Origin of the sequence: Parvimonas parva, assembly GCF_016552165.1 — a bacterium.
In the GTDB taxonomy this organism is placed as follows: domain Bacteria; phylum Bacillota; class Clostridia; order Tissierellales; family Peptoniphilaceae; genus Parvimonas; species Parvimonas parva.
Genome location: NZ_JACVDA010000009.1, coordinates 1 through 57,671 on the forward strand (window position 1 = coordinate 1; position 57,671 = coordinate 57,671).

General features: G+C 28.0%; 58 protein-coding genes (1 of these 58 running past the window's edge). 57 read left to right on the forward strand and 1 reads right to left on the reverse strand.

From position 1 onward, the window contains the following. Nucleotides 1-115: 115 nt before the first annotated feature. The gene (locus IBJ83_RS03885; RefSeq protein ID WP_201275382.1) at nucleotides 116-682 is read right to left on the reverse strand and encodes an ECF transporter S component; all 567 of its coding nucleotides are present in this window, start codon (nucleotides 680-682) and stop codon (nucleotides 116-118) included. 278 nt (nucleotides 683-960) lie between these two features. On the opposite strand from IBJ83_RS03885, the gene IBJ83_RS03890 reads away from it, so the two are divergent. From IBJ83_RS03890 to IBJ83_RS04165, 57 genes are all read left to right on the forward strand, one after another. Next, a complete protein-coding gene (locus IBJ83_RS03890; RefSeq protein WP_201275481.1) occupies nucleotides 961-2,103 on the forward strand; it encodes a THUMP domain-containing class I SAM-dependent RNA methyltransferase in 1,143 nt (380 codons plus the stop codon). A 4-nt stretch (nucleotides 2,104-2,107) separates the two neighbouring features. Then, nucleotides 2,108-3,223, forward strand: coding sequence for a SpoIIE family protein phosphatase (locus tag IBJ83_RS03895; RefSeq protein ID WP_201275383.1), 1,116 nt, complete (start codon nucleotides 2,108-2,110; stop codon nucleotides 3,221-3,223). After that, entirely contained in the window at nucleotides 3,224-4,516 is a 1,293-nt protein-coding gene (locus IBJ83_RS03900) for a glucose-6-phosphate isomerase (protein ID WP_201275384.1), read from the forward strand. 13 nt (nucleotides 4,517-4,529) lie between these two features. Continuing rightward, nucleotides 4,530-5,102 carry an AI-2E family transporter gene (locus tag IBJ83_RS03905; protein ID WP_201275385.1) on the forward strand — a complete coding sequence of 191 codons (573 nt, stop codon included), beginning with the start codon at nucleotides 4,530-4,532 and terminating at the stop codon, nucleotides 5,100-5,102. Continuing rightward, nucleotides 5,092-6,321 carry a molybdopterin molybdotransferase MoeA gene (locus IBJ83_RS03910; protein WP_201275386.1) on the forward strand — a complete coding sequence of 410 codons (1,230 nt, stop codon included), beginning with the start codon at nucleotides 5,092-5,094 and terminating at the stop codon, nucleotides 6,319-6,321. Before IBJ83_RS03905 ends, IBJ83_RS03910 begins: the two co-directional genes overlap by 11 nt. Next, nucleotides 6,311-6,802 (forward strand): molybdopterin-guanine dinucleotide biosynthesis protein B, encoded by a 492-nt coding sequence (gene mobB, locus IBJ83_RS03915; protein WP_201275387.1) that lies wholly within the window; start codon nucleotides 6,311-6,313, stop codon nucleotides 6,800-6,802. Before IBJ83_RS03910 ends, mobB begins: the two co-directional genes overlap by 11 nt. A 177-nt stretch (nucleotides 6,803-6,979) precedes the next feature. Beyond that, nucleotides 6,980-8,494, forward strand: coding sequence for a D-alanine--poly(phosphoribitol) ligase subunit DltA (dltA, locus tag IBJ83_RS03920; RefSeq protein WP_201275388.1), 1,515 nt, complete (start codon nucleotides 6,980-6,982; stop codon nucleotides 8,492-8,494). Between the two features lie 11 nt (nucleotides 8,495-8,505). Further along, the gene (gene dltC / locus IBJ83_RS03925; protein ID WP_068472899.1) at nucleotides 8,506-8,733 is read left to right on the forward strand and encodes a D-alanine--poly(phosphoribitol) ligase subunit DltC; all 228 of its coding nucleotides are present in this window, start codon (nucleotides 8,506-8,508) and stop codon (nucleotides 8,731-8,733) included. 2 nt (nucleotides 8,734-8,735) lie between these two features. Next, nucleotides 8,736-9,908 carry a D-alanyl-lipoteichoic acid biosynthesis protein DltB gene (gene dltB, locus IBJ83_RS03930; protein WP_201275389.1) on the forward strand — a complete coding sequence of 391 codons (1,173 nt, stop codon included), beginning with the start codon at nucleotides 8,736-8,738 and terminating at the stop codon, nucleotides 9,906-9,908. After that, complete coding sequence (locus IBJ83_RS08485; RefSeq protein ID WP_255353727.1) at nucleotides 9,902-10,033, forward strand: hypothetical protein; 132 nt, start codon at nucleotides 9,902-9,904, stop codon at nucleotides 10,031-10,033. Before dltB ends, IBJ83_RS08485 begins: the two co-directional genes overlap by 7 nt. Before the next feature lie 8 nt (nucleotides 10,034-10,041). Beyond that, nucleotides 10,042-11,184, forward strand: coding sequence for a D-alanyl-lipoteichoic acid biosynthesis protein DltD (gene dltD, locus IBJ83_RS03935; protein ID WP_201275390.1), 1,143 nt, complete (start codon nucleotides 10,042-10,044; stop codon nucleotides 11,182-11,184). Nucleotides 11,185-11,344: 160 nt separating this feature from the next. Continuing rightward, nucleotides 11,345-11,866, forward strand: a complete 522-nt coding sequence (locus IBJ83_RS03940; protein WP_201275391.1) for a hypothetical protein — start codon at nucleotides 11,345-11,347, stop codon at nucleotides 11,864-11,866. Nucleotides 11,867-12,142: 276 nt separating this feature from the next. Beyond that, a complete protein-coding gene (gene gcvH, locus IBJ83_RS03945) occupies nucleotides 12,143-12,514 on the forward strand; it encodes a glycine cleavage system protein GcvH (RefSeq protein WP_068472897.1) in 372 nt (123 codons plus the stop codon). A gap of 70 nt (nucleotides 12,515-12,584) precedes the next feature. Next, nucleotides 12,585-13,478, forward strand: coding sequence for a DMT family transporter (locus IBJ83_RS03950; protein ID WP_201275392.1), 894 nt, complete (start codon nucleotides 12,585-12,587; stop codon nucleotides 13,476-13,478). Between the two features lie 275 nt (nucleotides 13,479-13,753). Further along, the gene (locus IBJ83_RS03955) at nucleotides 13,754-15,232 is read left to right on the forward strand and encodes a 3D domain-containing protein (protein ID WP_068472893.1); all 1,479 of its coding nucleotides are present in this window, start codon (nucleotides 13,754-13,756) and stop codon (nucleotides 15,230-15,232) included. 379 nt (nucleotides 15,233-15,611) lie between these two features. Then, nucleotides 15,612-16,832 carry an MFS transporter gene (locus IBJ83_RS03960; protein ID WP_201275393.1) on the forward strand — a complete coding sequence of 407 codons (1,221 nt, stop codon included), beginning with the start codon at nucleotides 15,612-15,614 and terminating at the stop codon, nucleotides 16,830-16,832. Further along, nucleotides 16,832-17,722, forward strand: a complete 891-nt coding sequence (locus tag IBJ83_RS03965) for a LicD family protein (RefSeq protein WP_068472889.1) — start codon at nucleotides 16,832-16,834, stop codon at nucleotides 17,720-17,722. Before IBJ83_RS03960 ends, IBJ83_RS03965 begins: the two co-directional genes overlap by 1 nt. Before the next feature lie 117 nt (nucleotides 17,723-17,839). Beyond that, nucleotides 17,840-18,547: an NAD(+) synthase gene (nadE, locus tag IBJ83_RS03970; RefSeq protein ID WP_068472887.1), complete on the forward strand. Its 708-nt coding sequence runs from the start codon at nucleotides 17,840-17,842 to the stop codon at nucleotides 18,545-18,547. Between the two features lie 2 nt (nucleotides 18,548-18,549). Next, the gene (locus tag IBJ83_RS03975) at nucleotides 18,550-19,293 is read left to right on the forward strand and encodes a YebC/PmpR family DNA-binding transcriptional regulator (protein WP_201275394.1); all 744 of its coding nucleotides are present in this window, start codon (nucleotides 18,550-18,552) and stop codon (nucleotides 19,291-19,293) included. 1 nt (nucleotide 19,294) lies between these two features. Then, complete coding sequence (locus IBJ83_RS03980) at nucleotides 19,295-19,930, forward strand: TIGR01906 family membrane protein (RefSeq protein ID WP_201275395.1); 636 nt, start codon at nucleotides 19,295-19,297, stop codon at nucleotides 19,928-19,930. A gap of 8 nt (nucleotides 19,931-19,938) precedes the next feature. Beyond that, nucleotides 19,939-20,688 (forward strand): prolipoprotein diacylglyceryl transferase, encoded by a 750-nt coding sequence (gene lgt, locus IBJ83_RS03985; protein WP_082713886.1) that lies wholly within the window; start codon nucleotides 19,939-19,941, stop codon nucleotides 20,686-20,688. A 297-nt stretch (nucleotides 20,689-20,985) separates the two neighbouring features. Beyond that, nucleotides 20,986-21,423, forward strand: coding sequence for a division/cell wall cluster transcriptional repressor MraZ (gene mraZ, locus IBJ83_RS03990; RefSeq protein ID WP_082713885.1), 438 nt, complete (start codon nucleotides 20,986-20,988; stop codon nucleotides 21,421-21,423). Nucleotides 21,424-21,434: 11 nt separating this feature from the next. Beyond that, entirely contained in the window at nucleotides 21,435-22,367 is a 933-nt protein-coding gene (rsmH, locus tag IBJ83_RS03995) for a 16S rRNA (cytosine(1402)-N(4))-methyltransferase RsmH (protein WP_201275396.1), read from the forward strand. A gap of 13 nt (nucleotides 22,368-22,380) precedes the next feature. Then, nucleotides 22,381-22,746 carry a septum formation initiator family protein gene (locus IBJ83_RS04000; RefSeq protein WP_201275397.1) on the forward strand — a complete coding sequence of 122 codons (366 nt, stop codon included), beginning with the start codon at nucleotides 22,381-22,383 and terminating at the stop codon, nucleotides 22,744-22,746. Nucleotides 22,747-22,771: 25 nt separating this feature from the next. Then, complete coding sequence (locus IBJ83_RS04005; RefSeq protein WP_201275398.1) at nucleotides 22,772-25,189, forward strand: penicillin-binding transpeptidase domain-containing protein; 2,418 nt, start codon at nucleotides 22,772-22,774, stop codon at nucleotides 25,187-25,189. A gap of 17 nt (nucleotides 25,190-25,206) precedes the next feature. Then, nucleotides 25,207-26,178, forward strand: a complete 972-nt coding sequence (gene mraY / locus IBJ83_RS04010; RefSeq protein ID WP_201275399.1) for a phospho-N-acetylmuramoyl-pentapeptide-transferase — start codon at nucleotides 25,207-25,209, stop codon at nucleotides 26,176-26,178. Between the two features lie 13 nt (nucleotides 26,179-26,191). Then, nucleotides 26,192-27,517, forward strand: coding sequence for a UDP-N-acetylmuramoyl-L-alanine--D-glutamate ligase (murD, locus tag IBJ83_RS04015; RefSeq protein WP_201275401.1), 1,326 nt, complete (start codon nucleotides 26,192-26,194; stop codon nucleotides 27,515-27,517). Nucleotides 27,518-27,588: 71 nt separating this feature from the next. Beyond that, nucleotides 27,589-28,620, forward strand: a complete 1,032-nt coding sequence (locus IBJ83_RS04020; RefSeq protein ID WP_231698859.1) for an FtsW/RodA/SpoVE family cell cycle protein — start codon at nucleotides 27,589-27,591, stop codon at nucleotides 28,618-28,620. Between the two features lies 1 nt (nucleotide 28,621). Beyond that, nucleotides 28,622-29,731, forward strand: a complete 1,110-nt coding sequence (murG, locus tag IBJ83_RS04025) for an undecaprenyldiphospho-muramoylpentapeptide beta-N-acetylglucosaminyltransferase (RefSeq protein WP_201275403.1) — start codon at nucleotides 28,622-28,624, stop codon at nucleotides 29,729-29,731. A 2-nt stretch (nucleotides 29,732-29,733) separates the two neighbouring features. Continuing rightward, nucleotides 29,734-31,353, forward strand: coding sequence for a cell division protein FtsQ/DivIB (locus IBJ83_RS04030; RefSeq protein ID WP_201275405.1), 1,620 nt, complete (start codon nucleotides 29,734-29,736; stop codon nucleotides 31,351-31,353). A 91-nt stretch (nucleotides 31,354-31,444) separates the two neighbouring features. Next, nucleotides 31,445-32,500, forward strand: a complete 1,056-nt coding sequence (ftsZ, locus tag IBJ83_RS04035; RefSeq protein ID WP_201275407.1) for a cell division protein FtsZ — start codon at nucleotides 31,445-31,447, stop codon at nucleotides 32,498-32,500. Then, complete coding sequence (gene nrdR, locus IBJ83_RS04040; protein WP_201275409.1) at nucleotides 32,500-32,946, forward strand: transcriptional regulator NrdR; 447 nt, start codon at nucleotides 32,500-32,502, stop codon at nucleotides 32,944-32,946. The genes ftsZ and nrdR overlap by 1 nt, the downstream gene beginning before the upstream one ends. 215 nt (nucleotides 32,947-33,161) lie before the next feature. Continuing rightward, the gene (locus IBJ83_RS04045; RefSeq protein WP_201275411.1) at nucleotides 33,162-33,653 is read left to right on the forward strand and encodes a hypothetical protein; all 492 of its coding nucleotides are present in this window, start codon (nucleotides 33,162-33,164) and stop codon (nucleotides 33,651-33,653) included. Nucleotides 33,654-33,667: 14 nt separating this feature from the next. Next, complete coding sequence (gene prmC, locus IBJ83_RS04050) at nucleotides 33,668-34,468, forward strand: peptide chain release factor N(5)-glutamine methyltransferase (RefSeq protein WP_201275418.1); 801 nt, start codon at nucleotides 33,668-33,670, stop codon at nucleotides 34,466-34,468. Between the two features lies 1 nt (nucleotide 34,469). Beyond that, a complete protein-coding gene (locus IBJ83_RS04055; RefSeq protein ID WP_201275420.1) occupies nucleotides 34,470-34,991 on the forward strand; it encodes a chromate transporter in 522 nt (173 codons plus the stop codon). A gap of 9 nt (nucleotides 34,992-35,000) precedes the next feature. Then, on the forward strand, nucleotides 35,001-35,537 hold the full coding sequence (locus IBJ83_RS04060) for a chromate transporter (protein ID WP_068475189.1): 537 nt from the start codon (nucleotides 35,001-35,003) through the stop codon (nucleotides 35,535-35,537). 39 nt (nucleotides 35,538-35,576) lie between these two features. Then, a complete protein-coding gene (gene lepB / locus IBJ83_RS04065) occupies nucleotides 35,577-36,152 on the forward strand; it encodes a signal peptidase I (protein WP_068475191.1) in 576 nt (191 codons plus the stop codon). 3 nt (nucleotides 36,153-36,155) lie between these two features. Then, nucleotides 36,156-37,964: a translation elongation factor 4 gene (lepA, locus tag IBJ83_RS04070; protein WP_068475195.1), complete on the forward strand. Its 1,809-nt coding sequence runs from the start codon at nucleotides 36,156-36,158 to the stop codon at nucleotides 37,962-37,964. 59 nt (nucleotides 37,965-38,023) lie between these two features. Beyond that, nucleotides 38,024-39,148, forward strand: coding sequence for a radical SAM family heme chaperone HemW (hemW, locus tag IBJ83_RS04075; protein ID WP_201275421.1), 1,125 nt, complete (start codon nucleotides 38,024-38,026; stop codon nucleotides 39,146-39,148). Between the two features lie 8 nt (nucleotides 39,149-39,156). Then, nucleotides 39,157-39,801, forward strand: a complete 645-nt coding sequence (locus tag IBJ83_RS04080; RefSeq protein WP_201275422.1) for an HAD family hydrolase — start codon at nucleotides 39,157-39,159, stop codon at nucleotides 39,799-39,801. 113 nt (nucleotides 39,802-39,914) lie between these two features. Further along, nucleotides 39,915-41,051 carry a cysteine desulfurase family protein gene (locus tag IBJ83_RS04085; RefSeq protein ID WP_201275424.1) on the forward strand — a complete coding sequence of 379 codons (1,137 nt, stop codon included), beginning with the start codon at nucleotides 39,915-39,917 and terminating at the stop codon, nucleotides 41,049-41,051. Between the two features lie 9 nt (nucleotides 41,052-41,060). Then, entirely contained in the window at nucleotides 41,061-42,263 is a 1,203-nt protein-coding gene (locus IBJ83_RS04090) for an AI-2E family transporter (RefSeq protein ID WP_201275427.1), read from the forward strand. 9 nt (nucleotides 42,264-42,272) lie between these two features. Further along, nucleotides 42,273-44,879: an alanine--tRNA ligase gene (gene alaS / locus IBJ83_RS04095; RefSeq protein ID WP_201275429.1), complete on the forward strand. Its 2,607-nt coding sequence runs from the start codon at nucleotides 42,273-42,275 to the stop codon at nucleotides 44,877-44,879. An 18-nt stretch (nucleotides 44,880-44,897) separates the two neighbouring features. Continuing rightward, complete coding sequence (locus IBJ83_RS04100) at nucleotides 44,898-45,149, forward strand: IreB family regulatory phosphoprotein (protein WP_068475212.1); 252 nt, start codon at nucleotides 44,898-44,900, stop codon at nucleotides 45,147-45,149. 52 nt (nucleotides 45,150-45,201) lie between these two features. Further along, nucleotides 45,202-45,627 carry a Holliday junction resolvase RuvX gene (ruvX, locus tag IBJ83_RS04105; RefSeq protein ID WP_068475216.1) on the forward strand — a complete coding sequence of 142 codons (426 nt, stop codon included), beginning with the start codon at nucleotides 45,202-45,204 and terminating at the stop codon, nucleotides 45,625-45,627. 10 nt (nucleotides 45,628-45,637) lie between these two features. Beyond that, nucleotides 45,638-45,883, forward strand: coding sequence for a DUF1292 domain-containing protein (locus IBJ83_RS04110; RefSeq protein WP_068475219.1), 246 nt, complete (start codon nucleotides 45,638-45,640; stop codon nucleotides 45,881-45,883). Nucleotides 45,884-45,897: 14 nt separating this feature from the next. Next, complete coding sequence (locus tag IBJ83_RS04115) at nucleotides 45,898-46,341, forward strand: Fur family transcriptional regulator (RefSeq protein ID WP_068475222.1); 444 nt, start codon at nucleotides 45,898-45,900, stop codon at nucleotides 46,339-46,341. Nucleotides 46,342-46,353: 12 nt separating this feature from the next. Continuing rightward, nucleotides 46,354-48,024, forward strand: a complete 1,671-nt coding sequence (locus tag IBJ83_RS04120) for a ribonuclease J (RefSeq protein WP_082713940.1) — start codon at nucleotides 46,354-46,356, stop codon at nucleotides 48,022-48,024. Between the two features lie 8 nt (nucleotides 48,025-48,032). Further along, nucleotides 48,033-48,356, forward strand: a complete 324-nt coding sequence (locus IBJ83_RS04125; RefSeq protein WP_201275431.1) for a YlbF family regulator — start codon at nucleotides 48,033-48,035, stop codon at nucleotides 48,354-48,356. Then, complete coding sequence (locus tag IBJ83_RS04130; protein WP_201275432.1) at nucleotides 48,356-48,994, forward strand: O-methyltransferase; 639 nt, start codon at nucleotides 48,356-48,358, stop codon at nucleotides 48,992-48,994. The genes IBJ83_RS04125 and IBJ83_RS04130 overlap by 1 nt, the downstream gene beginning before the upstream one ends. Nucleotides 48,995-49,058: 64 nt before the next feature. Further along, nucleotides 49,059-50,288, forward strand: coding sequence for a peptidase U32 family protein (locus IBJ83_RS04135; RefSeq protein ID WP_068475233.1), 1,230 nt, complete (start codon nucleotides 49,059-49,061; stop codon nucleotides 50,286-50,288). A 15-nt stretch (nucleotides 50,289-50,303) separates the two neighbouring features. Next, nucleotides 50,304-50,840 carry a GNAT family N-acetyltransferase gene (locus IBJ83_RS04140; RefSeq protein ID WP_201275435.1) on the forward strand — a complete coding sequence of 179 codons (537 nt, stop codon included), beginning with the start codon at nucleotides 50,304-50,306 and terminating at the stop codon, nucleotides 50,838-50,840. 163 nt (nucleotides 50,841-51,003) lie between these two features. Beyond that, complete coding sequence (gene rpsO / locus IBJ83_RS04145; protein ID WP_068475239.1) at nucleotides 51,004-51,270, forward strand: 30S ribosomal protein S15; 267 nt, start codon at nucleotides 51,004-51,006, stop codon at nucleotides 51,268-51,270. A 55-nt stretch (nucleotides 51,271-51,325) separates the two neighbouring features. Beyond that, complete coding sequence (locus tag IBJ83_RS04150; protein WP_201275436.1) at nucleotides 51,326-53,434, forward strand: polyribonucleotide nucleotidyltransferase; 2,109 nt, start codon at nucleotides 51,326-51,328, stop codon at nucleotides 53,432-53,434. Nucleotides 53,435-53,503: 69 nt separating this feature from the next. Further along, nucleotides 53,504-54,493 carry a tryptophan--tRNA ligase gene (trpS, locus tag IBJ83_RS04155; RefSeq protein WP_068475245.1) on the forward strand — a complete coding sequence of 330 codons (990 nt, stop codon included), beginning with the start codon at nucleotides 53,504-53,506 and terminating at the stop codon, nucleotides 54,491-54,493. A 205-nt stretch (nucleotides 54,494-54,698) separates the two neighbouring features. Beyond that, nucleotides 54,699-56,672, forward strand: coding sequence for a transketolase (gene tkt / locus IBJ83_RS04160; protein ID WP_201275483.1), 1,974 nt, complete (start codon nucleotides 54,699-54,701; stop codon nucleotides 56,670-56,672). 379 nt (nucleotides 56,673-57,051) lie between these two features. Further along, nucleotides 57,052-57,671, forward strand: partial view of a hypothetical protein gene (locus IBJ83_RS04165; protein ID WP_201275438.1) — the 5' portion only. 1,024 nt of this gene lie beyond the right edge of the window; only the first 620 of its 1,644 coding nucleotides appear in the window; it begins with the start codon at nucleotides 57,052-57,054; its stop codon lies beyond the right edge, outside the window.

Below are 57,671 nucleotides of genomic sequence, written 5' to 3' on the forward strand. Positions count from 1 at the left end.
GGATTGAGTTCAAGTATATCAATGGTATTAGTTGGAATGGCAGGATTGGTTATTTCATCAAAGAAAAGAAATAAATAACGAAAAAGACAGAAATTTTTAAAATTTCTGTCTTTTTTTAAATTGTTTTTAGAATTTTTTGTAAACTTTTGTAAATCATTGGTACTAATATTGAACAAACAATTATTTCTGGAATACCATTAGATATTGCGATTGTGAATAAAAATTTTGCCGGATTAATTTTTAGAACTTCATAAAGTTGACTTGAGCAGAATATGTATGCCATTGATAATACACCGAATGTATTTATCATTGTTCCGATCATACTTGCGATTATCACATTAAATACATTTTTTATATATTTTTTTACAAAGTTAAATGTGTAATATGTTCCAAGTCCTATTAATGCTCTTGGTAATACTGAAACAAATGGATTTACAAACATGAAGGACAATGGGCTTATGCCTGATAAATGTTGAAAAAATGAAAATAATCCAAAAATTAATCCTACAAAGAAAGATACGGTTGGTTTTTCAACTAATGCGATTAAGACTATTGGAATGTGTACGGTTGTTATTCTAACAGGTCCTAATGGTATAAATCCGATAGGTGAAAGTGATAAAATAATTACAAGTGCACTTAATATTCCAATTTTTGTTATAGTTTTTGTTGAAATGTTTTTCATAAATCCTCCTTTATTTTTTATGTAAAATTTATTGAAATAAAAATTTTAATTATTTCAACACGAGTCTAATTATACCAAATTTTTCGTTTTATAGCAAAAGTTCAAAAAATTTTTCAATATTTTTTTGTTTTTTTTATGTAAATTTGATATAATTATATTTAATGATAAAATAGTTTTTATTGTTAAACAAGAAGGTTCTTATGGATACAAATAATTCTAATTATTGTGAAAATATGGGGGTCTTGAGGGAATTAAATTTTTATATAAATGGAGAAATGATGAAAAAAGTTACTTTGATTGCAACTTGTGCTTTTGGACTAGAGGCGATTGTTAAAAGAGAGATAATAAAATTAGGTTTTGATGATATAAATGTTTCTGACGGTAAGGTTGAATTTTTGGCGAATGTTAATGATATAGCAAAGGTTAATCTTTGGGTTAGATGTGCAGAGAGAATTTTGCTTAAATTAGATGAATTTAAAGTTTTAAGTTTTGAAGATTTATATCAAGGAATAAAAAAGATAAAGTGGGAAGACTTGATTTCTGTAAATGATAAATTTCCCGTTAATGCAAATAGTGTTAAGTCTAAACTTTTCAGTTTATCAGATATTCAAAAAATTACAAAGAGGGCTATAGTTGATAGGCTAAAAGATATTTATAATGTTGAATGGTTTGATGAGAGTTCAGATGCTTTGTATTATATAGAAGTTTCTATTTTAAAGGATATTGCGACAGTTACTGTTGATACTTCCGGAGAGGCTTTGCATAAGAGGGGATATAGAAAAAGAGCAGGAGATGCTCCTCTAAAGGAAACTTTGGCAAGTGCTATGATTAGTTTATCTTTTTGGGAGCCAAGCAGAGTATTTTATGACCCATTTTGTGGAAGTGGAACGCTTTGTATTGAGGCATATATGATTGGAAGAAATATTGCTCCCGGAATTATGAGAAATTTTGCTTTTGAAAATTGGAATTTACTTGATAAAGATGCTTTAAAAAATGAAAAAAATAGAGCGAGAGCTTTAATAGATTATGATACAGATTTAAAGATTTTAGGATCAGATATAGATAAGCGTTCAATTTTAAGAGCTAGGGATAATGCAGATATTTTAGGTGTCGAAGATGAAATTTCTTTTTTCATAAAAGATATGAGAGATGTTGATTTATATAATGAGTATGGAGTTGTAGTAACTAATCCACCTTATGGTGAACGTATGGGGGATATTAAAGAAGTAGAAAGACTTTATAGAGATTTTGGTGCAAAATTTAAAGAGTTAGATACTTGGAGTGTGTATTTAATAACAAGTATGGAAAGTTTTGAAAGATTGTATGGAAAAAAAGCTGATAGAAAGAGAAAGCTTTTTAACGGAAGAATAAAGGTTGACTTTTATCAATTTTATGGTCCAAAACCGAATAGTGGGAGATAGCAGTATGTATATGGACGAATTTACACATTGGAATTTTGAGTTGGTAGATTTTATGGAGGACTTGGTTAGAGTTTTCGATAAAACGGGACTAATAGTATATACTAATTCAAGTATGAAAAAATTTTTGAAAGATGAAGAAGGAAAGTTTTGTTTGTTCTCTGATGAAAATGTAGATAAAAAAGATAGAGTTTTTTCTTCGTTAAAATGTGTTGCACCTATTGGACATAAAGAAGATGTTACAACTGAGTTATTATCAGTTGGAGGGAGAGATTTTTTTGTAAAGAGTAGTCCTATTTTTGACTCTAATAAGGAATATTGGGGTTGTATTGAGGTTTTTAGAGATATTACAGAGGCAAATAAATTACAAAAGGATTTGATAAAACACCAAAAAATGATAAAGAATGATATGCTAACTGCATCAGATATTCAAAAAGGTCTTTTATCTAAATTAAATCATGTAGATGGATTGGATTTAGAATATAAATACATATCATCTGACCAGTTATCAGGAGATTTTTTTGATGTTATAGAATTACCGAATGATAAAGTTTGTGTTTATATTGCAGATGTTATGGGACATGGTATTTCAGCAAGTATGATAACAATGTTTATAAAATTTTCAGTTAGAATGTTGGTTTATGGAAGAAAAATTGAGCATCCTAGAGAAATACTTATGGCTTTATCAAAGGAATTTTCAAAGTTGAATTTAGAAATGTATTTTACAATATTTTTAGGAATTTATAATAAAAATACTTGTGAGTTTGAATATTCAAATGCCGGACATAATTCTATTCCTATTTTATTTAATAAAAATAAAAATTTACGTTTAGAGTTGAGTGGATTACCTATTTCTTGGTTATTCCAAGATAGTGGATATTCTGTTGGTAAGGCTAAGCTTTGTCATGGTGATTGTCTTTTGTTTTACACAGACGGCTTGACTGAAACAAAAAATGAAAATAGAGAAGAATATGGAGAAGAAAGATTTTTTAATGCAGTAGATAAATATAAAAATTCTCTTTTAGGTAGGGAGCTTTTAGATAAATTAGTTGAAGATGTTTCTGAATTTAGATACGGAGTTCAAGAAGATGATATTGCATTATTAAGTATGAGGATTTTGTAGATGGAATATAATAATTTTGAAATTGACTTTTTTGAAAAACAAAATGATGAATATTCATATTCATTAAATTTTGAAAAATATAGAGAAAAAGGCTTTAAAGCTCTTGATTTCATTTTGAATAAAAATGGATTGGGAAATAAATTTTTAGGTTGGATTACTCATCCTGAAGTTTATGATAGAGAAGAATATAGTAGAATGAAAAATTTATCTGAAAAGGTAAAAAAAGCAGAGGTTTTAGTTGTAGTTGGAGTTGGAGGAAGCTTTCTCGGCTCTAAAGCGGTTATCAAGGCATTAAAACCATATTTTAAGCAAAATGGTCTGGATATTGTATTTGCCGGAAATAATTTAAGTGGTGATTATTTAAGTGAATTGGTTGATTATATTAAAGATAAAGATTTTTATATAAATGTAATTTCAAAATCTGGAAGTACTTTTGAAACAGCTATTGCTTTTAGAGTTTTAAAAGAGCTTTGTGAAGAAAAATATGGAAAAGAATCTGTAAATAGAATTATAGTTACAACAGATTCAAAAAAAGGAATATTAAAAGAAATGAGTGAAAAGGTTGGCTATGAAACTTTTTGTGTTCCTGATGATATTGGAGGAAGATTTTCAGTTTTAACTGCCGTTGGACTATTTCCAATTATGTGTGCCGAAATTGATACCGATGCTATTTTACTCGGAGCTAACGACGGACTGGAAGAATATACGAAAAAAAGTTTAAATAATGTTGCTTTAAAATATGCAATTATTAGAAATGTAATGTTTGAAGATGAGAAAAAAGAAATAGAATATTTGGTAGCTCACGAATTTAAACTTTCTTATTTTCAAGAATGGTGGAAACAATTATTTGCAGAAAGCGAAGGTAAAAATGGTAAAGGACTTTATGTTGAAAGCGCTATTTTTACAAGAGATTTGCATTCTTTTGGTCAAATGATTCAAGATGGAAATAAGATAACTTTTGAAACTATAATTGAAGTTGAAAATTTAAAAAATGATATTATAATTCCTTTTGTTGAAGATGATTTTGATAAATTGAATTACTTATCAAAAAAATCTTTAAATGATATAAATAAAGTTGCTGTAACAGCAACTAGAAAGGCTCATACAGACGGGAAAGTTCCTACTGTAAAGATAAAAATTCCAAGATTGGACGCATATAATATTGGTAAATTAATTTACTTTTTTGAAATGTCTTGTGCTATTTCAGCCTATATGTTAGGGGTTAATCCTTTTGACCAACCTGGAGTTGATAATTATAAAAAAAATATGTATCAATTATTAGAAAAAATGTAGAGGAGGAAGAAAAATGTATCTAAACTATATAAATGCTCTTTTGAAAAAAGGAAAGAAAACTTTTAAAGATTATTTACAAGTTCAAGGCATATTAGTATTGTTAGCGTTGATTACTTCATTGGTAGCCGTTTATCTTATGAATTATTCAGGTATATTTAAAGCAGGGCTTATTATGGGTGTTTTGGAAATTGTTCCTATTATAGGAAACGGACTTTATCTTTGCTATCAAATTGTAGTTAATTTGATAAAAGGAGAGGCTGTTATTGCATCAAATTTGGCTGTATTGTATCTTACAATATTGAGTGTTAGATTAGTTTTAGAACCAATTTTATTAGGTAGAAAAGTTAATTTTAGAATTGCAATTATAATAGTTTTAGGAATTATCTTTAGAATTGTTGGCGGAAATAAAGGATTATCTATAATAGCCGTAATTATATTTATTTTAAATACTCTAATAAATATTAATGAAATTTATTCTTTTGAACAAAAAAGAAAAATGAGAGAAAGAAAAGAAAAAAGACTTAGACAAAGAGAAATGAGAAAGAAATATGATTATGAAAATGTAGGAGGGGAATATGATAATTAATAATTTTTTACCTATTGAATTAAAAGATGCTAGAAAAATTGTTGATGAAGTAGATATTGAAGAAAGATTTGAAAAAATATATTTTAATGATGCATTAAAAAGGGTTTTAGCAGAAGATATAGTATCACAAGTTAATATACCAAGTTTTGACAAATCACCTTTGGACGGCTATGCTTTTAGAAAAGAAGATGTTGAAAAAGCAACAAAAGAAAGCCCGATAGTTCTTGAAGTTATTGATGTAATAATGGCTGGGGAGGTTTCTGAAAAATCAGTATTTGAAGGACAGGCAGTTAGGATAATGACGGGAGCAAAAGTTCCAAATGGTGCTAATTGTATTGTTAGGTATGAAGATACAGAATTTTCTGAAAAAGAAGTTAAAATTTTTTCTCCGATAGGTAAAAATGTAAATATAGTTAAATTAGGAGAAGATGTAAAAAAAGGCGATATAATTATAAAAAAAGGAACAGTTATAACTCCTGCTGAAATTGGAGTTTTAGCAAGTCTTGGAATTCCTTTTGTTAAAGTTTTTAAATCTCCTGTGGTTAGTGTATTTGCAACAGGTAGTGAATTGCTTGATGTTACAGACGAAATGGAAGATGGAAAGATAAGAAATAGTAATAGCTATACCATTGAACAACTTGGAAAAATGTATAATGCTGATGTTATTCAATACGGAAAAGTTGAGGACGACTTGGATACCTTGGTTGATATGTATGAAAAAGCTATAAGAAATAGTGATATAGTTATTTCTACCGGAGGAATTTCTGTTGGAGATAGTGATTTTGTTTTGACTGCACTTGATAAAATAGGTGTTGAAACTATTTTTACAAGAGTTTCTGCAAAACCGGGTGGACATGTTTTCTTTGGTAAGTATAAAAATAAATTTATTTTTGCACTATCAGGGAATCCCGCTGCATCTTTTATGAATTTTTATCTCTATGTTAGACCGATAATTTTAAAAATGCAAAATAAAAATGTAGATATGCTTAAAGTTAAAAGTGAATTGATTAACGGGTTCGAAAAGAAAGCTAAAGTAGATAGAATATTAAGAGCAAATACATTTTATAAAGATGGAAAATACTTTACAGAGCTTGAAGAAAGACAAGAATCAGGAGTATTATCCACAATGGTAGGTAAAAATTCCATAGTAATTGTTCCAAAGGAAACTAAAATTTCTAAAGGAGAAATTGTTGAAGTGGAGTTTTTATATGAAAACTAAAGCAATATCTATTGTCGGAGAATGTTCCAATGTAGGTAAGACAACTTTAATAAAAAATTTGCTTGAAATTTTTTCAAAAGAAGGTTTAAAAGTAGGAGTTATAAAGCATCATCATAAAGAGTTCGACTTTGATAGAGAAGGAAAGGACAGTTATATTTTTTCAAAAAGTGGTGCAAGTTGTGTTAAGATGATAAGCCCCAATAGAGTTATAACGGTTGAAAATTTAAATTATGAAAAATCGCTAAATGATGTTTTAGAAACAATGACTGAGTATGATTTTATTTTAGTTGAAGGATATAAATGGGAAAAACTAGATAGAATTGAAATTTATAGAAGTGGATATTCAACAAAGATAATTTCTGAAAAAGAAAAATTAATAGCAATAGTTTCAGATATTGAGCATAATTTGGATATTAAACAATTTAAGCCTGATGAATATGAAAAAATTGCAAAAATAATAAAAGAATATTTTAAAATTTAAATGAGGTGCCATAGCATCTCATTTTTTTAAAAATTATTTTTTAAATTTTGTTTTTTATATGATTGTTTTAGTTTTATTTAAAGTTTATATTGTAAAATGTAATAAAAAGAAAATTATATGTATTGAAAAAATATTAGGTATATGTTATACTTTAACAGTTAATGAGGAGGTGATTTTGTGAGATATTTGGAAGTTTTTAATAGTTATAAAAATTCAAATAGGATTGCTTATATATGTAATGAAAAATCCATTTCGTATAGTGAGCTTATGCTATATTCAGATAGACTTGCAAAATATATTTTAGAAAATTTTGAAAATGGAAATAAAGATGCTATTCCTGTATATGGACATAAAGATTTTTTAATGTTAGTTAGCTTTTTGGCTTGTACAAAGTCGGGCCACCCTTATTGCCCTATGGATATTTCTTTTACTAAAAATAGAGTAGAAGATGTTTTAAGTGTTACAGAATCAAAATTTTCAATTTTTACTGAAGATTTAGTTGTCGATGAAAAATACAATTTATTAAATAGAAAAAACATTCTTGATATTATCCACGATGAAAAATATGATGATATTTCTACTGACGGATTATATGAAATTAGTGGAGATGATATTGTCTATATAATTTTTACATCCGGAAGTACAGGAAAACCTAAAGGAGTGCAAATAACTTACGATAATTTAAACAATTATATTAATTGGATACATAATGTTGTAGGCAATGAGAAAAATAAAGTTTATTTGAATCAGGCTCCTTTTTCTTTTGACTTATCCGTAATGGATTTGTATTTGTCTTTATATTCAGAATCTACATTATTTGCTATAACTAAGGAAGATCAACAAGATTTTTCTAAACTTTATGCAAATTTAGAAAAGTCCAATATTACAAATTGGGTTTCTACGCCATCATTTGCTGATATGTGTTTGTCTTTAAAGGAGTTTAATTCTGAAAATATTAAAAATTTAAAGTATTTCTTATTCTGTGGAGAGGTTTTGACAAAGAAAACTGCTCAAAGGTTAAGGGAGAGATTTCCGAATGCAAAAGTTATAAATACTTATGGTCCAACTGAATCAACAGTTTGTATTACGGATATTTTAGTTACAGATGATGTACTAGAAAAGTTCGATATTATTCCACTTGGAGATACAAAAAATGGAACTAGAATTGAAATTAGAGAAAATGATAGAGTTTTAAATGACGGAGAGGTTGGAGAAATTGTAATAATCGGCGATACTGTAAGTAGTGGTTATTATAAAAATCCTACTCAAACTGAAAAGGCGTTTTTTGTTTCTGATGATGGACAAAGAGGATATAGAACCGGTGATTTAGGATATTTTAAAGATGGAAATTTATTTTTCTCAAATAGAAAAGATTTTCAAGTTAAATTAAATGGATATAGAATAGAACTTGGAGATATTGAGAGTAATCTTTTGAATGTTGAAGGGGTAATCTCTTGTTGTGCATTGCCAAATTACGATTTGGACAATAAAGTTAAGAGTATCACTGCTGTTATGGTTTGTAATGATGTTACAGATGAGAAAGCATATACGAAGTTTTTAAAGGAAGAGTTACAAAAATATGTTCCAAGTTATATGGTACCTAAAAAATTTAAATTTTTAGAAAAATTACCAATGAATAACAATGGAAAGATAGATAGAAAAGAATTAAAGAAAATTTTAGAAAGTAAGTAGAGAGGATTGTTATGGAAGAAAAAGTTTTTGAAATTTTAGAGGACATTTGTGAAGAAGATTTAAGAGAAACACCTGATATGAATATATTTGAAGAGGGTCTTATGGACTCACTTGGACTTGTTAGATTCATAGTTGAGGTTGAAGAAAACTTAGGAATTACTTTAGGAATAATGGAGTTGGATAAGGAAGTGGTTAATACTCCAAATAAAATTATCGAATTTTTAAAGAGTAGGAATTAAATATGGAGTTTTTTAGTGGTTTAAATTTTTGGCTAATACTTATTTTAATGATTGTACCGGCTGTAATTTTTGGCATTAAAGAAAAGAAAAACAAATATTATATTTTAGCTGTATCACTTATTTTTTGCTTTTTAGTTTATTCAAAAAGTAAAACTTCACTATTTTCGCTTATTTTGTTTATAATATATGAATTTTCACTTATAAAAATATATTTAAAGTTGAAAAGTGAAAATAAATTTGATAAGGTATCCATTTTTATAATTTTAAGTTTGATGCCACTTGTTTTAGCTCGTGTATTACCTTTTACAAAAATTCATTATAAATTAGGATTTTTAGGAATATCATATATCACTTTTAAAGTAATGCAAATGCTTATAGAAATAAAAGACGGCTTAATCAAAGAAGTAAAATTTGTAGATTATTTACTATTTATGATATTTTTTCCAACACTTGCCTCAGGACCGATAGATAGAAGTAGAAGATTTTTAAAAGATTTTGAAACTAAATTTACTAAAGATGAGTATTTGGATAATTTAGGAAAGGGAATAGAATATATTTTACAAGGCTTGGTGTATAAATTAATTTTATCTCAGGTTATTTTTGATAAAATGGAAATTGTTGCTAATAAAAGTTACACAATTCCAAACCTATTGATATATATGTACCTATATGGTTTCTATCTGTTTTTCGACTTTGCAGGTTACAGTTTAATGGCTGTGGGTGTTAGTAAAATATTTGGAATAGAAACACCTATGAACTTTAATAAACCATTTTTAGCAAAGGATATGAAAGACTTTTGGAATAGATGGCATATCAGTTTATCACATTGGTTTAGAGATTTTATTTTCAGTAGATTAGTTTTTAAAATGTTTAAAAATAAAACCTTTAAAAGGCAATTAACGACAGCAATGGTTGCATATATAGTTAATATGACTGTTATGGGTATTTGGCATGGACTTAATTTAAGCTATCTTTTGTATGGCTTATACCATGGTATGATTCTTGCAATTACAGAGTATTTTCAAAAGACTAAGTTTTATAAATCAAATAAAAACAAAAAATGGTTTGAATATTCATCAATTTTTGTTACATTTAATTTAGTTATGTTCGGATTTTTCATATTTTCTGAAAAATTTGTCCATATTTTACGAGCTTTAGGAGGTAGATTATGGTAAAAAAAGAAACTAAAGAATTTTGGCTTAGAGTTGTTTTTTATACTATAATGATGACAAGCCTTATAATTTTTTGCGCTTTGTATGATTTTAATGTCGTAAAAGAATTTATATATAGTAATTTTTAGGAGTTGTTATGAAAAGATTAAAAGCTTTATGTTTGTCGGTTGTGTTATCTTCGATTATTTCTTATTCATTTTTAAGTTTTTACACAAAAGGAAGTGCAGATTTAACTGTTAAAAACAATTCGATAAGATATAATGTATCATATGAAAAATATAATTCTCATGATGTTTTAGTAAATAATATAAATAAAAATACAATACTACTTCTTGGTTCATCTGAACTTACAGTAGGAAATGATTTTGAAGAGCATCCTAGACAATTTTTAGATTTTTCAGATAAAAATATTATGCAGATAGGTGGAGGATACTATCAAAGCTTGATGCATTCTATTATTTTGGGTTCTATAGGTAATGAGGTTCCAAATAAAACTGTTAATTTCATTTTGTCTATGCAATGGTTTGATAAAGAAGGGGCTAATCCTAATGCTTTTCAGCCTAGATTTTCTCTAGATCATTTGAATAATCTTTATAGAAATGAAAAATTATCTAAAGAAACAAAAGAAAAAATCTATAATAGAATACTAGAACTTTCTTCTAATAACGAAATAACTAAAACAACTATTTCTAGAATGAAGAGAGATAATTATTTTGATAAAATTTTGAATAAATTGTATTATAGAAAATATAAATTTATTTGTAATAATAATTTTTTAAAAGAATATAAGAGAGATAATAGTGTAAATAATAAAAAATTTTCAAAAGATATTGATTGGGAAAATTTAAAAAATAAGGCTATAGAAAGAGGAAAATTAGAAACTACAAATAATAAATATTTTTTAGAAAATAAATATTTTAATCATTTTATAAAGAATAAGTTTAAGAAACTAAAATCATCAGATAAAAATATAACTTTTGGAGAAAGTCCAGAGTATAAAGATTTACAATTGTTTTTGGATGTTGCAAAAGAATTGGGCTTTAAAGTTAATCTTTTTTTAGTTCCACTTCAAGGATATTGGGCAGATTATACCGAAGTTCCTAAATCTGAAATTGAAAAATATTATGTAAAAATTAGAAAAATAGCAAAAGACAACAATGTTAATTTAATAGATTATAGTGAATATTCATACACTCCATATTTCTTTAAAGATATAACTCATTTGGGAAGACTTGGACTTTTAAAGTTACAAGAAGATTTATTAAAATATAATGATTAAAAAGGGTTATTGTAAAATTAAATATAATTTTACAATAACTTTTTTAATTTCAATTTAATTTTTAAATATTTTTTAATAATTTTTATTAATTTTATGTTATAATATATTTAGATAAAGTAAAATTTAATAAAATTAATCTGAATTTAGAGGAGTTGGTATTATGACTAAGAAAAAACTTATTTATTCGATTTCTACAATTGTAGTTGTTTTGTTTTTGTTTCTTGAATATACTTTATCAAAAAATTATTCTAATTTTGGAAAAAATATTTATGAAACAAAAGAATTGGCTTATGAAAATTTTAATAATGAACATAAAACCTTTGGATATATAGATACTCATAAATTTAATTATAAAAATGACGATTTTTATTTAGTTTTTTATGGTGGAAAAGAGGGGCTAGCAGTTAAAGCTTTAAAAACTACAAAGAAAAGCGAAAAATTTTTGTGGATAAAAAAAGATGGCTATGTAATTGAATCGAGTGCCGGTTTTATATTTGGAGAAAAAAACAATTCTGTTCGAGCTTGGGGCTTTGATTTTGGAAAAAAATTTTGGATTTCAATAGGAAATCCTAATGATAGATTGGAACCAAGCGTTAAATTTAAAAATTATAATACTATAGAAAAAGGAAATAAAAATTTAAATGGTATAGAAGTTAAATTTGAGGTATTTGAAATAAAATAATTAAATTTTATGTTAAAAATTCATACTATTTTTTTCTTTGTGATATTTTATTTAAAGCGAAATATAATGAAAAAATCTTTTTTAAATGTAAATACTTAAAAAAATAGTTTTTTTTGAATAAATTTGAAAAAAATATAAAAAAAAGTAATAAAAGGTATTGAAATTTTTTCAAAACTACACTATAATTTAAGTATACTATAATATTGTAATGAATATCCAAAATATTAGTACATACTTGGGTAGAGTTATAGTAAAAATTTTAGGAGGTATATTAGAATGAGAGTAGAAAAAGGATTACTTTATACTAAAGATCATGATTGGGTAAAAGTTGAAGGAAACATCGCAACAGTTGGTTTAGCTGACTATGCACAAGACCACTTAGGAGACATCGTTTATGTTGAACTTCCAGAAGTTGATGATGAAGTTGAAGCTGGTGATTCTTTAGCATCAGTTGAATCTGTAAAAGCTGCAAGTGATATCAACGCTCCTGTTTCAGGAAAAATTATTGAAGTTAACGAAGTATTAGATGACGAACCAGGCGAAATCAATAAAGATTGTTATGCTGCTTGGGTTTGCAAAATTGAAATGTCTAATCCAGCTGAATTAGAAGAATTAACTAATGACGCTGATTATGAAGCATCATTATAATAATTTCTTAAAATTATTTATTTAATAAATGCCACCTAAGGTGGCATTTATTTTTTTAAAAGGAGGGTTTATGACAGACAATTCTAGAAGTACAAATTTAAAATTAGGTATTATTTTTATGATTATTTCTACACTTGGTTTTAGTTTTATGCAAATTTTTGTAAAGCTGACATCAGGAAAGTTTACACTTATGCAACAAGTTTTTATGAGAAATTTTGTTATGTTGATTATTTGTACTGTTTATATTTTAATAAAAGGGAGTAGTTTTTTTGGAAATAAAAGAAATAGAAAACTACTTTGTATGAGGTCTGCTTTTGGATATGCAGGAACTATTTTTAATTTTTATGCTATAAATAATATGGTAGTTGCAGATGCAGGGATATTACAAAGGACAAGCCCTATTTTTGTGGTTTTAATCGCTTGTTTTATATTTAAGGAAAAATTTACTTTGGAAAGATTTTTGACTTTAACTTTTTCATTTATAGGTGCTATCTTTGTTGTAAGACCACAATTTGATTCAAGATTATTTCCATCTATAGTTGCTATGACTTCTGCACTTAGCGCATCTATTGCATATATGTGTGTTTCAAGAATCGGAAAAACTGAAAGAACTGAAACTATAATTTTTATATTTTCATTATTTTCAACTGTTTGTAGTTTTCCTTTTATATTTAAAGATTTTGTAATGCCGGATTTGAAAATTTTTATTTATTTGATTTTAATAGGAGTTGCATCATCAGTTGGTCAATTTGGATTAACAATCAGCTATCAATATGCAAATGCCTCTGATGTTAGTATCTTTAATTATTTAGGAATAGTTTTTGTTGTTATTTTGGGTAAATTAATACTAAATGAATCAGTTAGTATCTATAGTTTAATAGGAATTATACTTATTTTTTCTATGTCATTGATGTCATATCTTTCAAATACAAGGGAAAATAATGAAAAAAAATCATTAAAATAGTAAATATTACAATTTTTTAATATTTTTGAGTTTTTCTTTTGAAAAATGCTCTAATTTTTGTAATCATTCTGTAACCTTTGGAAAATGGGGAACAAAAAAACAAAAAAAGTTACAAAAATGTTAAAATTACTTATTTTTGGCTAAAAAGATTGTTAAATTGTATGATTTTTTGTAAAAAACTTTTGAAAAAGTTACAATTTGTTGACGATTTTAGATAAAATCATTATAATTCTATTATCAGGTTATAGCTGATTAATTAAATAAGGAGTGATTATTTGAAAAGAGCAATATTTAGAAGTGTTTTAGCATGTTTGTGTGTTTATGCTACATTTTCTGGATTTTCATCTAAGTCATTTGCGAATGAAAAGGTTAGAGGTTTTGTAATTTCATCAGAATCTGAATCTAAAACCATTGAAAAAGTGAATAACAGAATTTTGGATAGTGCTAATGGTAGTTCTTCTAAAATATCTTATGTAGTTAATATAGATGATAAAATTAGCTTCAGTTTGGCAGGTTTGCTTTCATTGGATAAGAACGGAGTTGTTATTCCTGTAAAGGGTGGCAATATTGATGAAAACTCAAAAAGTATTTTGAAAAATAGTGAGCAAGTGTATGTTGTTGGAGATAGCAGTTCAATTTCAGATGATGTTTTAAACAATTTAGAGATTAAATTCCAAAGAATTGGTTCTACTAATTCTGAAGATACTAATGCTTATGTAAATAAGTTTTTAGGAAATAGAGATCTTTTAGTTGTTGATGTTAAGGAAAGTTCCGATGTTTTAGGAGCAATTCATTATGCACATATCTATAATATGAATTTGTATCTTTTTGATTCAACAAAGAATATTAATGAAAAATTACTTTCAGAAAATGAAAATAGTATATATTTCTTTGACGGAGTAAATTCTGTTAAAGATGATGTAAAAGCTAAAATTTACGATTTATCTAAAAAAGATAAAAAAGAAATAAAGAGTTATTCTTTAGATGGAAAAGACTTATTAAAGATATTTAAAGATAAGTACTCATCAAAATTAAATGAAAATGTAGTTTTATCAGAGAGAGGTAACTTGACAGATATGTTAAGTTCATATATCTTAGCTGATAAGAGTGGTTATGGCTATTTAATTATTGATTCAAATTCTATGAATTTAGAAATTGAAAAAATGCTTGCAAAATCTAACGTTAAAAGTTTGAGCTTTGTTTCAACTGATGAGTTAGGTAAATATGTATCTTTTAGAGCGATATTATCTTCATTGAATAATGAAGAAGTTACGGGCTTTGAAGTTGAAAAATCTAAGAATGAAATTATTTTATCAGATTTAAGTTCTGATAAAAAGGGTGGAAATTCAGTTTCAGAAGAGGTTACTGTTAAAAAAGATGAAACTATTGTTGACGGAAAGGTTGTTTCAAAAGAACAAGAAAAAACTCCTGAGACTGTTGAAACAGTGAAATCTGGAGAATTAAATTATAGTAAAGTTTTAACTATGAATGCAACTTCTTATACAGATGACCCTGCTGAAAATGGTGGTTACAGTACAACTCGTATGGGAACTCCACTTAGATATGGTGTAGTAGCTGTTGACCCTTCAGTTATTCCTTTGGGAACTAAACTTTATGTTGAAGGATATGGTTATGCAGTTGCAGAAGATACAGGTGGTGCCATAAAAGGTAATAGAATTGACGTTTGTTATACTGATAAAGCAAAGGCACATGCTTTTGGTAGAAGAAATGTAAAAGTTTATATTTTAAAATAATTTTAAACGATAAAATGGAGAGCGAAAGCTCTCTTTTTTTGTTGACTGAATTTCTTTGTATTAAAATACTGAAAAAAATTAACCTGATGTAAATTTGATTTGAAATAGACAATCGTTTTTTAATATGGTATAATAAAATCAACATTAATAAACTTTTCTATGATGATGAGAATTTTATTTCACCATATTTATCCTTAGTTTAGTTATTTTATCGATAAATATGGTATAATAAAATCAACATTAATAAACTTTTCTATGATGAGAATTTTATTTCACCATATTTATCCTTAGTTTAGTTATTTTACAGGAAAATATGGTATAATAAGTTTAGCAAAAGGTAATAAGTTTATCTTTTGATTTTATAATTTGGAGGTAATCTATGTTTGGTTATTCAAAGAAAGAATTGAGCTGGATTTTATATGATTGTGCGAATTCTGCTTATTCTATGGCAATTACTACTGCATTATTCCCAATTTATTTTGGAATGGTTGGTGGAAATGAAATGAATTTAGGTTATTATAATTCATTTGCTAGTATTATTATTGCGATTATTAGTCCGATACTTGGAACTATTGCCGATTTTAAGGGAATGAAGAAAAAATTATTTACATTATTTTCACTTATTGCAATTTTTTCTACATTATTTTTATCATTCGCTGATAATTTTGGCTTGCCTTTATTAATGACTTTTTTTATTTTAGGAAGTGTAACTTTTGCTGGAGGAAATATATTTTATGATGCGTTTTTAGTTGATGTAACTAATGATGAAAGAATGGATAAGATTAGTACAGCAGGATTTGCTTATGGTTACATAGCTAGTGTAATACCATTTATGTTTTGTTTGGGAGCGGTTTTGGTTTTTGGAATGAAAAATCCTCTTGGTTACCAAATAGGTTTTGTTATAACGGCTCTTTGGTGGTTGATACTTACCATTCCTATGTATAAGAATGTTGAGCAAATTTATGGAGTTGAACCTGTCCCTAATCCTGTTAGAGAAAGTTTTAAAACAATTTTTAACACTCTAAAGGATATTAAGAAAAATAAAATAGTTGTTATATTTTTATGTTCTTATTTTCTTTATATTGACGGAGTAGATACTATTATAAAAATGGTAATTCCTTATTCTAAATCTGTTTTAGATGCCGATAAGTTTAATACTCTTGTACTTTTAGGAATTCTTATTTATGTTCAAATAGTAGCTTTTCCATTTGCTATTATCTATGGAAGATTAGCAAGTAAGTTCGGAACAAGAAATATGATAAAATTAGGCATCGCTACATATATGATTTCAGTTATATTTGCATACTTTATGAGCAATTTACTACATGTTTTTGTTTTATCAACACTTATTGCATCTGCACAAGGTGGTATTCAAGCGTTGAGTAGAAGTTATTACGCAAAGATAATTCCAAAAGAAAATGCGAATGAATTTTTTGGATTTTATAATATATTTGGTAAATTTGCGGCTATAATAGGACCTTTTATTATGAGCTTGATAACTACATTAACCGGAAATCCTAGATATTCGATACTTGGTATAATTCCTTTGTTTGTTGTAGGTTATTTAGTTATGTTACAATTACCTAAGGAAGAAAAGTAATGATTTTTAAGTTTGATTCAAAAAATTCTTGGAGAATGAAACGAGAATTTAAAAAGACTAAGTTTGATATAGACTTTGATTCTTTAAAGAAAAAGGAATTGGAAATTTTAAAGGAATTTATTTCTTGTTGTGAACAAATGAATTTAACTTATTATATAAGTTATGGAACTCTTATAGGAGCGATTAGACATGGTGGATTCATTCCTTGGGACGATGATATTGATGTTTGTATGCCAAGACCTGATTATGATAAATTTATTAGTGAAGGAAGTAAATTTTTACCTGAAAATTATTTTATTCAAACTATGGATACTGACCCTAAGTATGCTTTGAATTTTGCAAAACTTCGTGATAGTGATACAACACTTTTTGAAAAGCATGTTGTAGATGTTGATATAAATCATGGTGTATTTATAGATATTTTTCCTTTTGACGGATATGTTAAAGGACAAAATAAAGTTTTGGACTTGAGAGTAAAAGAAAATCCTGTTTTTGAAGAATCTGATACTAATATTATTTCAAATACTTTAAATGGATTAGGGAAAAAATTAACTTATAAGCTCGGAGAAACTATTCCTAATAAGTTAAAGACAGACCTTTCAAAATTATCTGTTCCTAAAGATAATCCTAGCTTTGAAGAGTCTGAGTATGTTGCTTGTTTGGTAGATAGTTTTTCTATAATTCCTTTCAAGAAAGAATTTTTAGGAAAAGGAACAAAGGTTGATTTTGAAGGAATAAAGGTAAATGCTCCGGAAAATTATGATGAATATTTAAAAATTTTGTATGGAGATTATATGAAATTACCTCCTGAAGACCAAAGAGAAAATCACCATAATTTTCATATTGCTGATGTAAATAAAAGTTTTAGAGAATATCAAGAAAAAATTTAAGCTATGAGTAATCGTAGCTTTTTTTGTTATAGTTGTAGAAATTTTTTTAAAAATATGATAAAATTAATACAGTTTTTATGCCTTATTTTAAGGTGTTCTATGTGAGGGGGTGTAATGATGAAAGAAGTTGTTGATAAACTTGTTAAATGGTTACAGGATTCTGTTAAAGAGGCTGGTTGTAAAGGTATAGTTTATGGGCTTAGTGGTGGAGTTGATTCTGCTGTTGTTGCCGGACTTTCAAAACTTGCTTTTGGAGATGAATCTTTGGCTATTATGATGCCTATAAATAGTTGTGAAGAAGATGAAAAAGATGCTAAATTAGTTATTGAAAAATTTAATTTAAATGCAATAAAGGTTGATTTGTCTAAGACTTATTCTGAATTAGAAAAATCTGTTGAAAATGGAGATAATTCAATGGCTTATGCAAATATTAAGCCAAGACTTAGAATGACAACTTTGTATTATTATGCACAACTAAAAAAATATTTGGTAGCTGGAACCGGCAATAAATCGGAATTTACTGTTGGATATTTTACTAAATATGGGGACAGTGGCTCAGACTTAATGCCACTTGTTGATTTTACAAAGAAAGAAATTTATGAACTTGCAAAGTATCTAGGTGTTCCGGATAAGATAATTCAAAAGCCACCGAGTGCAGGCCTTTTTGAAAATCAAACAGATGAAGATGAAATGGGTTTTTCTTATGATGATTTAGAAAAATTTATAAATAATGAAAAAATAGATTCAAATATAGAAGAAAAAATAAAGAGAATGGTAAAAATTTCTGAACACAAAAGAAATTTTGCTAAAAGTTTTAGGAGGTAATTATGTCAGGACATAATAAATGGAGTACGATTAAACATAAAAAAGGAAAAGAAGATGCTAGAAGAGGAAAGATATTTACAAAACTTGCACGTTATATAATTGTTGCAGTTAAAGAGGGTGGAGCAGACCCTGAATACAATCCATCTTTAAAGACAGCTATTGAAAAGGCAAAGGCTGAAAATATGCCTAATGATAATATTGAAAGGGCATTAAAGAAAGGTGCAGGAGATGGAGATGCAAGTAACTACGAAACTATAATTTATGAAGGATATGGTCCTGAAGGTATAGCTGTTATAGTTGAATGTTTGACAGATAATAGAAATAGAACTGCGGCAGATGTTAGACACGCATTTGACAAACATGGCGGAAATTTAGGACAAAATGGTTCGGTTTTATTTATGTTTGATAAAAAAGGTGTTATCGAAATGTCAAGAGAACAAGCTGAAGAAGATGAATTAATGGATTTTGCTTTAGAAAATGGAGCAAGTGATTTTGAATCTGATGATGAAGTTTATACAATTTATTCAGAAGTTTCTGATTTTATATCATTAAGAGATGCACTACAAGAAAAAGGATATACATTTAGTGAATGTGATTTAGAATATGTTCCAAGCAATAATTCTCAAATCTCAAATCCGGATAATATAAAGAAAATGGTTAAGATGATTGACCAACTTGAAGATAATGACGATGTTCAAAATGTTTATCATAACTGGGAAGTGCCTGAAGATTTAGACGTTGAATAATATGAAAAAGATATTTGCTTTTCTTATCTCCATAAGTATAGTTTTGTTTGTGCTATTGTATTCGATAGATTTTATGGCTAAAGATATTTCTTATTACAATAATTTTCATAGTGAATATAAAATTGATGAGGTTTCCGGTTTATCTAAAGAATGGATAACTGAGGCTAGTGATTCTTTGGTTAAATTTATTAAAAATGGAGATAAAGAAGTTTTAAAGAAAAATTTTAATGAAAAAGAAATTTTGCACATGGAAGATGTATATAAATTATTTGTGCTTGATAGAATTGTATATATAACCTTGCTTATAATTTCTTTAGCCGGTATTATTTACAAATTATCAAAAAAGGAAAATTATTTTTTTAATATGCTTAGGAAATATATTTTGATTTCTTATGCTTTAGTAATTTCTTTTTTAGGTATTTGTTCTTTATTCTTTTCTGAAAGTTTTATTTATTTTCATAAATTATTTTTTAGTAATGATTTATGGCTTTTGGACTATGAAACGGATTTGATGATAAGAATTTTGCCAGAAGAATTTTTCTTTACATTATTTGTGAATGTTCTTATGATATCGACAGTAGCTGTTATTTTGATATATTTCTTTTTAAGAACTATAAAATTTGAAGAGCATAATTAGGAGGTAATATGGAAGTTAAAATTGATAGAGTCGCATTCTCTCTTTTCGGAGTGGATATAATGTGGTATGCAATCATAATTTGTTTCGGAATTATGATGGGACTTTTTGTGGCAACAAAAAATTCTAAACTTAGAAATATAAAAGAAGATGAAATTTCTAATCTTTTGCTTTTTGCTTTGCCTCTTAGTGTCATTGGTGCTAGAATTTATTATGTGGCATTCGAATGGGAAAGTTATAAAGGTAATTTTTTATCAATGATAAACATTAGAGAAGGTGGACTTGCTATCTATGGGGCAGTTATTGTTGCAATAATTGTGGTTTACTTTTTTGGAAAATTCAAAAAAATTGATTTTAGAGATTTAGCTGATGTTTGTGCTCCGGGACTTATACTTGGACAAGCCATAGGAAGATGGGGAAACTTTATAAATCAAGAGGCTCATGGAACTGAAACGACATTACCATGGGCAGTTATCATTGACGGGAAGAGATACCACCCAACATTTTTATATGAATCCATTGGCAATCTTTTGGTTTTTACATTTTTGATGATTTATATTAGGAAATACCAAAAGAAAAAAGGAGAAGTTGTATTACTCTATGCAATTTTTTATGGAGTGGTAAGATTTTTTGTAGAAGGTCTTAGAACGGATAGTCTTATGTTTTTAGGATTTAGAGTTTCGCAAGTGCTTTCTCTTGTTGGAGTAATTGTTGGAAGTTTACTTTTCTTCTTAAATAGAAAATACGGAAAAGATATTTAATAATAGAAATTTAATAACAAAAAATTTTAAACTACATAGTTTTGTTCTATGTAGTTTTTTTTTATTCAAATTTTTAAAAAAAACATAAAATTTTTGAAAAAAATAGAAAAATCCCTCCACTTTTTATTAATTTTTTAAAATTGTTGAAATTTTAGTATTTTTTATGAAAAATAAAAAATATTTTTTGAAAATTTTTTGTAAAAAGGGTTGCAAAATATGAAAAAATAGTATAAAATATAATTGTAATAATAAATGTGGGGTAATATGGAGCAAAATGGAGTTAGTTTTTAGGAGGTGATGGCAATGTTCTTGGGAGATTTTCCTCATACATTAGATGATAAGGGCAGATTAATTATGCCATCAAAGTTTAGAAATGAACTAGGAACTAATTTTATTGTAACTCGCGGCCTTGAAGGTTGTTTATTTGTTTTTACAGAATCAAAATGGAATGAGTTTACAGAACAACTTAATTCAAAAGGATTGAGTAAAAAAGATGTTCGTTCAATTACAAGATTTTTTTGTAGTTGTGCGATGACTTCGGATTTAGATAAACAAGGAAGATTTTTAGTTAATAAAAATTTGCGTGAATTCGCAGGGATTGAAAGAGATGTAATGATTATTGGAGTTTCTGATAGAATTGAAATTTGGTCCAAGGAAAAATGGAATGAATACAGTGAAGCTGAATATAGTGATGATAATATTATGTCTGAAAAGTTTGACGGACTTGATTTTTAAGGAAGTTAGTTATGGAATTTAATCATATACCTATAATGTTAGATGAAGTAATAGAAAATTTAAATATAAAACCTGATGGAATTTATGTTGATTTAACTGTTGGTGGCGCAGGTCATTCAACTGAAATATTAAAAAGAATAAAAGATGGAAAACTTATTTGTGTTGACCAAGATGAAGAGGCTTTAGCAGTTGCAAAGGAAAGACTTTTAAAGATTTCTAATAATGTTTTGTTTTATAAAAGTAATTTTGAAAATTTTAAAGAAATATTAGATTATTTTGAAATAGGCAAAGTTGACGGTGTGCTATTGGATATAGGGGTTTCTTCTTATCAAATAGATAATGGTCAAAGAGGTTTTTCATATATGATAGACGCTCCATTGGATATGAGAATGGATAGAAGTCTTGAAAAGAGTGCCTTTGATGTTGTAAATTATTATGATTCTAAAGATTTGGAATATATTTTTTATAACTATGGCGAAGAAAAATGGACAAAAAGAATAGTAGAATTTATAGTTAATTATAGAAAAGAAAAGTTTATAGAAACTACTTTTGAATTAGTTGATATTATTGAAAGGGCTATTCCCAAAGCTGTTAGGGCTAAGGGTGGGCACCCTGCAAAAAGGGTGTTTCAAGCTATAAGGATTGAGGTTAATAGAGAACTTGAAGTTATAAAAAAAGTTATTCCCGATATAGTGGATAGATTAAATGAAAATGGCAGATTGTGTATTATTACTTTTCATTCTTTAGAAGATAGGATTGTTAAAGATTCTTTTAAGAATCTTGCAAAAGGTTGTACTTGCCCTAAAGAATTATATGTTTGTGTTTGTAACAATAAGCCTAAGATAAAAATTTTAACAAGAAAGCCTTTAATACCTTCAAAAGATGAAATGGACAAAAATTCTAGGTCAAAAAGTTCAAAGCTAAGAGTTTGTTCAAAAATTTAGGAGGAGGATTTATATGAGTACGGCTCAAGTAAAATATATAGATGTGTCAAATGAGAGAATTTTAGAGAAAAAGAAAAAAGCCTACGGAATTACCAGAGAATCCAGTTTATATAAAAATATTACACTTTTTATATTTGCTACTGTTACATTAGCTTTTAGTGTAGTAATTTTATATGGATATCTAAATATTGCTCAACAAAATAGAAAAATAAATGCACTAAACTCTGAAATTCGCTCATTAGAAACAGAAAAAGATGATTATGATATTAAGCTTGAGCCTTATAAATCTGTTGATAGGATTGAAAAGATTGCAAGGTTAAATTATAATATGGATTTTCCAAAGAAAGAACAAGTTAAGTATTTGGATAAAATTGACTAATTAAACTTAAACAAGAGGAGTTTAAATGAAAAACAAGCAATATATTATTAGAAATAAAACAGTCTCTTCTCGTTCGGCTGTTTTATTTTTTGTATTTATAATACTTTTTGCGAGTATAGGTTTTAAATTAGCCTATTTGCAACTGTATTCCAAAAATAAATACAGCGTTGAAGAATTTAAAGATTCTGTTAGTTATACAACACTTGAGGCTAAGAGAGGTAGTATTTTTGATAGAAATGGAAATACTTTAGCTAAAAGTATAAGTGTATATAATGGATATTTTTCCACTTTTGATTATAATCGTTATAAAAAATCTAGTGGGAAAATTAAAGATGAAGAAACTAAAAAATTAGATAAGATTTTTGATATTTTGCAATTAAATAAAGAAGAAATCTTTGCTAAGGCTGATGAATATAATAACTTATTGATAAAAAAAGATATTACAGAAGAACAAAATTCTGTTGTTAAATCTGAAAATTCACTTTTAGTAAGTGCTAATAGCAATAAGGAAGTTTATTTTTCGGTTTTAGAATATGATAAATTTAAACTTTATTCTGAAAAAGCTAAAGAGGTGGAAGAGAAAAAAATCGATAAGATTTTTTCTGTGCTTGAGTTGGATAAGAAGAAAGTTTTTGATAGGGCAAATAGAGGGACTAATTTCAAAATAAAGAAAACTATTAGTCCGGATATTGTTAAAGAGATTAAGGAAATAAATTCTTCCATAATCAGTGTTGAAATAGAACAAAATAGAAGTTATATAAATGGAACTTTGGCTCCTTTTGTCGTTGGTCATGCTAATGAAAATGGTGGACAAAGTGGAGTTGAAAATTTTTTAAACGATAATCTTGCGGGAACAAGTGGTGCCAGAAGAGTAATAAGAGAAAATTTGAGTAAGTCTATTGAAGAAATTGTTGATGCTAAAGACGGTTCGGATTTGTATTTAACTATTGACAGTACAATACAAGAATATGTTGCAAAGTATGGGCAACAATATTTTAATGAAGAAAAACCGATTAAGTTGAGTGTTATAGTTTCTGATGTAACAAATGGGGATATATTAGCTATGGATAATTTCCCAAAATATGATACTAATAATCCTACAACTCCTATCGGAGAAGAGGCAAGTAAAGAATTTGAAACCTTAAATGAAAAAGAAAGGCTTGAAAAAATATTTGCTATGTGGAGAAATCCTGCTGTAAGTGATAGTTATGAGCCGGGTTCTGTATTTAAACTTATAACTGCCAGTGCATCTTTGGAAGAAAAGAGTGATACACTAGATTCAACTTTTTATTGTAATGGTTTTATAAAAGATATTCCAGGAATAACTCTTAGATGTTTTAACTGGAAAAATCCTCATGGGAAAGAAACTTTTACTGAGGCTTTGGATAATAGTTGTAACCCTGCTTTTGTTCAAATGGCTAGACATTTAGGGAAAGAAAGATTTTATAGATATATAAACGGTTTTGGGTTTGGAAAGATAACAGGAATATCATTACCTGGAGAAAGTAGCGGGCAGATTCCTAAAAAATTATCAGATATAGGGCCTGCAGAACTTGCCACAATGAGTTATGGGCATGGTGTTTCTGTAACTCCTATTCAAATGATTACTGCTGCAAATGCAGTTGTAAATGGTGGATATTTATTAGAGCCACAAATTAATGTAAAAAATATTGAAAAAAAATCTGATGATGAAATCAAAATAAAAGAAAACGAACCGATTATTAAAAATCAAATTATATCTAAAGAAACAAGCGATAAGATGCGTGTTATGATGGAACATGGTGTAACAGATGGTATAGTTAAGAAGGCGTATTCTAATAGTATTAGAATGGGTGGTAAATCCGGTACAACTTTAAAAACTGTAAATGGTATATATGACGATAATAAAACTATTGCATCTTTGTATGTGACTTTTCCTATTGAAAATCCAAAATATAGTATTTTGATTATTTTTGATGAGCCAAAGGTGAACACAGGTGGTACCGGAGCATGTGCACCTTTAGCTAAAAAATTGGTTGAAGAAATAGTTGAATACAAACAATTAGTTAAGACAAAAGATGACAATAATATAATTAGAAAGACGAATGTTCCGGACGTTAGAGGACTTACTTTAGAATACGCAGTAGAAGTTTTAAAAGGAAAAGCGTTAAATTATACTGTTAAGGGAGAAAGTTCTCCAAAAGCTATTGTTACAGAGCAAAGTGAGTATGCTGGAAAGACTTTAGATGAAGGAAGTAATGTTGAACTTACTTTATCGGAAGATGCAAAATTATTAGTAGTTGATTTTTCAAAAATGAATTATCAACAAGCTATTGAAGTTGTAAATAAAATGGGATACAAATATAAAACTTCAGGTGGTAAGGGTAAATTTGTATCTTCAAATAAGGAAATTGGAAGTTATATTTCAAAGGACGAAGAAATAGTATTAACTTTTGAAGATTAATTTAGGAGATGAAAATAATGAATATATCAAATTTTGTAATATGGAGTATTTTGTTCAGTTTTTTTCTAACTGTGTTTATAGCAAAAATGTCTATTCCATATTTAAGAAAATTTAAACTTGGACAAAATATTAGAGATGACGGACCACAAAGTCATTTATCTAAAGCCGGAACGCCAACTATGGGTGGAATATTTTTTGTGGTTGCTATAATTATTACAACAATTTGTTTAGGTAATTTTTCTAAAGAAGTATTTGCTGTTTTAATCGGTATGTTAGGCTTTACATTCATAGGATTTTTAGATGACTTTTTCAAACTTATTATGAAAAGGTCATTGGGTCTTACTGAAATTCAAAAGCTGATTATTCAATTTATAATTAGTATAGTTGTAATTGTTTTTATAGAAAAAGTTGTAGGAGTTGACTTGAGATACCAATTAATTCCTTTTGTAAAAGGAGCTGTTAATTTTGGTTGGTTTATATATCCTATACTAATTTTTGTAATGGTTGGAACTGCAAATGCTACTAATTTAACAGATGGTTTAGACGGACTTTCATCTTCAGTGTCAATTCCTGTATTTTTAGGTCTTGCAGTAATAAGTTCTTTTAAATATCCAAGTGTTTCAGTATTTTCTTTAGTATTTATGGCAAGTTTAATGGGATTTGTTATGTTTAATTCATATCCTGCCAGAGTATTTATGGGAGATACCGGTTCAATGGCATTAGGTGGTGCTATCGCAAGTATATGCATACTTAATGGAATGATTTTCTACCTACCAATCATCGGTGGAATTTATGTAATGGAGGCATTATCTGTAATTATTCAAGTTGTTAGTTACAAAACTAGAAATAAAAAGAGAGTATTTTTGATGAGTCCTATTCATCATCATTATGAATTAAAAGGTTATAAAGAACCTCAAATAGTTACGTCTTTTGCAGTGATTAGTGGAATTCTATCAATTATAGCTGTATGTTTATTTTTTAATGCTTAGTTAGGGGATATTTATGGAAGTTTTAAATAAAAAAGTTTTAGTTGTAGGTTTGGGTTTATCTGGAATTTCAACTATAAAAACTTTGAGTTCGTTAAGAGCCGAAGTTTATTGTTATGACGATAAAGAAGAAATAGAATTAAAAAATGTTTTTGAAAGTCTTAATGGATTTAATTTTAAATTTATAAAAAATTATAAAGATTATGATTTTGATTTTGTTGTTAAAAGTCCCGGGATAAAACCGTTTAATGAAATAATTGAATATTTTTGTGAAAATAATGTTCCTGTTTATACGGATTTGGAATTGGCATATACTCTATTTTCAAAAAGAAAAATTATTGCAATAACCGGAACTAATGGAAAGACTACAACTACAAGTTTAGTTGGAGAAATTTTTAAAACTGCAAATATAAAATCAAAAGTGGTTGGTAACATTGGTGTAGGTATGCTTTGGGAAATATTTAATTCTGATGAAGAAACTGTAAATATCATAGAAGTTAGTAGTTTCCAACTACATAACACTAAACTTTTTAAACCTTTTATAGCATCAATTGGAAATATAACTCCTGACCATATTGATTGGCATGGAAGTTTTGAAAATTATATACAAGACAAATTTAAAGTCTTTAAAAATATGGATAAAAATGGAAATTTAGTTTTAAACATAGATGATGAAATTTTAAGTAAAGTTGATGTAGAAAATACAAATATTACAAAGATTTCATTAGAAAGAAAAGATACAGATTTTTATTTTAACGAAAATAATTTTTATCATAAAGGTGAAAAGTTATTTTCTATGAAAGATTTGAAAATTTTAGGCAAACATAATGCTCAAAATGTTTTAATTTCTGTTGCAATTTGTTATAATTATGGTATAGATATGGATACTATAATTTTTGCGTGCAAAAATTTTGGTGGAGTTGAACATAGAATTGAATTTGTTAGAGAATTAAATGGAATAAAGTTTTACAATGATTCTAAAGGAACAAATGTAGATTCAACTATAAAAGCTGTTGACGCTTTAGAAAAACCTATTATTTTGATTTTAGGTGGATATGATAAAGGTGTTGATTTTAATCCTTTGTTTGAGTCATTTAATGGAAAAGTAAAAAAATTAATTTTAGTTGGAGATACAAAATATAAATTTGATTCTTGTTCAAAAAAATACGGATTTGAAAATAATGTAATAGTCGATAGTTATAAAGAAGTTGTAGAAAAATGTTTTGAATTAGCAAGCAGTGGAGATAATGTATTACTTTCTCCGGCATCTGCAAGTTGGGATATGTTCAAAAGTTTTGAAGAAAGAGGAAATTTATTTAAGAAGTTGGTAAATGAATTATAATGATGAAATTTGATAAATATGCCAAGAAGTTAGTTATGGTAGTTATCTTTTTGCTACTTTTTGGAAGCATAATGGTATTTAGTACAAGCTGGCCATATAGTTACAGATTAAAGGGGAATGAAATAGAGATAATAAGAAAACATATAATTTTTGTTGTTTTATCTATTATGGCTATTTTCTTCATATCATATATAAATATTTTAAAATTAAGAAAGTATAGTAAGAATATTTTTATATTTGTATTTTTGATGGGTTTTTTAGTATATTCTCCACTTGGAGTAAATATTTATAATGCAAGAAGATGGGTTGGAGTAGGATTTTTTACTTTTATGCCTTCCGACTTTATGAAAATTGGATCCATAATGATGATGGCTTATGTGATTGATAGGTACAAAAAAGCATTTACTTTTAAAAATGTATTTTTTAAATATTTGGCAATAGTTGGAATATCAGCTTTTTCTGTAATGATTCAGCCTGACCTTTCAACTACCTTAGTAATAGCCGGGACTATAACATCTATGTATCTGGTTGCAGGTATGGATAAAAAAGCAGTAATGTTTTCCGTTTTCGGACTTAGTTTAGCAAGTTTTGGAGCTGTATTTTTTTTAAAGTCAGGATATAGTAGAACTAGTAGAATTCAAGCCTTTATTGACCCATTAAAATATAGAGATTCTAAGTCTTGGCAATTAATAAAATCACTTTTTGCAATAACTAATGGTTCTCTTTTAGGTGTTGGTCTTGGAAATGGAAGACAAAAATATACTTTATCTGAGGCACATAATGATTTTATTTTTGCAACTATTGCTGAAGAATTTGGTTTTGTAGGCTCTATGTTTTTAATTGGAGTTTATATTTATTTAGCTTATTTAGGAATAATGATTTCTAGAAATATTAAGAGTTTATATGGAAAAATGATAATATTGGGAATAATATTTTCAATAGGATTGCAAGCATTGGTAAACATAGGTACGGCAACAGGAGTTATTCCTCCTACCGGAGTAACTTTACCATTTGTAAGCTATGGAGGTTCATCTTTAGTTATGACTTCTGTAATGATTGGAATTATTTTAGGAATTGTTAGATATGATGTTAAAGGGAGATAATATGAAAGTTGTAATATCTGGGGGTGGAACAGGAGGACATATATATCCTGCTGTTGCAATAATTGAAGAGTTGAAAAAAAGAGATAGTAATATAGATATTTTATACATAGGATCTAAAAATAGTATGGAGAGTGAATTGATTCCAAGTTTAGGAATTAATTATAAATCAATAGAAGTTATGGGACTTCCTAGAAAAATTAATAAAAAATTCTTTAAATCTATTTTTGTTTTACTTAAAGGATTAAGACAAGCAAAAAAAATATTAAAAGATTTTAAACCTGATGTGGTTATAGGTACGGGTGGTTTTGTAACAGGTCCTGTATTGTATAAGGCTCATAAAATGGGTGTTTATACAATATTTCATGAACAAAATAGTTATCCGGGTATTACAAATAGAATATTATCAAGATATGTTAATGCTATGGCAGTTACTTTTAAAGAATCTATTAAGTTCTTTAAAAACAATGATAAATGTGTTGTTACAGGAAATCCAATAAGAAATAGATTTGAGTTTTTGAATAGAGAGGAATCTCTTAAATTTTTTGAAATAGATGAAAATTCAAAAAATATATTTTCTTTTGGGGGAAGTAATGGTAGTGAGGAGCTTAATAAAGCTGTTCTTGGAATTTTAGAAAAATTTTATAAAAATGAAAAAATTTCTTTAATTCATGTAACCGGAAAACTTAATTACGATAAGTTTTTAGAAGAAGTAAAAAACAAAGGTATAAAAATTGAAAATAATGTAAAAATTTTACCATATATGACTGAAATGGATAAGGCTTATGGAGTTTCAGACCTTGTTATAACAAGTTCCGGAGCGATAACACTTGCTGAGATTTCTAAAATTGGATTAGCAAGTATTTTGATTCCAAAAGCATATACTACAGAAAATCATCAAGAATTTAATGCGAGAGCATATAAAGATATTGGTGCCTCTGAACTTATTTTAGAAAAAGAATTAAATTCAGATTTATTATGGGAAAATATAGAAAAGATAATTTTTGATAATAGTAGATTGGAGCAAATGAAAGAAAATGCGAAAAAACTTGCTACACCTAATGCAGTTAAAGACTTTGTTTCAATATTTTATGATGAATTTAAAGGGAGGTAGTTATGTCTGCTGATAAGAGAGAAAAAAAGCCTAGAATTTTTATAAAGAAAAATAGAGATGAAGACATTTCTGTAAAAGATGAATTCTATGAATATGATAAATTAAAGTCTAAAGAAAAAACTATTGATGAATCTTTTTTTGAAGATTTTAGAAGTGTAGATTTTGAGCAAGTTAAGCATGAAAAAGAAAAAAATTCTTTTGAAGAAACTAAAAAGGAGTTTTTTTCATCTTCTGATATGATTGAAGATGAGGTGATTCAAGATGTTTCAGAAGAAAAAGAAATTTTAAAAGAAATTGAGATTCCAAAAGAAATTGAGATTCCAAAAGAAAAAGAAATCTTAAATGAAACAGCCAAATTGGATAAAAAAGAAGAAATTCTTGAGGAAGATGTAATTTACGATATAGTAGATGATTTTGAAGAAGATATAAAACTATATGATAAAACTGAAGAAGATGACGATGATGATGATTTTGGCAGTTTAGAAGCTGAAGATGAAAATTCCAATAATGACTCAGATGAAAAAAAATATGATTCTTTATTTGAAACAACTGAAGATACTGTTTTTGATGATAAAAAAGAAGATGAAAATTCAATATTTAATCAATATAGTATAGCAAATGATGAAGATTCATCTGAAGAGGGAAATTACGATTCTTTATTTGACAATTCAGGATATGTTAGTTTTGAAAATAAAAGTTATGAAGAAGATGACGATGATGATTTTGGTAGTTTAGATGATGAGCCGGAATACAATGTTGACTCAGATGAAAAATCTTTTGTAAATGTAAGTCAAAAATCTAATTACTATAATGAACTTAAAGAAACAGATGATGAGTTTGAAGATGAATACGAAGAAGATGAAGATGAATATTATGTAAATAAAAAAGGTAAGAAAAAGAAAAAAAGAGGAGGATTTAGAATCTTCTTTAAATTCCTTTTAGCTTTTTTAGTTGCTTGTTCAGCGATAGCTGTTTATTTTGGATTAACTCATGATTTGTTTAAAATAGATTATATAAATATTACCGGTAATGTTGCTAATGAAAAAGAAATTTTAATTTCAAAAAGTGGCGTTAGTATTGGAGATAATATATTTTTAGCATCTTCAAGTAAAATTGAAAAAAACTTAAAAGAAATTTCAAATATTGAAAGTGTTAAGGTAAGGAAAAATTATCCAAATATAATTGAAATAGAAATAAAAGAAAATTATGTTAGTGCTTATATAAATTCACCAAGTGGATTAACTACTATCGATAATTATGGAAAAGTTAAAGAGGTTGTTACTGATAATTCTAAGGCATCAGGAGTTCAGATAAAAGGAATTTCTGAAACAGGATTAAAAGTTGGAGATGATTTTTCTAAAGATATTACAAAAGTTAAATTTTTATTAGATATTTTAACTAAAGAATATTATTCTGAAATTGTTAGTATAGACTTCACTAATGATAAAGAAATAGTTTTAGAATTTAAAAATTCTTTAAAAGTTACATTTGGAGATTTGAAAGATTATGCTAAAAAAACTCAAGTTATTGGAATTTTAATCAAAAAAATTCAACTTGAAGGAATAAATGCAAAAGAAATTATATTAAATGTTGGAGATAACCCAATAATAGTAAAAAAATAGTAGAATTTTATTGAAAAATTTAGTATAATATTAAATAACTGAAAATTAAAATTAAACAGAAATTAATATAAAAATACAGGAGGAAATTGAAATGGCATTTGAAATGGAAGTATATGGAAATGATTTAGCCAAAATTAAAGTTTTTGGTATTGGTGGTGGTGGAAATAACGCTATATCAAGAATGAAACAATCAGGTTTAAAAGGTGTTGATTTTGTTGCTATTAATACTGATAGACAAATTTTAAATTCTATTGATATAGAAACAAAAATACAAATTGGAGAAAAATTAACAAGAGGACTTGGAGCTGGGGCTAATCCTGCAGTTGGAGAAAAAGCTGCTGAAGAAACTAAAGAAGAAATTATACAAGCACTTCAAGGTACTGATATGGTATTTATAACTGCCGGTATGGGTGGTGGAACTGGAACTGGTGCTGCTCCTGTTGTTGCGGGTATTGCAAAAGAAATGGGAATTTTAACTGTTGGTGTTGTTACTAAACCATTTACTTTTGAAGGAAGAAAAAGAGCTATTCAAGCTGAACAAGGAATTGAGGCTTTAAAAGAAAAAGTTGATACTTTAATTACTATTCCAAATGATAGATTATTACAAATTTCCGAAAAAAGAACAACTATGTTAGAGGCATTTGCTATGGCTGATGAAGTTTTAATGAATGGTATTCAAGGTATTTCAGATTTAATTGCCATTCCAAATATCATTAACTTAGACTTTGCTGATGTTAAGTCAGTTATGTTAGACCAAGGAATTGCTCATATGGGAATTGGTAGAGCAAGTGGAGATAATAGAGCTATTGAGGCAGCAAAGATGGCTATTAACAGTCCATTACTTGAAACTTCTATTGATGGTGCTAAGGCTGTTCTTCTTAATGTTACTGCTGCTAGTGTTGGTATATTCGAGGCTCATGAGGCTGCTGAATTGATTAGAGAGGCTATTGATGGAGATGCTAATGTTATCTTCGGTTCAGGAATTGATGAATCATTAGGAGATGATATTAAGATTACTGTTATTGCAACTGGCTTTGACCCACTTGTATCAGGTGGACTAAGAAAACCAACTTCAATTGAAAGCAAATCATCTTCTGCTAAAAAAGATGATGGATTAGATTTAGATATTCCGAGTTTCTTAAGATAATGAAATGTCCTAACTGTGGAGCAGAAACTACTAGAGTTTTAGATTCTAGAAATTCGCAAGATAAAACCTATGTTAAGAGAAGACGTCTTTGTGAGATTTGTAATTATAAATTTACAACTTATGAAAGAATGCCTGAATTTGTAATTTTTGTACTAAAAAAAGATGGCTCAAGACAAATTTTTTCTCGTAACAAAGTTTTTGCTGGGATAAAAAAATGCTGTGAAAAGAGAAATATTGATGATGAACAGATAGAAGCTGTTATAGATAATATTGAAATGGATATTAGAAAGAATTATAAAAATGAAATTGAATCGACTCAAATAGGAGAATTGGTTTTGAAAAATTTAAAAAATCTTGATGAAGTTTCTTATGTTCGTTTTGCGGCTGTTTATAAAAAGTTCAAAGATGTTAAAGCATTTTTGGAATATTTACAAGAAGAGTTTTAAGGAGTGATTTATTCACTCCTTTTTATATGGTTTTTAATTTATTTTTATTGTAAAATATGTTAAAATAAATATGAGTTTACGATTCTTGTGTAAAAGAATATTTATTTCATCATATTTACCTCTTTAAATTTATCAAAATGGAAATATGTTCAAATAATAATGAATGATTATTGTGATTTTAAGATGTTGTCTTATAAATTCATTGGGAGTGTTTTATGAAAAAAAATATTAAGTTTGCGATTATTCTAACGTCAATTATAGAAATTTTTGGTTTGGGAATAATTTTTTATCAGTCAAGTGTTGAGGCTGGAAGAATACAAAAAGAAAGAGATAAATATTATATTGTTGTTGATGTTAATAAAAAAGATGTATTAAAAATTGAAAAAAAATATTTATCTTCTCAAGAATTAAATAAAATAAAAATTATTAAAGCTGGAAATGAAAAGAAATACATAATTGAAGATAAAAAGTTAATGGACGATATTATTTCAAAAGTTGAGTTTGGTAAATTTGTTTCTAATCCAAGTCTTAATATGGGTACGGAGGATTTGAATATTGCTTTTGAGAGCAATAACAATAATGTTAGTATTTCGCTGTCTGCTGAGGATAGAACTGCGATTTTGAAATATAATGAATCTGCATTTTTAGTTACTGTTACCGAAGATTTTTATAATTTTATATATGATTTATTTTCAAAGATTAGTTAGGTTTGGAGATAGTTATGAATATAAAAGAATTAATTGAAAAATATGGAGATACAAATGAAAATTGGTTGATTTTAGAATTTTTGCTTAAAAAAAGTTTGATAGAATTAAAACTTGATTTACAATTTTGTATTGATGATATATATGATAGTTTTTTAGATATAATTGAAAAAAGAAAAGTGCATTATCCATTGCAATACATTTTTGGGAAATGGGAATTTTATGGTTTGGAGTTATTTGTTGATGAATCAGCTTTAATTCCAAGATTTGAAACAGAAATTTTAGTTGATGAAATTTTGAATTTGGACTGTAAAAAGGATAAAATTTTGGATATTGGCTGTGGAACTGGTGCTATAAGTCTTTCTTTGGCGAGTAATTTAGAAAATTCCACTATTTACGGAATAGATATAAGTGAAAAAGCTGTAAATCTATCAAATAAAAATAAAGAGAAATTTCATTTGAAAAATGTGAATTTTTTTGAAAGTGATATTTTTTCAAATGTTAAAGAAAAAGATTTTGACATTATAGTTTCAAATCCTCCATACATTGATGAGGCTGAGATGAAAACTTTAGAAAGAGAATTGTCTTTTGAGCCTCAAAATGCTTTATATGGTGGTAAAGACGGATTATTTTTTTACAGAGAAATAATTGAAAATTCTTTAGAATATTTATCTGAAATGGGTGTTTTGGCTTTTGAAATCGGATATAATCAAATGGAAGTTATTTCTGAAATGTTGATTGAAAAAGGATTTAAGATTTTAGTTGCTAAAAAAGATTTTGCAGGTTTCGATAGAATTTTGATAGCTAAGAGAGGATAAAATGGTTTTAATTAGTTTATTTTTGGTTTTCTTTTTTATAGGAGCATATAACTTTGGTGGTGGATATGCTATGATTCCACTAATTATATCTCTTGTTGTAGATAAATATGCTTGGATTGAAATGCCTGATTTTATAAATTTTGTTACAATTTCACAAATAACTCCCGGACCCATAGCGATAAACCTTGCAACTTTTGTTGGTTATAATGTTGGTAATGGTGTTTTAGGTTCATTGATTACAACTTTTGCAGTTGTTCTTCCAAGTTTTATTTTGATAACTTTAATTGTATTTTTTATGAAAAAGTTTAAAGATAATATACATATAAAAAACTTTTTTATAGGCATAAGACCTATTGTAATCGGTCTTATAGCATCAAGTTGTATTTCAGTTATAGATGCAGATTTTTATACTGTATATTCAATTATAACTTTTGGAATTATTTTTTATTTATCTACTTTTAAAAAATTGCACCCAATAATAGCGATATTTTTGACCGGATTTATTGGAATGTGGTTAGTTTAGGAGTTTATTATGTTGTTTAAATTATTTAAAATATTTTTATATTTAAGCACCCTCACAGTTGGTGGTGGAGCTGCTATGATTCCGGTTATAAATAAAGAAGTTGTTGAAAAACATAAATTTTTAACAGAGGAAGAGTTTTTAGACGCATTAGGTATAGCACAAAGTGTTCCCGGGGTTTTGGGCTGTAATATAAGTGTTATAGTCGGATATAAGATTAGAGGCTTTGCAGGAGCGTTGCTTTGTCTATTCTGTTCAATATTGCCAGCGTTTTTGTCTATTATTATAATTTCAGTTTTTTTTAAAAGCATGAGTGCGAATTACTATGTTAGCAAATTTTTTGTTGCGGTAAAACCGGCTTTAGTTGGAGTTTTGGCATCGGCAGTTTTTATACTTGGAAGAAAAACAAAGTTAAAAGGAAGTCATTATATAATTAGTGCAATAGTTGTGCTTTTGGTTAGTTATTTTAAAGTGAGTCCATTTATCATTATATTTTTAGGTGGATTCGGTTATGTATTTTATTGTAAGTTTTTAGTGGATAGACATTAAAAAATATGGTAAAATAATATTGTATTTGGAGGGAAAATTATGATTGATGATAGATATGAAGAAGAACAAGAAATTAATATAAAGAAAAAAGACGAAAAAAATTATTTTAAGATTTTTTTAGATTATGCGAAAGTTATAATTTTAGCACTTTTAATAAGTTTTGGAATTAAAACCTTTGTTGTTACAAGTACAATTGTAGATGGTAGAAGTATGAATCCAACCGTAAATCATGGAGATAGACTTATGGTTAATAAGCTATTTTTTATGAAAAAAAATATAACTCGTGGGGATATTATTGATTTTTATGTTCCAAGTGCAAAAAAATATTATCTAAAGAGGGTTATAGGAGTTGAAGGAGATACTGTTGAGATAATTAAAGATAGAGTTTATTTGAACGGAGAAATGTTGGAAGAAAATTATGTAAGCACGAATGTTACGACTCCACATAATGAAAATACAAAATGGGTTGTTCCTAAAGGGCATGTTTTTGTTTTGGGAGATAACAGGTCAAATAGTAGAGACGGTAGAGATTTGGGAACTATACCGAGAAGTGATATTGTAGGTAAAATTGTACTTAGATATTATCCGTTTAATAATTTTGGGGGGCTAAAATAATTTATGAAAATAGAGCAGAGTAATATTAGAAATTTTTCGATAATTGCACATATAGATCATGGGAAATCTACACTTGCAGATAGATTGATAGAAAAAACCGGAATGATGACTAAAAGAGAAATGGAAGAACAGGTTTTAGATAGTATGGACCTTGAAAGAGAAAGAGGAATTACCATAAAGCTAAAAGCTGTAAAACTTTTCTACAAGGCTAAAGACGGTGAAACATATATGTTAAATCTTATAGATACTCCAGGACATGTTGACTTTACCTATGAAGTTTCAAGAAGTCTTGCCGCTTGTGAAGGAGCGATTTTGGTTGTCGATGCTACACAAGGTGTTGAGGCACAAACTTTAGGGAATGTTTATTTAGCTTTGGAACAAGACTTAGAGATTTTACCTGTTATAAATAAAATAGATTTACCGTCAGCTAGAATTGACGAAGTAAAGGAAGAAATCGAAGAAATTACAGGCTTTGATACTGACGGAATTCCTCTAGTTTCAGCAAAAGAGGGTCTTAATATAGAGGACGTTTTAGAAGATATTGTAAATAATGTTCCTGCACCAACCGGAGATGAAAATGCGCCTCTCAAAGCACTTATTTTTGACTCATATTATGATTCATATAAGGGCGTTGTTTCGTATGTTCGTGTAGTTGAGGGAACTTTAAAAGAGGGAATGACAATTTATATGATGGCAACAAAAGGTAAATTTGAAGTTACTGAAGTTGGTTATACTGCGTCTGGAAATGTTCAAACGGGAGAGCTTAAAGCCGGAGATGTTGGTTATGTAGTTGCGAGTATAAAAAATGTAAAAGATGCAAGGGTTGGAGATACAATCACTGACTTTGAAAATATGACTGAAAGTGCATTACCCGGATATAAAAAAGTTGTTCCTATGGTTTACTGTGGAATTTATCCAGCAGAGGGAGAAGATTTTAACAGTGTAAGAGAGGCATTAGAGAAATTACAAGTAAATGATGCGTCATTATCTTTTGAACCTGAAAGTTCAGTTGCTTTAGGTTTTGGTTTTAGATGTGGTTTCTTAGGACTTTTACACATGGAGATTATTCAAGAAAGACTTGATAGAGAATTTGATTTGAATATCATCACTACTGCTCCGTCTGTAATTTATAAAGTTGCTAAAAAAACTGGAGAGATTTTAGAAATTCAAAATCCAAGTAATTTACCAAAAGAAACAGAAATAGAATATATGGAAGAGCCAATAGTTGAGGCAAATATTATGACTCCAAAAGATTATGTTGGAACTATTATGGACTTGTGTCAAAATAAGAGAGGAATTTTTGAAAATATGGAATATCTTGACCAACATAGAGTTAGTCTTAGATATATTTTGCCATTGAATGAAGTTATTTATGACTTTTTTGATGCTTTAAAATCAAAGACAAAAGGATATGCATCACTTGACTATGAATTGAAAGGTTATCAACGTTCAGACCTTGCGAAGTTGGATATCTTAATCAATGGAGATTTGGTAGATGCCTTTTCAATAATTGTTCATCGTGAAAAATCTTATGATAGGGCAAGAAATATCGTTGAAAGATTAAAAGATGAAATTCCAAGACACCAATTTGCAGTACCTATCCAAGCGTCAATAGGTTCAAAGGTAATCGCAAGAGAAACTGTAAGAGCATTGAGAAAGGACGTTCTTGCAAAATGTTATGGTGGAGATATTTCAAGAAAGAGAAAATTGCTTGAAAAACAAAAAGAAGGTAAAAAGAAAATGCAACAAATCGGTAGCGTAGAAGTACCACAACAAGCATTTTTAGCGGTATTAAAATATGACGAAAAATAATATATTATTTTAAATTACAAGCCTATTATTAAATAGGCTTTTTGTTTAATGGGAGAAAAATGAAAAGATTAGGACTATACATTCACATTCCTTTTTGTGATAAAATTTGCAATTATTGTGATTTTACTGCATTTCAAGGAGCAAATTCTAAAATTTTAGAATATGTGAATGCTTTAAAAAAAGAAATTCAGTTAAAAGGAAATAAAAATTTTTTTATTGATTCAATTTTTATCGGAGGAGGAACTCCAAGTTTTATTGATGGAAAATATATTTTTGAAATTTTAGAAGAAGTTAGAGAGAATTTTACAGTTTTAGAAAATATTGAAATTTCGATTGAAACAAATCCAAAGACCTTTGATGAAAAAAAATTGGAATTTTATAAAAAAGCCGGGATAAATAGATTATCCATAGGAGTACAGAGCTTTAACGATAAAATTTTAAAAGAGCTTGGAAGAAATCACAATTCAAAAGAAGTTTTTGAAAGTATTGAATTGGTTAGAAAATTTGATTTTGATATAAATTTAGACTTAATTTTCGGTTATCAAAAGCAAAGTGTAGAAGATATTTTATATGATTTGGAAATGGTAAAAAAGATTAATCCTGAGCATATTTCTTACTATTCTTTGATAATCGAAGAAAAAACTAAATTTAAAGCATTGCAAAATGCAGGGAAATTAAACTTTTTAGATGAAGATATTGAAAGAAAAATGTATCATTTAATAGTTGAAAATTTAGAAAAAATTGGGCTTAAACAATATGAAGTTTCAAATTTTTCTAAAGAGCAAAAAGAGTCTGTTCACAATAAAAAATATTGGAATTGTAAAGAATATTTGGGAATGGGAGTATCTTCACATTCATACTTTGAAGATGTGCGATTTTCAAATACTGTAAATCTTTCGAAATATATAAAAGAATTGGAAAATGGAAATATTCCAATAGATTTTTTGGAAAATTTGGATATGGCTACAAAGAAATTTGAATATATTATAATGAATATGCGTTTGAAAGAGGGTTTTTTGATTTCTGATTATAATAAACTTTTTAATGTAAGTTTTTTAGAAGATAATAAAAAAGTTGTTGAAAATGCAATAAAAAACGATGTTGTAGAAATAAAAGAAGATAGAATTTACTTTACAAAAAAAGGCTTTGATATAATGGATAGTTTTTTTGTTGATATTTGTTAGGAGGAATTATGAAAGCTGTACTTTTTGATATGGATGGGGTTATAATTGATTCGGAAATGTTTTATATGGAAGGAACATTTGACTGGATTACTAAAAGAGGCTTTAAAGGAAAGCTTGAAGATACTTACAGATTAATTGGGACAGATATGAAAGGCACTTACAGTTTGCTTTATGAAATGCTTGAGGGAAGATTGACTATTGAAGAAATTGATGAAGAAAATAAAAAATATTTTTCAGAAAATCCGATTAATTATAAAAAAATTTTAAATCCTTTTGTAAAAGAAATTTTAAGTTTTTTAAAAGAAAATAAAATCAAAACTGCACTTTGCTCATCAAGTCCTAAAAGAACGATAGAAAAAGCATTAAAAGAATGTGAAATCTTTGATTACTTTGATTTCATCATAAGTGGCGATGAAGTAAAAGAAAGTAAACCAAACCCTGACATTTACCTAAAGGCTTGTGAAGTTTTAGAAGTTTCTCAAAGTGATTGTTTTGTTATTGAAGATTCAACAATGGGAATACAATCAGGAAAAAATGCAAATATAAAAGTCATTGCGATAAAAGATAAACGCTTTGGACAAAATCAAACCAAAGCAGATTATGTTTTTGATAATTTAGGAGAAGTTTTAGAGTTTTTAAAAAGTGAAATTTAAAATAAAGTTAGTTTGTTCTAACTTTATTTTTTGTTTTATTTTCTTGTATTTTGTGGGATATTAGAGTATAATTATAGTAGTATATTTTATTTTAAAGATGGAGATTTGTGTATATGAATAATATTATTTATTTTGATAATTCTGCGACTACAAGTTTAAACGAAGAAGTTTTTAATTCTATGAAAGAATTTTTGCTTTTAAATTATTCTAATCCTTCTTCTGTTTATGAATTTTCACAAAAGTCTAGGGTTATGATTGAAAAGTCAAGAGAAAATATTGCCAGTTACATAAATGCTAATAAAAATGAATTATTTTTTACATCAGGGGGTACTGAATCTGATAATTGGGCTCTTGTCGGTGCAACTTTATTTAAAGGTAAAAAGAGTGGACATATAGTTACGACAGCTTTTGAACATTCAGCTGTCTTGGAAAGTGCAAAATTTTTAGAAAAAATGGGCTTTGAAGTTACTTATATTAGTCCTAATGAATTGGGTTTTATATATGTAAATGATGTTGTTGATGCTATAAGAGATGATACGATTTTAGTTTCTGTAATGTATATAAATAATGAAGTTGGAACTATTCAAGATATAAAAGAAATTTGTAGAATGGTTAAAGAAAAAAATCCTAGTATTTTATTTCATACTGATGCAGTTCAGGCTTTATCTGAAATTGAAATTGATGTAAAGGATTTGAATGTAGATTTGCTTTCTATTTCAGGCCATAAGATTCATGCACCAAAAGGAATTGGAGCTTTGTATATAAAGTCGGGAATAGATATAGAGAATTTTATTTTTGGAGGTTCTCAAGAACGCTCAAGACGTGCAGGAACGGAAAATGTTGCTGGTATTGTAGGATTTTCAAAAGCGATAGATATTTTAAGAAAAAATAGGGGAGTTAATGTTTCTAAGAGATTGGAGCTAAGAGACTATTTTTTGAAAAAAGTTAAAGAAAATTTTGATTTTGCAAAAATAAATGGTTCACTTGAAAATAGACATTCCGGTAATGTAAATATTTCTTTTGTGGGTATGGATAAAGAAATGTTAATTATGAGTATGGATTTTAATGGGATTTGTATTTCCAGTGGTTCAGCTTGTAGTAGTGGTTCTGTTGGAAACTCACATGTTTTAGATTCTATGAAATTGCTTGATTCATTAAAGGAGAGTGCAGTTAGAGTTAGTTTTGGAGAAAGTAACACATTCGAAGAGATAGATATTTTTATTTCATCTTTGAAGGAATTGTTTAATTAAGGGGGGAATATGTTAGATTTTAATTTGATTTTAAATATAACTATAAAGTTCTTAGTGGCTGTTTTATTAGTTTTTGGCATTTATGTATTCATTAAATTTTCTAATAAAAAATTAGATGAAGATAGTAAAATAAGTTTTAATAAATTAAAAATGTTAAGAATAATATTATACATATTGGCTTTGCTTGGTATGATATTTTTGTTTAAAAGATATTCAATTTTAAGGATAACTTCTATTACTTTTTTAGCATCTGTTGTTATTGCTTATATTTTGAATCCTTTTGTAAAATTTTTTGAAAGAAAAAATATAAAAAAAGTTTATTCAATAGTAATTGTTTATATAATAATTGCTACATGCATTTTTGTGTTGGCAATTGGAATTTTTCCAAGTACATTTAAACAATTTAAAAACTTGTTTACGTCCTTACCGGCTTTGGTAAAGAATTTTGTTGAATATAGTGATAGTATTAAAAATAGTTTGTTTACAGATAATTCTGTTATAAATAACTGGATAAGTGGATTAAATGGACAACTTTTAAAAGTTGTAAATGTGTTGGTTTCCAATTCAATTAATTGGATTACAGGATTTGTTGCAGGAATTTCAAGCTTAATAGCTATTGTAATTCAACTTATTTTGATTCCGGTAATAACATTCTATTTATTATTAGAAAAAGATAAAATTTTAGATGCGATAGGAAAAAGAGTTCCGGATAAATATGAGCATTTTTTAGTTAAACTTTGGAAAGAAATAGATGAATCTTTATCTATGTTCGTTAGAGGTAGAATTATAATGGCAATATTTGTTGGCGTTGTTACTATGATTTACTTAATGCTTTTCGGAATAGAGTTTTCGTTTGTAATTGGAATTATAACTTGTATAGCTGATATTATTCCATATATCGGACCGTTTTTAGGTTTCGTTCCGGCAGTATTACTTGCTTTGTTTAAAGGGCCTTTTACAGCTCTTTGGGTTGCTATTTTGTTCTGCTTGGTTCAATGGGTTGAAAATAATATTTTGGGACCTAAGATACTTGGAGATAGTACAGGTATGCACCCGTTGATAGTTTTGATATTATTAATTTTAGGTGGTGGAATGTTTGGAGTTTTAGGTATGATTTTCTCTGTTCCAATAGCTGCCGTTGTAAAGATAATTTACAAACATACAAAACCATACATTAAAAAATATTTGTATAAAGATAAATTTGAAAATTAAGAGGTATATATGAAAAAATTAGGATTAAATGAAATTAGAAAAGAATATTTAGATTTTTTTGAAGAAAAAGGACATTTGCGTTTAAAGAGCTATCCTTTGATTCCAAATAATGATAAGAGTTTATTACTTATAAATGCAGGAATGGCTCCATTAAAAGATTATTTTACCGGAGTTAAGAAGATGAGCAAAAGCAGAGCTACTTCAAGTCAAAAATGTATTAGAACTGCAGATATTGACAATGTTGGAAAAACTCAAAGACATGGAACTTTTTTTGAAATGTTAGGAAATTTCTCTTTTGGAGATTATTTTAAAAGAGAGGCAATAACTTGGGCTTGGGAATTTTTAACAGAAAAGCTTGAAATGGATAAAAATTTATTATCTGTAACAGTTTATGAAGAAGATGATGAGGCTTATGATATTTGGAGAAATGAAGTTGGTCTTCCAGCTGAAAAAATTCAAAAACTTGGTAAAGAAGATAATTTTTGGGAATTAGAAGTTGGTCCTTGTGGTCCTTGTTCTGAAATTATGTATGATAGAGGGGAAAAATATACTAATCCGGACGACAGATTTATGGAAATTTGGAATTTAGTTTTCACTCAATTTAATAAAGATAAAGAAGGAAATTATGAAAGATTAGCTCACCCAAATATTGATACAGGTATGGGTCTTGAAAGACTTACTTTAGTTTTAGAAGAAAAAGATAATATTTTTGAAATTGGTTTAGTTGATACAATAATTAAAAAAATTGAAGAGATTTCAGGTGTTAAATATAAATCAAATGAAATTTCAGATATTTCAATAAGAGTAATTGCTGACCATGCAAGAGCTATGACTTTCTTGATTTATGACGGAGTAATTCCAAGCAATGAACAAAGAGGATATGTGTTAAGAAGACTTATAAGACGTGCTGCAAGACACGGAAAATTATTAGGAATTAAAGATAATTTCTTAATCGATGTTTCAAAAGTTGTTATGGAGGCATACAAGTCAGAATATCCTGAGTTATTAGAAGATAGTGAAAGAATTTTTAAGATATTAAATGCAGAAGAATCAAAATTCCAAGAAACAATAGAACAAGGACTCGGAATTTTAAATTCATATATTGAAGAAGAAAAAGCAAATAATTCTAAAGTTTTAGCAGGAGATAAAGCATTCAAATTATATGATACTTATGGATTCCCATTAGATTTAACAAAGGAAATCTTAGAAGAACAAAAAATGACTGTTGATGAAGATTCCTTTAATCAAAATATGCAAGAACAAAAAGTTAGAGCAAGAGAAGGTAGAAATAATGTCTCAGCCGGTTGGAGTGAAAAAAATACTGATTACTTAAAAGCTTTAGAAACAACTGAATTTTTAGGATATACTGAAAATGTATGTAATGGAAAAGTTATAAAATTATTTAAAGACGAAGTAGAAGTTTCAGCTTTAAATGAAGGAGATAAAGCACTTTTAGTATCTGATAGAACTGTTTTCTATGGTGAAGGTGGAGGACAAGTTGGAGATATTGGTATCATAGAAAATGAAAATTGTAAAATTAAAGTTTTAGATACTAAGAAAAATAAAAACAACGGTATTTTCCATAGTGTTGAAGTTATTTCAGGAAAAGTTAATTTAAATGATGAATTGACTTTTAAAATAGATATAAACAACAGACGTGATATTATGAAAAATCACTCTGCAACTCATCTTTTACACCAAGCTTTGATTGAAGTTTTAGGAAATCATATTAATCAAGCAGGGTCTTTGGTAGATGCGACTAAATTAAGATTTGATATTACACATTTTGAGGCTATAAGTCAAGAAGATTTGAAAAAGGTTGAACAAATTGTAAATGATAAAATTGCATTAAATCTTGAAACAGTTATAAAAGAAATGTCTTTGGAAGAATCTTCAAAAATGGGAGCAATAGGACTTTTTGAAGACAAATATAAAGATGTTGTAAGAGTAGTTTCTTTTGGTGGTTGGTCAATAGAACTTTGTGGTGGAACTCATGTTAAAAATGTTAGTGAAATTCAAATGTTTAAAATAATTTCAGAATCAAGTGTTGCTGCCGGAGTTAGAAGAATAGAGGCTACAACAGGAAGAAATGTTTATGAATATTTAAAGAAAACTGAAAACCAAGTTGAAGAAGTTTCAAACTTATTGAAATGTAAAAAATCAGAACTTGTTAATAAAGTTTCATCTTTAACAGAAGAAATAAAAACTTTAGAAAAAGAATTAAAAGAAATGAAATCTCAAATGACTTTGAGTAGTTTAGATTCATTTATAGCTGATAAAAAAGATATTGAAGGAATTTCTTTTATTGCTAAAAAGGTAGAATTTGAAAATCAAAATGATTTAAGAGATTTAATTGATAAATTAAGAGACAAATTGGGTACAAGTGTAATAGTATTTGCTAATGTATATCAAGAAAAATTAACTTTTACAGTTGGAGTAAGTAAAGATTTGAATGCAAGAAAAATAAATGCAGGAAATATTGTTAAAGAAGTTGCTAAACTTGTTGGTGGTAATGGTGGTGGAAGACCTGACATTGCATCAGCTGGGGGTAAAGACTTAAGTAAAGTTGATTTTGCTTTAGAACAAGCAGAAGAAATTTTAAAAGCTCAATTTTAATAAATAGGAGGGGATTATATGTCAAACGAATTTAACGAAACAATGAGAATTGAGATACCAAGTGAAAAGAAAAGTATTAAGGAAATTATTAAAGTAGTGTATTTGGCACTTGAAACTAAGGGATATAATCCTAAAAGTCAAATCATAGGATATATTCTTTCCGGTGATCCAACTTATATTACTAGCTATAATAATGCTAGAGGATTAATTAGACAAGTTAGCAGAGATGAAATCCTAGAAGAATTTTTAGAAAGTTATATAAAAGATTAAGGACTTCCCGGCAATTTTTGCCGGGGTCTTATTGCAAATTTAAGAGGTATTTATGAATAGATATATGGCTCTAGATGTTGGCGATAGGACAATAGGTGTTGCAATAAGCGACCCTTTGTTTATTATGGCTAGTGGGCATAGTACGATTTTTAGAGAAAATCTTGAAAAAGATTTAGAGATTTTAAAGGATATAATTGTAAAGGAAAGCATAATTAAAATTGTTGTTGGACTTCCTAAAAATATGAATAATACTGTTGGACCTCAAGGAGAAAAAGTTTTATCTTTTGTGGAAGATTTGAAGATATTTTTAAAAGATAACAACTTTGAAATAGAAATAGTTATGCAAGATGAAAGACTTACAACAGTTAGTGCAGAAAGAATTTTAATAGAAGGAAATATGAGTAGAAAAAACAGAAAAAAAGTAATTGATAAAGTTGCTGCTACATATATTTTACAATCATATTTAGATAGAAAATAGGAGTTATATTTTGGAACGTTTTGAGGCATTTGATGAAAATGGGAAAAAAATCATTTTTGAATTAGTTGAAACTTTTGGTATGAATGAAAGTGAATATGCAGTTTTAAATTCAAAAGATGATATTAATACATATATTTTGAAAATTGTATATGATAAAGATGGAAATATTAATCTGGAAGGTATAGACGACGAAGAGCTTTCAGATGCAATAGAGGTTTATGAAGAATTAAAGTCAGAAAAAGAAGAAAATTTATAAAAAGGAGAATTAGTATGGAAGTAAAAGAAATGAAAAAGTTATTAGTAGAAAATAACTATAAGATTACTAAGCAAAGAGAAATTGTTTTTAATGTTTTAAATGAAAACAAAGGTAATCATTTAAGTCCAGAAGAACTACATGAGATAGCCAGTAAATATGATAAAGATTTAGGTATAGCTACTGTTTATCGTACACTTGTTATTTTTGATAAGATGAATATAGTTCACAAATTGGACTTCGATGATAATAGATACAGATATGAAATCATAAGAGATGATGACAAGCATCAACACCATCATTTACTATGTAAACAATGTGGAAAGATAATTGAAGTTGAGGAGGATTACCTTGAAACTTTAGAACAAGTTATCGAAGAAAAATATAAATTTAAAATAAATAACCACGATTTAAAATTCTATGGAAAGTGTTCAGATTGTTTAAATCTTGAAAATAAATAGAGGATAATTGTAGTGCAAAAAAATAAAAAGAAAACTTTAAAGCTGATACCCTTAGGAGGCGTTGGTGAAATAGGTAAAAATATGTCTATTTTGGAATATGACGATGAAATTATTATCTTGGATTGTGGTATGACTTTTCCGGATGATGATATGCCCGGAATAGATATTGTAATCCCGGATATTACCTATTTAATGAAAAATATTGATAGGGTAAAAGGACTTTTTTTGACACACGGACATGAGGACCATATTGGTTCTGTACCATATATAATGAAAAAAATAAATGTGCCTGTTTATGGAACTAAATTAACTTTAGGACTTGTTGAAAGTAAATTACAAGAACATAATATCAGTAAAGAAAATTTAAAACTTGTAAATGCTGGAGAAATTATAAAAACCAAACATTTTTCGGTTGAGTATATAAGAGCTTGTCATAGTATTCCTGATAGTGTAAGTTTTGGAATTAAAACTCCTGTTGGAAACATAATTTTTACAGGAGATTTTAAAATCGACTATACACCTATTGACGGGGATAAGATGGATTTACATCGTATTGCTCAATGGGGTATGGACGGGGTTATGCTTTTATGTGCAGATAGTACAAATGTTGAAAGACCCGGATATACAATGAGTGAAAGTTCGGTTGGAGAAACTTTTATTGAACTTTTCAGCAAAGCTAGTGGTAGAATAATAGTTGCAACTTTTGCATCTAATTTGCATCGTGTTCAACAAATTATAAAAGCAGCTGAAAGATTTAAAAGAAAAGTTGCCGTTTCAGGTCGTTCTATGGTAAATGTAATTAAGGTTGCGACAGAGCTTAATAAATTGGAAATAGAAAAAGGAACTTTAATTGAATTAAAGGATATTAATAAATATGATGAATCACAAATTGTGCTTTTGATGACAGGTAGCCAAGGGGAACCTATGAGTGCATTGAATAGAATGGCTTATGGTGAACATAGAAAGCTTGTCTTGACTGAAAATGATACAGTCATTATTTCAGCATCTCCGATACCGGGAAATGAAAAAATATTTTTCGGTCTTGTAAATCGTCTTGTTGAAATGGGTGTTAAGGTTATACATTCATCACTTGCAGATGTTCATGTTTCAGGTCATGCTTGTCAAGAAGAATTAAAGTTGATTCATACTTTAGTAAAACCAAAATATTTTATTCCGGTTCATGGTGAGTCAAGACATTTGAAAAGACATGCTAAATTAGCTGTTGAAATGGGTATGCCTGAAGAAAATATTTTTATAGGAAGAAACGGAACTGTCTTTGAGTTTAATGATAAACAAGAGGCATTTATTTCCGGTACTGTTGAATCAGGAAACATTTTAGTTGACGGTCTTGGCGTTGGTGATGTTGGAAGTGCAGTTCTTAGAGATAGAAAGCATTTATCTGAAGATGGCATTATCATTGTTATGGTTGTGCTTGAAAAATCTACTAAAGAAATTATTTCAGGTCCTGAAATTGTTTCAAGAGGATTTATTTACGTTAAAGAAAACTTAAACCTTGTATCTGAAATGAGTAAAGTTGTTGAAAATACTTTAAATATTTGTAAGGAAGATTCTATTACAGACATTGGTACTATGAGATATAATATAAGAAAAGATTTGAATTCTTATATTTATCATGAGATTAAGAGAGGACCGATGATTATTCCTATAATTACAGAACTTTAGGAGGTAGTATGAATATTTATAATAGTATTTTAACTTTTTCAAATGATTTTAAAAATTGTGATGAAGTTAAAGAATTTAAAAGATTAAAGAAAAAAATTGATGAAAATGTTGAAAATAAAAAAATTATAGATGATTTTCACAAGAAATTATATGACTATCAAGTTGCTAAACAAAATGGAGAAGATGTTGCTGAAAGAGAAAAACAACTTAATGATTTAAATCAAATCTTAATGAGTAATTCAGAAATATCAGAATTTATGGCAGCAGAAGTTAGAATTTCAACTATAATGAATGATATTGTAAAAATGTTAGAGGAAACAATCGCAGGATAATGGAAGTTGTTGCAAATTATGTTTCTGAATATATTAGAGGATTAGAAAAGAGTAAAGAGCCGATTTTAATCGAAATGGAAAAATTTGCTCTTGAAAATAGAGTTCCTATTATAGAGGTTGAAGTTGCCAGATTTTTAGAATTTTTGGTTATGTTAAAAAAGCCAAAAAGAATTTTAGAAATTGGAACGGCAATAGGTTATTCATCTATAATTATGAATAGAGCTTATCCAGAGTCTAATATAACTACTATTGAAATAGATGAAAAAAACTTTTTAAAGGCTAAGGAGTTTATAAAAAAAGCAGGCCTTGAAAAAAATATAGATACAATATATGCTGATGCTAATGATGCTTTAGATTTCATCACAGATAAATATGATATGATTTTTATGGACGCAGCAAAAGGTCAATATATAAGTTTTTTTGAAAAGTCTATTGAAAGATTAAATTCCGGTGGAATATTGGTTTCTGATAATATTTTGTTTAGAGGACTTGTAGCCAAAGAAAAAAATAATGTTAGAAGAAAAAATACAATAGTTAGAAGATTGAAAGAATTTTTAAAAATTATTACTAATAGTGAAGAATTTTCAACTACGATAGTACCGATAGATGACGGTATGGCTATATGTTATAAAAAATAGTTTAAATCTTAATAGGAATCCAGTTTATTGGATTCCTATTTAATAGTTAAAGGAGAATTGATTGATGAAAGATGTTGAATTACTAGCCCCCGCAGGGGATATAGAAAAATTAAAAATGGCAATTATTTATGGAGCAGATGCAGTTTATCTTGCCGGAGAATCTTTTGGCCTTAGAAAAGCATCTAAAAATTTTACAGTTGAACAACTAAAAGAGGCTACTGATTTTGTTCATGAAAGAGGAAAGAAAATATACATAACAATGAATATAATTCCTCATAATGACGATTTGATAGGTCTTGAAGAATATGTTAAAGTGTTAGTTGATATAGGAGTTGACGCACTTATCGTTGCAGATGCAGGAATTTATACTGCTGTTCGTTCGGTAAGTAAAGAAATTGAAGTACATATGAGTACTCAAGCAAGTGTAACAAATTATAGAACTGTAAAATTTTGGCATGATTTAGGAATTAAAAGAATTGTAATGGCAAGAGAGTTATCTTTAGAAGAAATCAGTTTAATTCATAAGGAAGTACCTGATGTTGACATTGAGGCATTTGTTCATGGGGCTATGTGTATTTCATATTCTGGAAGATGTCTATTAAGTAACTATATGTGTGGTAGAGATGCGAACAAGGGAGATTGTGCTCATGCTTGTAGATGGAAATATAATTTGGTTGAAGAAAGAAGACCGGGAGAATATTATCCGATAGAAGAAACGGAGCAAGGAACTTTTATATATAACAGTAAAGACCTTTGTATGTTGGATTCACTTGAAGATGTAATTAAAGCCGGAGTTCATAGTTTGAAAATTGAAGGAAGAGTAAAGACTCAATACTATGTTGCAACGGTTATAAGAAGTTATAGACTTGCACTTGATGCAATAGAAAATGGAACTTATACAGAAGAAATGGCAAGCAGGCTTTTAGCTGAAATAAAAAAAGCGAGCCATAGAGATTTTACAAAAGGATTTTATTATAAAAAACCTGATGAAAACGACCAACTTTATAATTCAAGCTCATACATAAGGACTTACGATTTTGTCGGATTAGTTTTAGATTATGATAAAGAAACAAAAATTGCAACAATAGAACAAAGAAATAGAATTTTTGTTGGAGATGAAGTTGAATTTTTTGGTCCAAGAGATGGTTTTGAAACTTTTAAAATAGAAAAAATGTATGATGATAAGGACGAAGAAATTGATGTCGCACCAAGAGCAAAACAAATTATAAAAATGCCATTGCCATTTGAAGTAAAGCCTTGGGATATTATGAGAAAAAAATTATCTGATGAATAAATTTAGGAGAAATTTATGGTTAAACTAAAAAGAATTCAAAGAGATGAATTAAGACGATTATATAATATAGAATATTCAAGTAAAAGACCTAAATGGAAAGAATATGATGCACCATATTTTGATGATTTTGAATTTAAAACTTATGATGAATTTATTTCATCAAAGGAGATTGAATTCTTTTTAGGAGAAAGAGTAAAAGGAATATATTTTAATGATGTTTTGATAGGAATAGTTTCAAAATATTGGGAAAACGAAAAAACTAGATGGCTTGAAATAGGAATTGCAATTTTTGATGAAAATTATTGGAATAAAGGAATCGGCTCAAAAGCACTTTCGTTATGGATAGATGAAATTTTTAATACTGAAGATAATTTAGAACATATAGGGCTTACAACTTGGAGTGGAAATATAGGAATGATGAAATGTAGCTTGAAAATTGGTATGACACTTGAAGGAAGAATTAGAAAAGTTAGATACCATAATAATATATTTTACGATTCAATGAAGTATGGAATTTTAAAAGAAGAGTGGATAAAACAAACTAGAAATTAATTATACTTTGATAATAAAAATTCAATTATATTAAGTAAAATTTATTAAAATAGTTTACATTTTATATGTTTTATGTTATACTTATTGAGTACCGTTGCTTTGTTTATGGAAACTCCGACCTTTACAATGCTACGGTGAATAATATTTAGGAGGTAGTTATAAGATGATAACTAAAGAAGATAAATTAAGAATTATTGATGAATTTAAGAGAGCTGAAGGAGATACTGGTTCTCCAGAAGTACAAATTGCTTTGTTAACATTTAGAATTAAATACTTAACAGAACACTTAAAAGAACATAAGAAAGACCACGCTACAAGAAGAGGTTTATTCAAATTAATCGGACAAAGAAAAGGTCTTTTAAAATATCTTAATAACGTTGATATCGAAAGATACCGTGAATTAACTAGTAAATTACAAATAAGAGGATAATTATTAAAGGGCGATTTATTCGCTCTTTATTTTTAGAAGACCATAGGAGGTTTAAATGGTTAGAGAATTTATATACAATTTAAGTGGTAGAGAACTTAAAGTTGTAATAGGAAAAGTTGCAGAGCAAGCTAATGGTTCTTGTTTAGTTCAATGTGGAGAAACTGTTGTTTTAGTAAATGCTTGTGCATCTAAAGAACCAAGAGAAGGTGTTGACTTTTTTCCTTTAAGTTGTGATTTTGAAGAAAAATTATATTCTGTTGGTAAAATTCCTGGAGGATTTATTAAAAGAGAAGGTCGTCCAAGTGAAAAAGCGATATTGACTTCAAGACTTATAGATAGACCACTTCGTCCACTTTTCCCTGAAGGATATAGAAATGATGTTCAAGTTATAGCTACAGCTTTATCTGTTGAGCAAGATAATCAACCTGATATATTAGCTATGATTGGTTCTTCTATTGCACTTACAATTTCAGATATTCCTTTTAATGGACCAACAGGTTCTGTTAATGTTGGTTATGTTGATGGAGAATATGTTATAAACCCAACTATCGCACAAAGAGAAAAATCAAGACTTAATATAACTGTATCAGGTACTAAAGATGCTATTATGATGGTTGAGGCTGGTTGTGATATTTTAAGTGAAGAAGAAGTTTTAAATGCAATTCTTTTTGCACATGAAGAAATAAAATCAATTTGTAATTTCATAGAAGAAATTAGAGCAGAAGTTGGTAAAGAAAAAGCTCCTGTTATAATTAAAGAGAGAGATGAAGAATTATTTAACGCTGTTGTTGAATATGGAAAGGCTGATATTATTAGCGCTTTAAGAACAGCTAATAAAATGGAAAGAGAAGAAAAGCTTGATAAGATTTCAAAAGAAATTTTAGAAAAATTCTTACCTGACCATGAAGATAAAAAAGGTGAAATTAATTCTGCTATAGAATCTGTTGTTGTTGATGAAGTTAGAAGATTAATCATAGAAGAGGGAATTAGACCTGATGATAGACAACTTGATGAAGTTAGAAAAATTTCTTGTGAAAGAGGTCTTTTACCTAGAACTCATGGTTCAGGTTTATTTACTAGAGGACAAACTCAAGTTTTAACTTTAACAACTTTGGGTGCTCCTGGAGAAGTTCAAATTTTAGATGGAGTTATTGACGAAGAAGACAAGAGATATATGCATCAATACAATTTCCCGCCATTCAGTGTTGGAGATGTTAGACCTTTAAGAAGTCCTGGAAGACGTGAAATCGGTCATGGTGCTTTAGCTGAAAGAGCATTGATACCTGTTCTTCCAAGTGAAGATGAATTCCCATACACAATGAGATTAGTTTCAGAAGTTCTTTCATCAAACGGTTCAAGTTCACAAGCAAGTATTTGTGGATCAACACTTTCATTACTAGATGCAGGTGTTCCAATCAAAGATTCTGTTGCAGGTATTGCTATGGGTCTTATAAAAGATGAAGAAACTAAAAAAATTGCTATTTTAACTGATATTCAAGGTTTGGAAGACCACTTTGGAGATATGGACTTTAAAGTTGCAGGAACTAAAGATGGTATTACAGCTTTACAAATGGATATTAAGATTGACGGAATTAGTAGAGAAATTTTGGCAACTGCTTTAGAAAAAGCTAAAAAAGCTAGATTACACATTCTTTCTATTATGAATGATTGTATTGCAACTCCAAGTGAAGAAATGTCAAAATATGCACCAAAGATATTTACAATGCAAATTTTACCAGAAAAGATTAGAGAAGTAATTGGACCTGGTGGAAAAGTAATTAACAAGATTATCGATGAAACAGGTGTTAAGATTGATACTTTTGATGACGGACGTATTGCAATTACTGCTGATTCAAGAGAAAACGGCGAAAGAGCTAAAGAAATGATTAACGAAATTGTTAAAGAAGTTGAAGTTGGAGAAATTTACAATGGTGTAATTACTACAATTACAAACTTTGGAGCATTTGTTGAATTAATCAAAGGAAAAGAAGGATTACTTCACATTTCAAATATGACTCATGAAAGACTTGATAAGGTAGAAAACTTATTTAAAGTTGGAGATACAGTTGAAGTTAAAGTAATAGAAATAGATAATCAAGGAAAGATTAAATTATCAAGAAAAGCATTACTTGAAAAACCTAAAAAAGAAAAAGAAGAAAAATAAATACTATTAAAAGGTAAATCTTAAAAATTTACCTTTTTTGTTAATATTTTAAAAGAGGAGGATAAGAAGATGGGAAAGATAGTTTATAGTGCATTACAACCCTCAGGACAACTTACAATTGGAAACTATTTAGGCTCTATTAAAAATTTCAAAGGATTGCAAGAGCAATACGAATGTTTTTTTACAGTTGCTGATTTACATGCTATAACAGTTCCACAAGAGCCAAAATTACTTAGAGAGAGAACATTGGACTTAATGGCTATATTTTTAGCATCAGGTTTAGAACCTGAAAAATCTATTTTATTTGTACAATCGCATGTACCACAACATGCTGAGCTTTCTTGGGTTTTAAGCTGTATGAGTTATATGGGACAACTTAGCAGAATGACTCAATTTAAAGAAAAATCTCAAAAATCTGAAGAAAATTTAAACGCCGGACTATTTACTTATCCTGTTTTAATGGCAGCAGATATTTTATTATATCAAACAGATTTAGTTCCGGTTGGAATCGACCAAAAACAACATTTAGAACTTGCAAGAGATTTAGCTGAAAGGTTTAACAATAAGTATTCTGATACTTTTGTAGTTCCTGATGGAATAATTGGAAAAGAAACAGGGAAAATTATGAGTTTAAAAAATCCTGAAAAGAAGATGAGTAAATCTGATGAAGACCAAAATTCTTTTATTTTGTTACTTGATGATGAAGAAACAATAAAGAGAAAAATCAGAAAATCTGTAACAGACAGTCTTGGAAATTTTGACTATAATGATGAACAAAAAGGCTTGAAAAACTTAATAAATATGTATATTGCTTTTAGTGGAAAAACAAGTGATGAAATTGTTTCAAAATATAAAAATGAAAACTACTCAGTATTTAAGGAAGATTTAGGACAATTAGTTGCAGATAGTTTAAAACCGATAAGAGAAAAACATAAAGAATTTATTTCAGACAAAGCATATCTTGAAAAAGTTATGAAAGAAGGAGCTGAAAAGGCATCTTACTTTGCAAATAAAACACTTAGAAAAGTTTATAAAAAAGTTGGATTTTTACCAAGATAAAACTAATTTAAGATTATATAAATTTTAATTCAGCAATTAAGGTTGATGAGCGAAACTTGTCAACTTTTTTTGTGCGATAATTTGTCAAATCAAGTGCAAAAATTAATTTTTTCTAATTGAAAAAATTTTGATTTATTGATATAATTAAGCTGTTAGATTTTTATTTTGAAATAATATATTTAAGTGAGGGAATGATATGGAAGATATGGAAATTAAAAATTTATGTGTTAATACTATGAGAACACTAAGCGCAGATGCGATTCAAAAGGCTAAGTCAGGACACCCTGGACTTCCACTTGGCGCATCACCGATGGCTTTTACTTTATTTAATGATTGTTTAAAAATTTCTCCTAAAAACCCAAATTGGTTTGATAGAGATAGATTTATTTTGTCAGCAGGACATGGTTCTATGCTTTTGTATTCATTACTTCATTTATTTGATTACGGTGTTAGTATTGAAGATATAAAAAACTTTAGACAAATTGATAGCTTAACTCCGGGACACCCTGAGTATGGTCATACTTTAGGAATAGACGCAACTACTGGACCGCTTGGACAAGGCGTTTCTATGGCTGTTGGTATGGCTATGGCTGAAAGTCATTTAGCATCAATTTTTAATACTGATGATTGTAAAGTTGTTGACCACTATACATATTCAATCGTAGGCGATGGTTGTCTTATGGAAGGAATCAGTAATGAGGCATCTTCTTTAGCAGGAACTTTGAAACTTGGTAAACTTATTGTTTTATACGATAGCAACAATATAACTATTGAGGGAGATACTGCAACTGCTTTTGGAGAAAATGTTAGAGGAAGATATGAGGCGTTAGGTTGGGATACTTATTTTGTTGAGGATGGTAACAATCTTGAAGAAATTTTAAAAGCAATAGAAAGTGCAAAGAAAATTGATAAACCTTCATTGATTGAAATAAAAACAAGAATTGGATATGGCTCAACTAAAGAAGGAAGTGCATCAGCACATGGTGAACCTTTAGGTGAAGATAATATTCCTACTTTTAAGAAAAATATAGGTTGGGAATATGAAGAAAGTTTCTATGTTCCACAAGAAGTTAAAAGCTATATGAAAGAAGTTGTGGCAAAGAAAAATACTTTTGTTGATGAATGGGAAAAACTTCTTGAAGAATATAAAGTAAAATATCCTGAAAAATATGATTTATTTGAAAAATTTATGAAAGAAGAAATTGACGAAGAAATTTTAAATGATAGCTCAATTATTGAATTTGATAAAGATATGGCATCAAGAGAATCAAGTGGACTTGTTTTAAATAGATTTGCTAAATTACTTCCAAATCTTTTTGGTGGTTCAGCAGACTTAGGTCCTTCAAATAAATCAGTTATGAAAGATTTTGATTTCTATTCACCTGAAAACAGAAGTGGGAAAAATATTCACTTTGGAGTTAGGGAACACGCAATGGCTGCAATCTGTAATGGTATTTCACTACATGGAGGACTTTTACCATATTGTGCAACATTCTTTGTTTTCAGTGATTATTTAAAACCTGCAGTAAGACTTTCTGCACTTATGAATCAAGGTGTTATATACGTTTTAACTCACGACAGTATCGGAGTTGGGGAAGATGGTCCAACTCACGAACCAATCGAACATTTAGCTATGTTCAGATCAACACCAAATGTTTCAATGTATAGACCTTGTGATGCAAAAGAAACTGCTTATGCTTGGATTTCAGCTTTAAAAAACAGAAAGACACCAAGCTGTTTAGCATTAACAAGACAAAAACTAACTAATCTTGAAAAAACTTCAAACGAGGCTCTAAAAGGTGGATATGTATTAAAAGACTTTGGAAAAGATTTTGAAATGATTGTAATGGCATCAGGCTCAGAAGTTGGATTGGCATATAAAGTTTGTGAAAAACTTCTTGAAGAAAATATTTCAACAAGACTTGTTTCAATGCCTTGTATGGAAGAATTTGAAAAACAAAGTAAAGAATATAAAGAAAAAGTATTACCAAAAGATATTAGAAAAAGAGTTAGCATCGAAGCACTTTCAACATTTGGTTGGGGAAAATACGTTGGACTAGACGGACTTTCAATCGGACTCGATACATTCGGGGCATCAGCACCTGCAAATTTATTATTTGAAAAATTTGGATTTACAGTTGATGCAGTCTATGAAAAAATTAAAAAAGAATTATTCTAATTTATAAAAAATTGTAAAAATAGCGAAGAAAAACTTCGCTATTTTTTTATGAAAATATTTTCATTAAAATATTGAATATATTGGTGTAATTTTTTATAATCATCTTGAGTTATAAATTTACAAATTGCAAGAATAAGTTAGCCAATAAAAAAAGTTTAAAAAAATATTTTAAAAAAGTATTGCAAAGATTGTTTTAATTTGATACAATATATATATATATATATATGCGTGAATTACTGACTTATAAGCCGTTTATATTATTGAATTTGTTAAAGAAATTTCAATTATAACGAGCTAATTGTGTTTTTTGCTATTTTTTAATTTTTATATAAAATAATTTTAAATTTTAGAATCTTCATACAAGGAGGTGAGAGTATAAGTGGCTTTAAGTAAAATTAAAAAAAGTTTAAAAAAACTGTTGTTTTTTACTTTAGTTTTTTCATTTTCAGCACAAACTCTAAAAGTACAAGCTTTAGATGACAAGCTAGAAACAAATACGACATTTGAAAATAGAAGTGTTTTAACTGAAGAAGGTGGAATAGCTCCTGTGGGAATTCAACCAAGATCGGCAGAGTGGGCTGCTCCAATTAATAAAGTTTGGTTTGGTGGGAGTAGTACAGATTTAGAGTATGCTAAACGTGGTGTTTATATAGATAAAAAAATTGATTATAAAAACAATAGTATTCACTGGAAGGTTGAGTTTAACCGAACAAAAGATTTTTGGAAGTATCCATATTTTTACGTCTTTATGCCTCATCACACTAACGTTGTTGAAATACATAAAAACTGGGGAGCATCTATGGTAAAAGAAACAGATTTTGACAAAAACAACAGATGGAATTACCCGACTGGTTCACAACAATATCTCGAGGAGTTTGACAACAGAGTTATAAATCACATTCCTGAAAATGACGCAAGAATGAAAGAGATAAAGTCTAATCTTAACTGGTTTAAAGATGAAAAATGCAGTAATGTGCTTATATCAAGAGAAGGTGAAGT

Bases quoted from the DNA above. Each gene is read 5' to 3' on its own strand.
- IBJ83_RS03885 (WP_201275382.1), bottom strand. From the start codon at position 682: ATGAAAAACATTTCAACAAAAACTATAACAAAAATTGGAATATTAAGT.
- IBJ83_RS03890 (WP_201275481.1), top strand. From the start codon at position 961: ATGAAAAAAGTTACTTTGATTGCAACTTGTGCTTTTGGACTAGAGGCG.
- IBJ83_RS03895 (WP_201275383.1), top strand. From the start codon at position 2,108: ATGTATATGGACGAATTTACACATTGGAATTTTGAGTTGGTAGATTTT.
- IBJ83_RS03900 (WP_201275384.1), top strand. From the start codon at position 3,224: ATGGAATATAATAATTTTGAAATTGACTTTTTTGAAAAACAAAATGAT.
- IBJ83_RS03905 (WP_201275385.1), top strand. From the start codon at position 4,530: ATGTATCTAAACTATATAAATGCTCTTTTGAAAAAAGGAAAGAAAACT.
- IBJ83_RS03910 (WP_201275386.1), top strand. From the start codon at position 5,092: ATGATAATTAATAATTTTTTACCTATTGAATTAAAAGATGCTAGAAAA.
- mobB (WP_201275387.1), top strand. From the start codon at position 6,311: ATGAAAACTAAAGCAATATCTATTGTCGGAGAATGTTCCAATGTAGGT.
- dltC (WP_068472899.1), top strand. From the start codon at position 8,506: ATGGAAGAAAAAGTTTTTGAAATTTTAGAGGACATTTGTGAAGAAGAT.
- dltB (WP_201275389.1), top strand. From the start codon at position 8,736: ATGGAGTTTTTTAGTGGTTTAAATTTTTGGCTAATACTTATTTTAATG.
- IBJ83_RS08485 (WP_255353727.1), top strand. From the start codon at position 9,902: ATGGTAAAAAAAGAAACTAAAGAATTTTGGCTTAGAGTTGTTTTTTAT.
- dltD (WP_201275390.1), top strand. From the start codon at position 10,042: ATGAAAAGATTAAAAGCTTTATGTTTGTCGGTTGTGTTATCTTCGATT.
- IBJ83_RS03940 (WP_201275391.1), top strand. From the start codon at position 11,345: ATGACTAAGAAAAAACTTATTTATTCGATTTCTACAATTGTAGTTGTT.
- gcvH (WP_068472897.1), top strand. From the start codon at position 12,143: ATGAGAGTAGAAAAAGGATTACTTTATACTAAAGATCATGATTGGGTA.
- IBJ83_RS03950 (WP_201275392.1), top strand. From the start codon at position 12,585: ATGACAGACAATTCTAGAAGTACAAATTTAAAATTAGGTATTATTTTT.
- IBJ83_RS03960 (WP_201275393.1), top strand. From the start codon at position 15,612: ATGTTTGGTTATTCAAAGAAAGAATTGAGCTGGATTTTATATGATTGT.
- IBJ83_RS03965 (WP_068472889.1), top strand. From the start codon at position 16,832: ATGATTTTTAAGTTTGATTCAAAAAATTCTTGGAGAATGAAACGAGAA.
- nadE (WP_068472887.1), top strand. From the start codon at position 17,840: ATGAAAGAAGTTGTTGATAAACTTGTTAAATGGTTACAGGATTCTGTT.
- IBJ83_RS03975 (WP_201275394.1), top strand. From the start codon at position 18,550: ATGTCAGGACATAATAAATGGAGTACGATTAAACATAAAAAAGGAAAA.
- IBJ83_RS03980 (WP_201275395.1), top strand. From the start codon at position 19,295: ATGAAAAAGATATTTGCTTTTCTTATCTCCATAAGTATAGTTTTGTTT.
- lgt (WP_082713886.1), top strand. From the start codon at position 19,939: ATGGAAGTTAAAATTGATAGAGTCGCATTCTCTCTTTTCGGAGTGGAT.
- mraZ (WP_082713885.1), top strand. From the start codon at position 20,986: ATGGCAATGTTCTTGGGAGATTTTCCTCATACATTAGATGATAAGGGC.
- rsmH (WP_201275396.1), top strand. From the start codon at position 21,435: ATGGAATTTAATCATATACCTATAATGTTAGATGAAGTAATAGAAAAT.
- IBJ83_RS04000 (WP_201275397.1), top strand. From the start codon at position 22,381: ATGAGTACGGCTCAAGTAAAATATATAGATGTGTCAAATGAGAGAATT.
- IBJ83_RS04005 (WP_201275398.1), top strand. From the start codon at position 22,772: ATGAAAAACAAGCAATATATTATTAGAAATAAAACAGTCTCTTCTCGT.
- mraY (WP_201275399.1), top strand. From the start codon at position 25,207: ATGAATATATCAAATTTTGTAATATGGAGTATTTTGTTCAGTTTTTTT.
- murD (WP_201275401.1), top strand. From the start codon at position 26,192: ATGGAAGTTTTAAATAAAAAAGTTTTAGTTGTAGGTTTGGGTTTATCT.
- IBJ83_RS04020 (WP_231698859.1), top strand. From the start codon at position 27,589: ATGGTATTTAGTACAAGCTGGCCATATAGTTACAGATTAAAGGGGAAT.
- murG (WP_201275403.1), top strand. From the start codon at position 28,622: ATGAAAGTTGTAATATCTGGGGGTGGAACAGGAGGACATATATATCCT.
- IBJ83_RS04030 (WP_201275405.1), top strand. From the start codon at position 29,734: ATGTCTGCTGATAAGAGAGAAAAAAAGCCTAGAATTTTTATAAAGAAA.
- ftsZ (WP_201275407.1), top strand. From the start codon at position 31,445: ATGGCATTTGAAATGGAAGTATATGGAAATGATTTAGCCAAAATTAAA.
- nrdR (WP_201275409.1), top strand. From the start codon at position 32,500: ATGAAATGTCCTAACTGTGGAGCAGAAACTACTAGAGTTTTAGATTCT.
- IBJ83_RS04045 (WP_201275411.1), top strand. From the start codon at position 33,162: ATGAAAAAAAATATTAAGTTTGCGATTATTCTAACGTCAATTATAGAA.
- prmC (WP_201275418.1), top strand. From the start codon at position 33,668: ATGAATATAAAAGAATTAATTGAAAAATATGGAGATACAAATGAAAAT.
- IBJ83_RS04055 (WP_201275420.1), top strand. From the start codon at position 34,470: ATGGTTTTAATTAGTTTATTTTTGGTTTTCTTTTTTATAGGAGCATAT.
- IBJ83_RS04060 (WP_068475189.1), top strand. From the start codon at position 35,001: ATGTTGTTTAAATTATTTAAAATATTTTTATATTTAAGCACCCTCACA.
- lepB (WP_068475191.1), top strand. From the start codon at position 35,577: ATGATTGATGATAGATATGAAGAAGAACAAGAAATTAATATAAAGAAA.
- lepA (WP_068475195.1), top strand. From the start codon at position 36,156: ATGAAAATAGAGCAGAGTAATATTAGAAATTTTTCGATAATTGCACAT.
- hemW (WP_201275421.1), top strand. From the start codon at position 38,024: ATGAAAAGATTAGGACTATACATTCACATTCCTTTTTGTGATAAAATT.
- IBJ83_RS04080 (WP_201275422.1), top strand. From the start codon at position 39,157: ATGAAAGCTGTACTTTTTGATATGGATGGGGTTATAATTGATTCGGAA.
- IBJ83_RS04085 (WP_201275424.1), top strand. From the start codon at position 39,915: ATGAATAATATTATTTATTTTGATAATTCTGCGACTACAAGTTTAAAC.
- IBJ83_RS04090 (WP_201275427.1), top strand. From the start codon at position 41,061: ATGTTAGATTTTAATTTGATTTTAAATATAACTATAAAGTTCTTAGTG.
- alaS (WP_201275429.1), top strand. From the start codon at position 42,273: ATGAAAAAATTAGGATTAAATGAAATTAGAAAAGAATATTTAGATTTT.
- IBJ83_RS04100 (WP_068475212.1), top strand. From the start codon at position 44,898: ATGTCAAACGAATTTAACGAAACAATGAGAATTGAGATACCAAGTGAA.
- ruvX (WP_068475216.1), top strand. From the start codon at position 45,202: ATGAATAGATATATGGCTCTAGATGTTGGCGATAGGACAATAGGTGTT.
- IBJ83_RS04115 (WP_068475222.1), top strand. From the start codon at position 45,898: ATGGAAGTAAAAGAAATGAAAAAGTTATTAGTAGAAAATAACTATAAG.
- IBJ83_RS04125 (WP_201275431.1), top strand. From the start codon at position 48,033: ATGAATATTTATAATAGTATTTTAACTTTTTCAAATGATTTTAAAAAT.
- IBJ83_RS04130 (WP_201275432.1), top strand. From the start codon at position 48,356: ATGGAAGTTGTTGCAAATTATGTTTCTGAATATATTAGAGGATTAGAA.
- IBJ83_RS04135 (WP_068475233.1), top strand. From the start codon at position 49,059: ATGAAAGATGTTGAATTACTAGCCCCCGCAGGGGATATAGAAAAATTA.
- IBJ83_RS04140 (WP_201275435.1), top strand. From the start codon at position 50,304: ATGGTTAAACTAAAAAGAATTCAAAGAGATGAATTAAGACGATTATAT.
- rpsO (WP_068475239.1), top strand. From the start codon at position 51,004: ATGATAACTAAAGAAGATAAATTAAGAATTATTGATGAATTTAAGAGA.
- IBJ83_RS04150 (WP_201275436.1), top strand. From the start codon at position 51,326: ATGGTTAGAGAATTTATATACAATTTAAGTGGTAGAGAACTTAAAGTT.
- trpS (WP_068475245.1), top strand. From the start codon at position 53,504: ATGGGAAAGATAGTTTATAGTGCATTACAACCCTCAGGACAACTTACA.
- tkt (WP_201275483.1), top strand. From the start codon at position 54,699: ATGGAAATTAAAAATTTATGTGTTAATACTATGAGAACACTAAGCGCA.